Genomic DNA, 56,151 nt, shown 5'->3' with positions numbered 1-56,151 from the left:
AACACCGGCGGAACCGTGTACGGCCCGAGGTAGAGCTCCCATGCTGGCCAGATCCGCAGGATGCCGTCCGCCCAGATCAGGTACCAGTCGGGCTGCGAGGCCGCCGACACCTGGGAGGCGTTGTACGGGCCGATGTTCCAGACCGCGTTGATCTGGAAGACGCCGGCCAGGATCGCGCACACGCCGGTGACCAGCGCGAAGAACGCACCGCCCTTGAGGGCGAAGACCGGCATGATCCGGACGCCGACGACGTTGTTCTCCTTGCGCCGCACGCCGGGGAACTGGGTGTGCTTCTGGTACCAGACCAGCGCCAGGTGCACCGCGACGAGGCCGAGCATGACGCCCGGGATCACCAGCACGTGCAGCACGTACAACCGCGGGATGATCTCCGTGCCCGGGAACTCGCCACCGAACAGCGCCCAGTGGATCCAGGTGCCGAGCACCGGGATCGACAGCACGATGCCGGACAGGGTCGCCCGGATACCGGTGCCGGAGAGCAGGTCGTCCGGCAGCGAGTAGCCGAAGAAGCCCTCGAACATGCCCAGCATGAACAGCAGGGCACCGATGGTCCAGTTGCTCTCGCGCGGGCGGCGGAACGCACCGGTGAAGAACACCCGGAACATGTGCGCCGCCATCGCCGCGACGAACAGCAGCGCCGCCCAGTGGTGCAGCTGGCGGACGAACAGACCGCCGCGCACCTCGAACGAGATGTTCAGCGTCGTCTCCATCGCCCGCGACATCGGGACGCCCTGGAGGTTCTGGTAGACGCCGTTGTAGATGACCTCCTCCATGGAGGGGTCGAAGAACAACGTCAGGTAGACGCCCGTCACGATCAGGATGATGAACGTGTAGAGCGCGATCTCCCCGAGCAGGAACGACCAGTGCGTGGGGAAGACCTTGTTGAGCTGCCGCCGCATGCCCTTGGCCAGCTGGTACCGCGAGTCGAGCTCGTCGGCCGCCGTGGCCACCTTGCGGTACGCAGCGCTCTCCGACTTCGTCGGTCGAGTGATCGAACTCATGCGTTACGCTCCCAGTATGCCGGGCCGACCGGTTCGATGAAGTCGCCCTTGGCCACGAAATAGCCCTCTTCGTCCACCGCGATCGGCAGCTGGGGCAGTGCCCGGGTGGCCGGACCGAACACCGGTTTGGCGTAGGTGTTGACCACGTCGAACTGCGACTGGTGGCACGGGCAGAGCAGGCGCCCGGTCTGCTGCTCGAACAGCGAGGTCGGGCAGCCGACGTGGGTGCAGATCTTCGAGTAGGCGTAGAAGTCGCCGTAGTTGAAGTCTTCCTGCCCCTTGCGCTTGACCGGCTGGCTGCCGGGGCGAAGCCGGATCAGCATGACCGGCGCGTCGCCCTTCTTCATCGAGGCCTCGAGCTCGTGCTCGTCGTGCCGCATGGACTCACGGAACGGGAAGACCGTCTCGAAGCCACCCGCGTCGATGTCCTCCGGCCGCAGCAGGGAGATCTCGTGCGGGTTGCCGGTGTTGCGGCGCAGGTAGGTCTTCTCGCCGTTCTCCGACAGCCACTCGGTGTGCTGCAGCGACTCCGGGCCCTCGGTCGCCCACGGGTTGCGGACCAGGCCGCCGATGGCGAACACGCCCGCGCCGACCCCGAACGCACCGGCGCCGAAGCCCGCGGTGCGGCGAATCATCGACCGGCGGGAGATGCCGCTGCGGACGCCCGCATCGGCGAGCAGCGCGGCGGTGGTCTGCCGGTCGACCTCGTCGGAACCGTGACCGTCGTGCCGCTGCTGGACTGCGACCTCGTGCGGGATGAACTTCTTCTGGTACTGCACCACGCCGATGCCGACGGCCAGGATCGCCAGGCCGAAGAAGAAACCGATCAGCGGGTTGTACAGGGAGTAGATGAAGTGCGCGCGCTCGTCCGACGGCGGCTGGTAGCTCCACGGCCAGAACACGAAGACCGCGATGAACGCCAGCGCCGACAGGCCGGCGAGGGTGAACCAGGCGGCGACCGCCCGCTCCGCGCGGCGCTCCGCCCGGGTCCCCGGGACGGGGAAGTTGTCCCGGTACTCGACAAGTTCGACGTCGTCGAGCGCCAGGCCGAGCCGGACCTTCTCGTCGCGGCTCATCTCGGCCAGTTCGGCCTCTGTGTATTCGTTCTTCTGCTCACTCATGCCCTGGCTCCGATCCACAGGGTGAGGCCGATCAGCGCGCCGAGCCCGACCACCCAAGCGATGACGCCTTCCGGCCCGGGCCCGTAGCCGCCCAGGTCGTTACCACCCGGGTTGTTGTTGCCGTTGGTGACCGACTTGATGTAGCCGATGATGTCCTGCTTCTCCTCCGGCGTCAGCTGCCGGTCCGAGAACTTCGGCATGTTCTGCGGGCCGGTGAGCATCGCCTCGTAGATCTCCTGCTCGGTGGCGGGCTCCAGGTTCGGCGCGAATTTGCCGGAGGACATCGCGATGCCGCGACCGGTGAAGTTGTGGCAGGACGCGCAGTTGAGCCGGAAGAGCTCGCCGCCGCGCGCGGTGTTGCCGCCCTGCAGCGCCTCGCCGGTCTGCTTCGGCGACTCCGGCCCACCGCCGTAGGTCTGCACGTAGGCGGCCAGCGCGTCGATCTCTTCCGGGTTGAACTTCGGCGGCTTGCGCGTCGCCTGCGCTTCCTGGCGCACCATCGGCATCCGGCCGGTGGCGACCTGGAAGTGCACGGCGGCCTCGCCGACGCCGACCAGGCTCGGACCGCGGTCCTGGACGCCCTGGAGGTTCGAGCCGTGGCAGGAGATGCAGGCGTTGTTGTAGAGCTGCTCGCCCTGCCTCACCAAAGCCGGGTCCGCGGCGGCATGCGCGGTCTGCGGCTCGGGAGTCACGACGGTGTACAGCCCACCGGCACCCACCAGCGCGATGCCCAACGCCAGTACACCGGAGATCCGCCGCTTAAGCTTCGAGCCCGCGCGGTTCCGTTTCTTGTTGGTGGTCATGAGAGCGGCAACCCTTGCTGTCCGGTTCGGGGTGTTCGGTTTCGACCTCGTTCGAGAAGCCGATCACAGGGACCTTGCTTCATGGGCCAAGGACCCTGCTTCATCCATCAGGGGACGAGGTAGATCACGGCGAACAGCCCGATCCACACGATGTCCACGAAGTGCCAGTAGTAAGACACCACGATGGCCGCGATGGCCTGGGCCGGCGTGAACTTGCTGAGCTTCGTCCGGATGATCAGGAAGACGAAGGCGATCAACCCACCGATGACGTGCAGACCGTGGAAGCCGGTCGTCATGTAGAAGACCGTGCCGTAGGCCGAGGACGCGATCGTGGTCCCGTGCGCGACGAGCTGCGAGTACTCGTAGCCCTGCCCGAAGACGAAGATCGTGCCCATGATCAGGGTGATCACGTACCACCGGCGGAGGCCGAAGACGTCACCCCGCTCCGCCGCGAACACGCCCCACTGACAGGTGAACGAGGACGCCACCAGGATGATCGTGAACGGGAGGGCCAACGGGAGGTTCAGGTGAGTGGGCGGTGGGGGCCACGCGCCCTCGTTCTGCGCCTTCACCGTGAAGAACATGGCGAAGAGCCCAGCGAAGAACATCAGCTCGCTGGCCAACCAAACGATGGTGCCTACGCTGACCATGTTCGGCCGGTTCAGCGAATGCACGCGTTGACTGATTGAGGGCGCTGCCGTTGTCACGCGACGCATTATGTCTTGCACGTTTTCCCCTCGCGCCCTCGGGTCCGGCCGTCCGCCGGAGGGTGATCGGATTGCAACCCGGAGGTAACGCACCGTGAAAGGCATCCGCGCGAGCTGGTCGGCCTTCAGAGCAGGCCGCCGCGCCCGGAGCAGGCCCGTGATCAGCATCGACGACCCCGGCCTGGAGATCGTCGTGACCGCGTTCGACGAAACCGAGGCAGCCTCGGCCGCCCTCGCGCGGTCGGCGCGCTGGCACCCCGGACTACCTGCGGTGTTGCGCCACCACCTGGCCCTCCCGGATCACTCGATCGAGTCCGCACGGGCCCTGCTGGACGCCGACGGCTGGTCCGTTCGCCCTGGTGGGCGCGGTGAAGAGCACGCCGCGCCGGGCCTGACCGCGCTGATCGCGCTCCGTGTCCAGCAACTCGATGCGTTGCATTGCTCACAGGAGAGCTCCCGGATGGCCGGTCTCGCCCAGCGGCACGGCGGCGAATCCTTCGGCTGGGACGCGCTGCAACCCGCCGCGGACCGGCCGAGCTGATCGACTTCCGGTTGATCGATTTGCCCGGGCGGCTACTGTTCGCCCCGGTCGGGCCGATAGCATCCGACGGACCCATCCTGCGCCGACCAGCGAGGAGCTAGTGATGAGCACACCGACCACGAACGTTCTCGTGTTCAGCCATCGCCCCGAGGTCAGGGAGGCGATCATCACAGCGATCGGGCGCCGCCCGGCCCCGGATCTCGCGCGGCTGCACTACGTCGAGGCCGGCACCGTCGCGGACGTGCTCAGCGAGGTCGACGCGGGACGCGTGGACCTGGTGATCCTGGACGGCGAGGCGCAGCCGACCGGCGGCATGGGCGTGTCCCGGCAGCTGAAGAACGAGATCGAGCAGTGCCCGCCGGTGGTGGTCGCGGTCCGCCGCAAGGACGACCGGTGGCTGGCGACCTGGTCCCAGGCCGACGCGGTCCTGGTGCACCCGCTGGACCCGCTCGCCGCCGCGGAGACGGTCGCGGAGGTCCTGCGCTCGCAGGGCAAGCCGGTACCCGCCTGACCGCGCATTGCGGGATGATTTGCACAGCGGCGCGGCCACCCGGGCGGGAGGCATCGCCGCTGCGGGGCGCGCGGTCCCGGGCCGCCGCTCGCTGAAGACCCGCTCGCTGAAGACGGAGTGAAGAACGTGGGAACCAAGGCGGGAAACTGGGCGGGACTGCTGGGCAGCCTCGTCGCGGGTGAGGATCTCTCCGCGGAGGACACCGCCTGGGCGATGGACCTGATCATGTCCGGCGAGGCCAGCCCGGCGCGGATCGCGGCCTTCGTGGTCGCACTGCGCGCCAAGGGCGAGACGCCCGCCGAGGTCCGCGGCATGGCCGACGCCATGCTCGCGCACGCCCGGCCCCTGGAGATTACGCAGCGCGCGGTGGACATCGTCGGCACCGGCGGCGACCGCACCGGCAGCGTGAACATCTCCACGATGGCCGCGATCGTGCTCGCCGCCTCCGGCGTCACCGTGGTCAAGCACGGCAACCGGGCCGCCTCGTCGAAGTGCGGCACGGCGGACGTGCTGGAGGAGCTCGGCGTCGCCATCGACCTGGTGCCCGAGGGCGTGCGGCGCTGCATCGAAGAGGTCGGCATCGGCTTCTGCTTCGCGCCGGTGTTCCACCCGGCGTTCAAGTACGCGGGCGGGCCCCGCCGCGAGATCGGCATCCCGACGGCGTTCAACGTGCTCGGGCCGCTGACCAACCCTGCGCGGCCGGCGGCCGGCCTGATCGGCTGCGCCGACCCGCGGATGGCGCCGGTGGTGGCCGAGGTGTTCGCCGCCCGCGGCAATTCCGCGCTGGTGGTGCGCGGTGACGACGGCATGGACGAGATCACCACCACGGCCGCCAGCACGGTGTGGGCGGTGCACGACGGCACGGTCCGCGAGGACCGGCTCGACCCGCGGGACTTCGGCATCGCTCTCAGCCGCCCGGAGGACCTGAAGGGCGGCGACGCGGTGGTCAACGCGAAGGCGGTCCGCGACCTCCTGGCCGGCGCCAAGGGTCCGGTGCGGGACGCTGTGCTGCTCAACGCGGCCGGCGCGGCCGTGGCCTACGACGGGCCGGGAACGGACCTCAGCGGCCAGCTCAGCGCCGGTTTGGAGCGCGTCGCGAACGCGATCGACTCCGGTGCCGCCGCGGACCTCCTCGCCCGCTGGGCGGTCCGCTCCAGCGCTCTCCGCGCCCAGCTCGGCGCCTGAACCGCTCGTGAGTGCTGAAGCCGGTTGGAACCGGAGTCAGCACTCACGAGTCGTCTCGTCCGGTCGTGAGCGCTGAAGCCGGTTCTTACCGGAGCGAACGCTCACGAGGGGTCGATCACTGGTCTTCGAGGCCGATGGAGAACGCGGCCTCGGTGTCCTTCCGGGAGTAGGAGCGGAACGCGATGTGGGTGTCGGTGCCCAGGACGCCCTCGACCTTGTTGATCCGGCCCGGCACGATCTCGGCCAGGTCCTCGTGTCGGGACACCCGCAGCATCGCGATCAGGTCGACGTCGCCCGCGCAGGAGTAGACCTCGTCCACGCCGTCGAGGTCGGCGATCTCCTGGGCCGCCTCGGTCAGGCGGTCGGCGGCGGTCTGGATCAGCACGATCGCGGTGATCACGGCAAAAACCTCCTGCTGCGGGTTCGCGGCCTCGAAGGGCGCTGGAAATGATCCTAAACCGGCGCAGGCCCCCGGGTCCGGTGGACTCGGGGGCCTGCGATCGGTGCGGTCGTCAGTGGTCGCTCTGACCGGTGTGGTATTCGAACACCAGGCCCGCGACCATGATCAGCACGAAGCCGACGGCGATGACGATCATCCACACGTGGAAGAACGCCAGGGCGAGGCCGGCGAAGGCGGCGGAGGCCGCCAGGCCCACCGGCCAGTAGCTGCCCGGGCTGAAGAAGCCCAGCTCGCCGGCGCCGTCGCTGATCTCGGCGTCGGGGTTGTCCTCCGGCCGGTCCTCGATGCGGCGAGCCACGAACGAGAAGTAGCTGCCGATGATCAGGGACAGACCGCCGACCAGGATCAGCGCCACGGTGCCGACCGGCTCCTTGGCCCAGACCCCGTACACGATCGCGGACAGGAAGAAGAAGATGGTGATGTAGTTGAAGATCTTGGATTCGACCTTCATGGAGTCCTCGCTCTCACGCCGTACGCCCTGCCGAGGGCACTCCTACTTGGCCCCGACCTGACCGGACGGCACGCCGCCGGTGCGCTCGGTGTTGAACGGAACGCCGGTCACCGCGTGCGGGGTGCACAGCTCGCCGCAGTTCATGGAGCCGAGCGCCTCGGCGGCGGTGTACGGCTGGCCGGTCTGCGGGTTGACCTGCGTCCGCAGCTGCATGTACCGGTCGAACTTGTCCTGGGACAGCGCCCGCACCTCGAAGTTCATCATCGAGTGGTACGTGCCGCACAGCTCCGCGCACCGGCCGACGAAGGAACCTTCGCGGTTGATGGTGTTCTGGAAGATGTTGTCCTGGTTGTTCTTGTCCGGGTACGGGAAGGTGTCCCGCTTGAAGTGCCACTCCGGAACGAAGAACGAGTGGATCACGTCGGTCGCGGAGATGCTGTACTCGACCCGCTCGTCGACCGGGACGACCAGCAGCGGGATCTCGCTGCTGCTGCCGATGGTGCGCACCGGCTGCCCGTCCGGGGTCTTGTACTCCGGGTAGTTGAACTCCCAGTTCCACTGGAACGCGACCACGTTCACCCGCTGGTCCGGGTTGGCCGGCTTGGCCAGCACCGTGTTCTGGGTGACCGCCGTGAAGTAGAACAGCACGACGACCATCACGAACGGGATCGCCGTGTAGATCAGCTCGAGCGGCAGGTTGTACTGGAACTGCCGAGGGAGCTCCTCGTGGTTCTTCTTCTTGCGGTGGAAGGCGACTGTCCAGAAGATCAGCGCCCACACCATCACACCGACCGCGAGTGCCGCGATTACCGACCAAGTCCACAGGTTCCGCATCGCCTCGGCCTGCGGGGTGACACCCTCTGGCCAGCCGAACCGCAGGACCTCGTCGGTCGTGCAGCCCGTGGCCGCGACACCAACCAGGCCGATCAGACCAGCGACCTTGACCAGCCGTGGCACTCGGGTCCCCTCCTTCAGGCCCACTGCGCGACGCCTCCTCGTGCAAAGCTCTCCACTGCGGCCTGGTGATCCCGGCCTCGTCCTGAGACGACACCGGGGATCTGCCGCCGGAATCCTGCGCAGAGCCTAGCCCAGGTGTAGCCGCGATACTGCTCCGGGGGCGTAGATCGCCGCCAGGCGTCCGAGCGCGGCCTCCGCGGGCCCCCGCGCGTGCAGCGCGCGGCCGGACGGACGGCATACTGGGGCCAGCTGTGGGGGGCTGAAGACGACACCGCCGATTCGAAGAGGTGCACCAGACGCGTGTGCGGCCTGCTTGGACTCATTTGTCCCACCGAAGAGAACGCCGGCTTCGCCGTTAACGCGGTGGCCAATGCGCTGCCGTGTCAACGACACCGGGGCCCGGACGAAAGCGACACTTGGCACGGCGGTGAGGTGGTCTTCGGCTTCAACCGGCTGTCGATCATCGACCTGGAGCATTCGCACCAGCCGCTGACCTGGGGCCCGCCGGAGACCCCGCAGCGCTACACCATCAACTTCAACGGTGAGATCTACAACTACCTGGAGCTGCGCGCCGAGCTGATCGAGCGGTTCGGGGCCCGGTTCAGCACCGACGGCGACACCGAGGTGATCGTCGCCGCGTACCACTACCTCGGCACCTCGGTGGTCGGCCGGCTGCGCGGCATGTTCGCGTTCCTCATCTGGGACAACGAGCGCAAGGTGGTCTTCGGGGCGCGCGACCCGTTCGGCATCAAGCCGCTGTTCTACGCGGCCGGGCCGGGCGGCGTGGCGTTCGCCAGCGAGAAGAAGAGCCTGTTGAGCCTGGCCAGCACGCTCCGGATCGCCGAGGAGCTTGACCACAAGGCGCTGCAGCACTACATGGTGCTGCAGTACGTGCCGGAGCCGGAGACGCTGCACCGGCAGATCCGCCGCATCGAGTCGGGCACCTCGTTCACCGTGTCCCCGGGCGGGCAGCTGGTCACCGAGCGGTACTTCCAGCCGAACTTCCAGTCCCGGCCGGTCAACACCGACGCCGACGCGCGGCGCCTGCACGACGAGATCGTGAACGTGATGCGCGACTCCGTCGCCAAGCACATGCGCGCGGACGTCACCGTCGGCTCGTTCCTCTCCGGCGGCGTCGATTCCACGGCCATCGCGGCGCTGGCCAAGGAGCACAACCCGAACCTGATCACCTTCACCACCGGCTTCGAGCGGCAGGGCTACTCGGAGGTGGACGTGGCCGCCGAGTCGGCCGCGGCGATCGGCGTCAAGCACGTGGTCCGCACCGTCTCCGCCGAGGAGATGATGGAGACGCTGCCGCTGATCATCTGGTACCTCGACGACCCGGTGGCCGACCCGGCGCTGGTGCCGCTGTGGTTCATCGCCCGGGAGGCGCGCCAGCACGTCAAGGTGGTGCTCTCCGGCGAGGGCGCCGACGAGCTGTTCGGCGGCTACACGATCTACCGCGAGCCGCTGTCGCTGGCGCCGTTCGAGAAGGTGCCGGGCGCGCTGCGCAAGGCGATGGGCAAGGTCTCCACCGCCATCCCGGAGGGAGTGCGCGGCAAGGACCTGCTGCGTCGCGGCGCGCTGAGCCTGGAAGAGCGCTACTACGGCAACGCGCGCATCTTCCGCGACGACCAGCTCCGCAACGTGATGCGCAGCTTCGACCCGGGCGTGTCGCACAAGGACGTCACGGCCGGCCCGTACCGGCAGTCGGCGGGCTGGGACCCGGTGACGCGGATGCAGCACGTGGACCTGTTCACCTGGCTGCGCGGCGACATCCTGGTCAAGGCCGACAAAGTGACGATGGCCAACTCGCTGGAGCTGCGGGTGCCGTTCCTGGACCCGGAGGTGTTCCGGGTCGCCAGCACCATCCCGCTGGAGCAGAAGATCACCCGGGAGACCACGAAGTACGCGCTGCGCCAGGCGATGTACCAGGTGGTGCCCGCGCACGTGATCAACCGGCGCAAGCTCGGCTTCCCGGTGCCGATCAAGCACTGGCTGCGCGACGAGATGCACGACTGGGCGCGCAACATCATCCAGCAGTCGCAGACCGACCACCTGCTCGACCGCACGGCGGTGCTGCAGCTGCTGGAGGAGCACCGCTCCGGGGTGCTGGACCACAGCCGCCGCCTGTGGGCGCTGCTGGTGTTCATGCTCTGGCACGGGATCTTCATCGAGGGCCGCCTGTCCCCCGAGGTCCCGGAGCCCCACTACCCGGTCCGCCTCTGAACGATCGCGCGAAACGGCCCGCTCCTAACATGGAGCGGGCCGTTTTCAATTCAGAAACTGCGTTCTATCCCCACCTGGACTTGACCTCGGCCTCTCCGCTCGGTGCTCGAAGGGGCTGGCTTGATGTCCTCTCCCACCGGGGCGGAAGATTCCTGGTCCGCATGTGCAACCAGGGTGGTTCGCGGAACCGCCTCCCGACTCTCGCCGAGGACTTGGCCTTGGGGCCTGCCCGCGCTGTACACCGCCCATCCGGCGGCATCGTTCCCGGCTTGGCTGTCGACGGGAGCATGCGGATCATACTTCATCCGCTACCCACAGTGTTCAAAGGGACTACTGTACGAGTTCGTGCCCACCGAGCCGCCCCACTTGACGCAGGTCGTGCCCGCCTCCTGGCGGACCGGGCCCGCGTAGTACGTGAAGTTGCCGGAGTCGGTCACCCGGGTCTTCCCCTGCACCTCGAGGAACGCCGCCGTCGGCGAGGCGGTGCCGAGCGAGGTCGCCTTCAGCGTCACGACGCAGTTGTTCTTGTTCGAGGCGTTGTAGAGCAGGTAGACCGTGCCCGCGCCGGACAGGCCCGCCTCGTCGATCACGCTGTAGCCGGACCCGCACACCTCCGTCGGCGAGTGCGGGTTGCCGTTGCAGTTGTTCTTGCTGGTGAACGACGTGTGGCCGTAGTAGGGCACCGCGACGCCGTTGAGCGTCGCCTTGACCACGGCGCCGTTGAGCCGCTGTTCGTAGTGCAGGTGGGGGCCGGTGACGCCGCCGGTCGCGCCCGCCGTGCCGATCTTCGTGCCGAGGCTCACCTTCTGCCCCACCGACACGCTCTGGGTGGACAGGTGGGCGTAGCGGGTCCGCCAGCCGCTGCCGTGGTCGATCTCGATCCAGCGGCCGTAGCTGACGTTGCCCTCGTTCGCCACCCGGGTCACGGTGCCCGCCGCCGAGGCCAGCACCGGCATCCCGGTGATGCCGGACTTCTGGAAGTCCACCGAGTTCTGCGGGCTGTGACCGCTGAAGGTCGCGGCCGTGACGGTCTGCCCGCACTGGAATGGGACCTGGAAGTTCGGTGCGGCGGACGCGGGCGCCTGCCCGAACCCGACCACGCCGAGCGCGGCGAGCACCACCGCCGCCAGGCCCGTGCCTAATCGTCGAAACATGAACCACCTCCTGTACCAGGGGGATTCATGCGATCACGGCGGGTCGGGCAAGAACAGACCTGTTAGGAGGATTCGTGGTTAATCTTTCCCGTCGTCAGCCAGATCGCGGTGTCGGCGGGCAGCGTCCCGCTCCAGTCGGCCGCGCCGTCGCTGCGCAGCAGCAGGTCTCCCGGCAGGTCCAGCTCGACGGGCGAGGCACCGAAGTTCACCGCGCACGCGAAGTCCGGTCCCCGGCGGAAGATCAGCACGTCGTCCGGCGCGTCGAGCCACTGCAAGGTGCCGTCGCCGAGCGCCGGATTTCCGCGCCGCAGGGCCAAAGCGTCGCGGTAGGTCCGCAGCACCGAACCGTCGCGGGCGTCCTGCGCGGCCACAGTCGACTCCGCCCACTCCCCTGGCGCCGGGAGCCAGCCGTCCACTGAGCTGAAGCCGAACGGCGGCTGCTCGCCGGACCACGGGATCGGCACCCGGCAGCCGTCACGGCCCCGGTCGGTGCGGCCGGAGCGCTCCCAGATCGGGTCCTGCCGCACCTCGTCGGGCAGGTCCAGCACCTCGGACAGGCCGAGCTCCTCGCCCTGGTAGACGTACACCGAGCCGGGCAGGGCGAAGCTGAACAGGGCGGCGGCGCGGGCCCGCCGCGTCCCCGCCTCGCCATCGCCGTAACGGGTCACCGGTCGCGGCACGTCGTGGTTGCCGAGCACCCACGTCGTGGTGGCGCCGACCCGGGCGGTGGTGGCCAGCGATTCCTCGACCACGGTCCGGAAGCCGGCCGCCGACCACGGCGCTTCCAGCAGCGCGAAGTTGAACGCCTGGTGCAGTTCGTCGGGCCGGACGTAGCGCGCCAGCCGCTCGCTGGTCGACGCCCACGCCTCGGCCACCCCGATGCGCGCGCCCTCGTAGGAGTCGAACAGCTGCCGCCAGTCGCGGTAGATCTCGTGCACCTCGTCCTGGTCGAAGTATGGCAGTTCGCCGCGCCCCAGCAGGGAGATCTGCTTGTCCAGCCCGGCGTCCGGCAGGTCCGGGTGCTTGATCATGCCGTGCGCGACGTCGATCCGGAAGCCGTCGACGCCGCGGTCCAGCCAGAACGCCAGCACCTTCCGGAAGTCCGCGCGCACCTGCTGGTTGCGCCAGTTCAGGTCGGGCTGCTCCGGCGCGAACAGGTGCAGGTACCACTGGCCGTCGGCGAGCCTGGTCCACGCCGGACCGCCGAAGATGGATTCCCAGTCGTTGGGCGGGAGTTCGCCGTCCGCGCCCCGCCCGTCCCGGATGACGTAGCGGTCCCGGGCCGCGGCGCCGGGGGCGGCCGTCAGCGCCTCGGCGAACCACGCGTGCCGGTCGGAGGTGTGGTTGGGCACCACGTCGACCAGGACCCGCAGCCCGAGCGAATGCGCCTGCGCGAGCAGCTCGTCGAAGTCGGCCATCGTGCCGAACATCGGGTCCACGTCGCAGTAGTCGGCCACGTCGTAGCCGCCGTCCGCCATCGGGGACGGGTAGAACGGGGTCAGCCACACGGCATCGACGCCGAGCCGCACCAGGTGCGGTAACCGGTTGCGCACCCCGGCCAGGTCTCCGATGCCGTCGCCGTCGCTGTCGGCGAAGCTGCGCACGTAGACCTGGTAGACGACCGCGTCCCGCCACCAGTTCTGAGACATCCCTGCTCCCGTCCTTTGAAGTATGTGATCAATTTCCGTAGCGGTGCGGGTAGCGGAACCTCAGACGCCGCCTGGACTGTGGGAGCCCCGACTTACGTATGACCAATACGCGGCATCGGGGCTGTCCTCGCCAGACGACGTCTGAGAACCCGCGGCGGTGCAAGTTGCGAGCGTGGCGAAAGAAAAAGCGGCTGCGCCGCTTGCCTGACGACAACTTGCGGCCTTGGCGCTCGGCATCTTCGTTCCGCAGGCCATCTCAGATCCGCCGGGTGGATTCCCGGGCGATGAGGGTCGGGCGGAACATGCGGCTGAAGCCCGCCGAGCCGCGCCCCGGCTCGTCCGGGTCGAGCTGCCGCGCGAGCTCGTCGACCGCCGCGGCGGCCATGTCGTGGATGGGCTGCGCCAGCGTGGTGAGCGCGGGCTGGCAGTATGCGGCCAGCGGGATGTCGTCGAAGCCGACCACCGAGAGGTCCTCGGGAGTGCTCAGCCCGCGGCGCTTGGCTTCGCGCATCGCGCCGAGCGCCATGACGTCCGACGAGCAGAGCACCGCGGTCGGTCGCGGGCCGTCGAGCAGCCGGCCCATCGCCTCGGCGCCGCCCTCCGCGCCGAACGGCGCGTTCGCGACGAGCTCGGCGACCGGTTCGACGCCGGCTTCCTCCAGCGCTGCGGCCCAGCCGGCCCGCTTCAGCCGGGACGGGAGCGCGCGGGCCGGGCCGCTGACGAAGCCGATCCGCCGGTGGCCGAGTTCGAGCAGGTGCGTCGCGGCTGCGTAGCCCGCGAGGTGCTCGTCGACGGTGATGTCCGGGACGTCCAGGCTCGGCGCGCCGCCGTTGACGAACACCATCCGGACGCCTTCGGCGCCGAGCTCCTCGTAGTAGTTGCGGCTCTTGCGCTCGTCGTTGTCCGGGTTGGCGATCTCCGGCGACACGAAGATCATGCCCTCGACGCCCCGCGCCACCAGCATCCGGACGTACTCCCGCTCGGTCATCGCGGCGCGCGTGTTGCACAGCAGCGTCGCGTAACCGGCCAGCGCGGCACGGCTTTCCAGGGCTTCGGCGAAGGCCGGGAAGACCGGGTTGGACAGTTCCGGCACCAGCAGGCCGACGACGCCGGTGCGGCGCAGGGCGCCGACGCCGCGCGCGGTGTGCGGCATCTGGCTGAGCACTTCGAGCACGCGCTGGCGGGTCTCCTCCTTGATGCCGGCCTTGCGGTTGAGCACCCGGCTCACCGTGGACACGCTCACCCCTGCCGCCTGGGCGATATCGGCCAGACCCGCCACTGCTCCGCTCCTCCGCACCGGGACCGTTTGCCGCCACAATCCTGCACACAGCCGAAATATTTTGCAATCATCGCGCAACTCAGCTCGCCGCTCCGCCACCCATTTATACCTGAACACCTTGACTTGCATCACATTTCGGGTATGGAATTTAACGCCAGTCGTTCGCAAATTTTTGCAAACAGGAGGTCCGGACATGAGATCAAGGGCCACGGTCGCCGCCGCCCTGGGCCTGGTCGGCGCGCTCACCGCCGGCTGCGGGAGCGACGCCGGGAACGCCGGCGAGGTCGTCTTCTGGGACACCAGCGGATCCGCGGAAAGCCCGGTGTTCGGCGAGATCGCCGCCGAGTGCGGCCGCACCGGCGGCTACCAGGTGCGCGTCGAAGCGGTCGCCTTCGACCAGGCGCTGAACAACTACAAGACCGCGGCGCAGGGCGGGCAGGGACCCGACGTGCTGCGCGCCGACGTCGGCTGGGTCGCGCAGCTGGCGCAGGCCGGGCTGATCCAGGACCTCTCCGGCACCCCGCTGGCCGCCGACACCGGCGACTTCCTCGCCGCACCGCTGGAATCCACCAAGTTCCAGGGCAAGACCTACGGCGTCCCGCAGGTCACCGACGCGCTCGCGCTGTTCTACAACAAGAAGCAGCTCGCGGAGGCCGGCGTGACCCCGCCGAAGAGCTGGGACGAGCTGAAGGCCGTCGCGCCGAAGCTCGGCGGCGACCGAGCACTGTTCATCAACAACGACGAGTATTACGCGCTGCCGTTCATCTACACCTTCGGCGGCGACCTCGTGGACACCGAGGCGCGGCTGATCACGGTGAACGCGCCGGAAGCGGTGCGCGGCGTGCAGGTCGCCAAGGACCTCATCGACGCGAAGGCCGCCCGCACCGCGCTGGACCAGCCGAACTCCTACAGCAGCATGAAGGCGGCGTTCACCAGCGGCGAGGTCGCGATGGTCATCGACGGGCCGTGGGCGGTCTCGGAGTTCACCGAATCGGAGCCGTTCGCCGACCCGTCGAACCTCGGCATCGCCCCGGTTCCGGGCTCCGCGACGCCGTCGCCCGTGGGCGGGCACGACTACGTGATCCGGCAGGGCAGCGACGCCACCGAGGCATCGGTGAAGTTCGTCCAGTGCATGAGCAGCGCGGAGAACCAGGCGAAGGTCGCGGAGAAGCTCGGGCTGCTGCCGACCCGCAAGTCCGCCTACGACGTCCCCGCCGTGGCGCAGAACCCGGTGGTGTCCGCGTTCCGGCCGCTGGCGACCAACGCGCACTCCCGGCCGTGGATCCCGGAGAACAGCGAACTCCTCGAACCGCTGCAGACCTCGTACGCCGACATCCTGTCCGGGCGCAAGGACGTCCAGAAGGCCTTGGACGAAACGGCGCAGACCTACAAGACCTCGGTCCTGACCGACTACGCGCTGCGCTGAAACCCGGACCGTTCTTCGCGCTCCGCGGGCGTGCGGCCGGCGTCGCGTCGGGGGCGAGGACCGGAACCGAATCCACCAACAAAGTTCTGAGGCGGCTTCAATGCGGTTGCGGAATCTCCTGGCGCGGCACTGGTTCGTCTACGCGATGATCTCGCCCGTCGTCGCAGTGCTCGCGCTGCTCGTGGTGTTCCCCCTGCTGCAGGGGTTGTTCTTCTCGTTCACCGACATCAACGACACCAACATCGCCAACCCGGTGCTGGACCGCGAGGCGAGCTACGAGTTCGTCGGGCCGGCCAACTACCTGAACGTGCTCTCCGGCGATCCGGCGTACGGCTCGTTCTGGTCGACGCTGGTGCGCACGCTGATCTGGACCTCCGCGTGCGTGGCCTGCCACTACGGGATCGGGCTGGCGCTGGCGCTGCTGCTCAACCGGCGGATGCGGCTGCGCGGGCTGTACCGGGTGCTGCTGATCCTGCCGTGGGCCGTGCCGGTGTTCATCAGCGCGTTCGCCTGGCGGTACCTGTTCAACGCCGAGTACGGGCTGATCAACTGGGCGCTGGAGTCGGTGGGGCTGCCCGCGCAGGTGTGGCTCGGGCAGTCGGACCTGGCGCTGGTGTCGGTGATCGTCGTGAACGTGTGGCTGGGCGTGCCGTTCATGATGGTGGCGCTGCTGGGCGGCTTGCAGGCCATCCCGGCGGACCTGTACGAGGCCGCGGAGATGGACGGCGCGTCGCCGTGGCACCGGTTCATGCACGTGACGCTGCCGGGGCTGAGGCCGGTCTCCGGCGCGGTGGTGCTGCTCGGCGTGATCTGGACGTTCAACATGTTCCCGGTCATCTACCTGATCACCGGGAACAACCCGCACACCAGGATCCTGGTCAGCTACGCCTTCGAGCGGTTCTTCGCCGGCGCGACGCGGGATTACGCGATCGCCTCCACCTACGGAGTGCTGATCCTGTCGGTGCTGCTGGTGTTCGCGACGATCTACCGCCGCGCGATGACCCGGCGGGGAGAGGTGCTCTGAGATGACCATCGACGCAGCATCGCTGCAGGCGACGTCCGCGGCCGCCGAGCCGGGCCGGGCGCGCCGGAGGTCCACCGCGGCGAGCATCGGCCTGCACTCGGCCCTGATCGTCGCGTCGCTGATCGCGGTGTTCCCGGTGTTCTGGGTGGTCGTGGTCTCGTTCAAGCCGAACGCCAAGGCGATCGAAGCCACCCCGACGCTGTTCAACGAGTCCAGTTTGGACAACTACCGGGATGTGCTCGCCGGCGCCAAGGGCGCGTTCCTGAGCTGGTTCGGCAATTCGGTGCTCATCGCGGCGCTGACGACGGTGCTCGGGGTGCTGCTGGCGGCCACCACCGCCTACGCGGCGAGCCGGTTCCGCTTCCCGGGGCGGCGCTGGCTGCTGCTGTCGTTCCTGGTGGTGCAGATGTTCCCGTTCGCGGTGCTGATCGTGCCGCTGTACAACATCCTGCTGGGCCTGGGCCTGCAGGGCAGCGCGTTCGGGCTGGTGCTGGTGTACTGCAGCACCGCGATCCCGTTCTGCACCTACATGCTCAAGGGCTACTTCGACGGGATCCCCGGCGACATCGACGAAGCGGGCCGGGTGGACGGGCTGTCGCCGTTCGGCGTGTTCTGGCGGCTGGTGCTGCCGCTGGCCAAGCCCGGGCTGGCGGTGACGGCGTTCTACTCGTTCATCGTGGCCTGGAGCGAGGTGGCGTTCGCCTCGGCGTTCCTGTCGGCCGGCGACCGGTCGAAGACGCTGGCGGTGGGCCTGCAGGTGTTCGTGCAGCAGAACCGCGCCGAGTGGGGCCACCTCGCGGCCGCGTCGGTGCTGGTGGCGGTGCCCGCGGTGATCGTGTTCTACCTGGTCCAGCGCTTCCTCGTCAGCGGCCTCTCGGCGGGCAGCGTCAAGGGCTGAGCCACCCGGGCGGGGCGCGGGCTCCGGGTGACGGAGCGTGGCGCCGGGTGCGGAGCGTGATCGTTTGTCGGGCCTGCGGCCCGATGCGCACTAGGGTGGGTGCATGAACGCGTTCAGCCTCAGCGGCGCATCGATGATCCTGGACGGCGGCCTGGCCACCGAACTGGAAGCGCAGGGCCACGACCTGTCCGACGCGCTGTGGTCGGCACGCCTGCTGGCGGACGCGCCGGAGGAGATCGTCGCGGCGCACGCCGCGTTCTTCCGGGCGGGCGCGGAGATCGCGACGACGGCGAGCTACCAGGCGAGCTTCGAGGGCTTCGCCGAGCGCGGCATCGAACGCGCCGACGCGGCGAGGCTGATGCGGCGGAGCGTGGAGCTGGCCCGGCTGGCCGGCGACGTCGAGCCGGGCCGGCACCGCTGGGTGGCGGCGTCGATCGGCCCGTACGGCGCGATGCTCGCCGACGGCTCGGAATACCGGGGCCGCTACGGCCTCACGAAGCGCCGGCTGCAGGACTTCCACTGGCCGCGGCTGGAGGTGCTGGCGGAGGTCCGCCCCGACGTCTTCGCGCTGGAGACCGTCCCGGACGTGGACGAGGCGGAGGCGCTGGTGGACGCGATCGACGGCCTGGACGTCCCGGCCTGGCTGTCGTTCACCATCAGCGGCGACCGGACCCGAGCGGGCCAGCCGCTGGCGGAGGCGTTCGCCGTGGCGGCGGGCAGCGACGCGATCATCGCCGTCGGCGTCAACTGCTCGGCGCCGGACGACGTGCTGCCCGCGGTCGAGATCGCCCGGGCCGCAACGGAAAAGCCGATCGTCGTGTACCCCAACAGCGGCGAGGACTGGGATGCGCAGCGGCGCGCGTGGACGGGCCGCGCCCGGCTGTCGGCAGAGGAGGCCCGCGGCTGGCGCGCGGCGGGCGCCCAGGTGATCGGCGGCTGCTGCCGGGTGCGCCCGGAAGACATCGCGGCCGTGGCGGACGCGCTGGTTGATCCGGCCGACTGAGCCGGCGCTGGGCCGATCGCCACCTAGGACAAACATTTACCGGACAGTTCGACGGAAAGTTCTTTTCCGACATACCGGATCTGCGGTGCAATGCGTTATCCGTTCGTCGGCGAAAGGTAGGACGCGCATGCGCCGGATGACGAAGCTAGCGGGGGCGGCGGCCGGGGCCGCGCTGCTACTGCTGGGCGCCGCCCAGACGACCGCGACCAGCGAGCCCCTGGCGATCGCCGGGCAGACGATCTTCATGAAGGGCGAGGGCGGCTACAACTGCTTCCGGATCCCGGCTCTGGTGCGCACGCAGGACCGGAGCACGCTACTGGCGTTCGCGGAGGGCCGCCACAACAACTGCGACGACACCGGCGACATCGACGTGGTCCTCAAGCGCTCGACGGACGACGGGAAGACGTGGCGGCCGCTGGAGCTGATCACCGACGGCGCGGGCGACACCCGCGGCAACCCGGTGCCGATCGTGGACCGGGCCACCGGCCGGATCTCGTTGCTGACGACGCACAACCCGGGCCCGCAGTGCAACGGCAACGGCTGCACCCGGACGCCGTTCCTGCAGCACAGCACGAACCCGCAGGGTACACAGTGGACGAAGCCGGTGGCCCAGCCGCAGCTGACGAAGCCGGAGTGGAACACCTGGTACGCCACCGGTCCGGGCCACGGCCTGCAGATGACCCGGGGCGAGCACGTGAACCGGATGGTGGCGGGCATCAACTTCGAGGGCGAGGGCGGCGTGAAGGGCGCCGGCATCGTCTACAGCGACGACGGCGGGACGAACTGGCGGCTCGGCGCGCTGGACGACCGGACCGGCAAGGCCATCAAGCCGCAGGAGCTGAGCCTGCTGGAAACGGTCGACGCCGAGATCTACGCGGCGGCCCGCAACCAGGACAACTCCGGGACGACGATCGCCGAGGGCAACCGGGCACACGCGGTCAGCGCGGACGGCGGGGCGACGTTCCGCGCGCCGTTCGAGGTCGTGCCGCAGCTCAAGGGCCCGGTCGTGCAGGGCTCGGTGGTGCGCCTGCGCGCGACGACGGCGGGCGACCCGCACAACCTGATCCTGTTCTCCGGGCCGTACAACACGAATCCGGACATGGACCACCGCCGCCACACGATGCGCATCCGCACGTCGTCGGACGAGGGCGCCACCTGGCAGGAGGTGGGCACGGTCGTGGACGCGACCTGGTCGGCCTACTCGGACCTGATCAACCTGGGCGGCGGCTGGGCCGGCCTGCTCTACGAGGCGGGCTCGCCGAGCTCCGGCGACGCGAACCAGACGATCCGCTACGCGAGGTTCAGCGAGAACGACCTGGCGCGCTGAAAATCCGTTGGCACGGCGGATCTCGGCACGTCAAGCTGGTGAACGTCCGATGGACGCGGCGACACCGGAGATGCCGATGACGGAGCCGGAGTTCGATACCGAGGGCCTGTTCAACGACGACTACCTGTATTTCTACCGCGAGCTCACGGATGCCCGCAGTGAGGCGGAAGCCGCGCTGATCTGGGACCTGCTCGGGCTGGAGCCCGGCGTGGAACTGCTGGACCTGGCCTGCGGCCACGGTCGGCTGACCAACCGGCTGGCGGCCCGCGGCTGCCGGATGACGGGCCTGGACTACACGCAGCTGTTCCTGGACAAGGCCCGCGACGACGCCGAAGCCCAGGGCGTGCAGGCCGACTACGTCCGGGGCGACATGCGGAAGTTGCCGTGGGAGAACAGGTTCGACGTGGTGATCTGCTGGTTCACCTCGTTCGGCTACTTCTCCGACGACGACAACCGCCGGGTGCTGAGCGAGGCTCGCTCCGCGCTGCGGCCGGGCGGGAAGTTCGCCCTGGAGCTGAACAACATCACCAACCTGCTGCGCCGCTACCAGGACACTGTGGTCCGCCAGGTGGGCGAGGACATGACCGTCGATCAGCACCGCCTGGACCCGGTCAACTTCCGGTCGGGCGTGGAGCGCACGATCATCCGCGACGGCCGGACCCGCCGGATCCGGTACTCGGTGCGCTTCTTCACCGTCCCGGAGCTCCGGGAGTGGCTGCACCAGGCGGGTTTCCGGGATGTCGAGGTCTACGGCGACGACGGTGCCCCGCTGACCGCCGCCCACGACCGGATGATCATCACAGCCCGACGCCCACCCGAGTGACCGACGAAGGGCGCCTTCGAGCGGCTTGCCCGAAGGCGCCTTTCGGCCACGGTGGACAGATCGGTCACCAATGCCGCAGCACCGATCGCGCCGAACCGGAAAAGCCCTCTAACGAACATGGGACTGATTCGGACATGGCCGATCTCTGGGAAGATCAGCCGAGCTTCGCACCTGCGTGCAACGCGACACCGGAGTTGGCGGCGACGGTGGCGGTGAACTTGCCGTCCCCGCCGACCTCCACCGCATCGCCGGTGCACGACCCGCCGGAGAGCTCGCCGGTCATCACGTTGCAGTAGGTCCCCGCGGGCAACGACGTCTGGAAGGTCTGCGACAGCTCGCCGCCTTCCCGGTTGATCACGACGAACCCGGCGTCCCCGCGCCCGAACGCGATCTGCCCGTTGCCGTTGTCCCACCAGCCGGTGAGCTCCTCGCCCTGCACCGCGGCGTGGAACCCGGCCATCCCAGCGATGATGGCGCGCCGGTGCTCGCACACCCACGCCGAGCTGTCACAGCTCGCGGCCTCGGTCGTGCCGTCCGCGGCGGCGGGGGGACCGGCGTCGGGGTTGTCGAAGGCGAAGCTGGAGATCAGCTGCGGCGTCCCGTACGGGTAGGCCAGCTCGAACGCGACGGCCAGGTCGTAGGTGACGCCGTCCTTGTAGGTCAGCGTCGGCGAGCTGCGCTGCGTGTCGTGGTTGTCGATGAAGACCACTGCCTGCTCGCTCGGCAGCGGCATCTGGTCCGGCAGGTTCGCCAGCCCGGCCAGCGAACCGTTCTTGAACGCGTTGGCGACCGTGCCGTAGTAGGCGAATTCGGTGACGTCGCCGTTGCCGGCGTACTCCCCCGCCGTCGTCGTGCCGTCCGCGATCACCTCCTGGAAGACGTACGGCTTGGCGCCCGTCCCCGGCACGTTCTGCAGCGCCCCGAAGATCGCGCCGACGTCCTCCGGCGGCATGTGCTTGACGCCGTCCACCCGGAACCCGGAAACGCCCAGCCCCACCAGGTCGTTGAGGTAGGCGATCTCGGTGTTGCGCACGTATTCGGACTCGGTCGCGAGGTCGGCCAGCCCGACGAGCTCGCAGTTGCGCACCTCCCACTTGTCGTTGTAGTTGGCGATGTCCCGGCGGCAGCCGTGGAAGTCGGCGTCCGAGTAGACGCCCGGGTAGTCGTACTTCGAGTAGGACGAGCCGCCGCTGCCCGGCCCGCTGCCGGCCGATCCGGTGCCGCTCATGTGGTTGACCACGGCATCGGCGTAGATCTGCACGCCCGCGGCGTTGCAGGTCTGCACCATCGCGGCGAACTGCTCCCGGTTGCCGCGCCGGGACTGCAGCTGGTAGCTCACCGGCTGGTAGTCCTGGTACCAGGGGTGGCCCGCGTCGGCGAGCACGACGTGCTCCTGCGGCGGTGACACCTGCACCGCGCCGAATCCCTTGGGGCCCAGGAAACTCGTGCACTCCTGCGCGATGGAATCCCACGGCCACTGGAACATCTGGATGATCGGACCGCGCACCGGCGCGGCGGCGGGCTCCGCCGGCAGGCCCGCCGCGGCGGGCACCAGGGCCGTGCCGCCGAGCACCGCGACCAGCAGCAACAACGGCATTCGCATGACAACCTCCTCTGCGTCGAGTGGGTCGCCTACGATCACATTTTCTTGCAGATGTTAAGTCAATACACCATCTGCACCAGCACTCACCTGCTCAAACCCTTGCAAATTATTGCAATGGACCTCTACAGATCCAATGTGGACACACATCCCGGCCGATGCAACGCGAGGGAGCATCGTTTCCGCAGGTGATCGCCCGCGAGCGTTTTGGGGTGCTATGGCGACCCAACACGCTCACGGCCCCTGACCAGGCAGAACACCAACCAGCGACGAACCGGCAGCACCGGGTGACCGTCCGTGCACCGAGCGCAGCGCCGGTGCCCGGCCCGGCCGCGCACCGGGTGCGCGGCGGACAATGGCGGCATGCGCGAAGTGGAGATCCGGGACGACATGATCCGGCTCGGACAGCTGTTGAAGCTGGCGGGCCTCGTCGAGCACGGAGCGGAGGCGAAGGAGCTGCTGGAGGACGGCCAGGTCGAGGTCAACGGCGCGGTCGAGACCCGCCGCGGCAAGCAGCTGGTCGAGGGCGACGAGGTGGTCCTCGGCGGCGAGGTCGTCCGGGTCGTCACCCGCTGACGGCCGCCACCTCAGACGGAAAGGGCGCCTTCGCCGAGCAGTCGGCGAAGGCGCCCTTCGCTCATCAGGTCACAGCGCCTCGTGCACGATGCGGCCGCCGACGATGGTGCAGGCCACCCCGAGATCCGGCAGCTCGTCCGGGGCGCAGGTGAGCGGGTCACCGTCGAAGACGGCCAAGTCCGCCCGCATGCCCACCCGGACGCGCCCGGCCACGTCCTCCTCGCTGGCGCCGTAGGCCGCCTCGGCGGTGTACCCGGCGAGCACCTGCTGCGCGGAAAGCGCCTGGCCGGGCAGCACGGGCGCCCGGCCCGGCTCGGCGACCGGGCGGCGCAGCCGCGCACCCGCATGATCACCCGCGGGTCGAAGGCCGCGATGGGCCAGTCCGAGCCGAGCGCGACGTGGCCGCCAGCGGCGAGGATGTCGCGATACCGCCACGCCCGCCCGCAGCGCTCCGCGCCGATGCGCGTCAACCAGTTGTCCGTGTGGTCGGGCAGCGTCCAGTCCATGTGGGTCGGTTGCATGTGACCGCGCCGAAGTTCAGCGCGGTGCCCGGCCTGCCCAGCCGGATGTGCCCGATGCAGCCGGTCAGCCAGGCGTAGGACGGGCCGAGCAGCCGCCGGGTCCACTGGTAGGCGCCGCCGGAGATCGGGAATTCCGAGGAGAGCTCGGCGTAGAGCGCCAGCAGCAGGCACTGCCCGGCCAGGCAGACCGGCAGCGCCCACACCCAGCGGGGCCCGGCGATCGTCGCGCCCACCAGCACCACCGCGTAGAGCCCGACGACCGGGGAGATCGTCGCGAAGCCCATCATGACGTTGCCGAGGACGTCGAGACCGCGGCGGAGCTCGGGTTCGTAGCCGAGCTCGCGCAGCCGCGCCAATCGGCGTCGGCGTCCGGATCTTGCTGCGGTGTCGGGGAATTCATGCCTGCGCCCGGCGACGAGTACCCGGCCTTTCGTACCGCGGTCCGCGCCGTCGACGCGGCGCAGGTCGACCCGAAGCGTTCCGGGACGCCATCACGGCCTACCTCGCGGGCCTGCCCGATCCCGCGTGACCGGCGGTGCCGGCTGGGACGATGGCGGCATGAACGAGGAAGTCATCCCGATCCTCCGCGTCGCGGATGCCGCCGCCGCGGTCGCGTGGTACGAGCAGCTGGGTTTCGCCGCGCAGTGGGAACACCGCTCCGAACCCGGGCTGCCCGCCTTCGTCGAGGTGGCCCGCGGCACGTTGAGGCTGTTCCTGTCCGAGCACGAGGGCGACGCCCGCCCCGACACGCTGGTGTACCTCCGCGTCCGCGACCTGGACGCCATCGCGGACGCCTTCGGCGTCCAGATCGAGCACGCCGACTGGGGGCGCGAGATCGAACTGCGCGATCCCGACGGCAACCGGCTGCGGGTGGGCGCGCCGCCGGCATGAACCCGGACAGCAAGAAGGCCGGCGCCCGCGGGCACCGGCCTCATGCCAGATCGGCTTGCTCGATCAGTGGAACGAGTCACCGCAGGCGCACGACCCGCCGGCGTTCGGGTTGTCGATGGTGAAGCCCTGCTTCTCGATCGAGTCGACGAAGTCGATCACCGCGCCCTGCAGGTAGGGAGCGCTCATCCGGTCGACGACCACACCCAGGCCCTCGAAGTCGCGCCGGACGTCGCCGTCGAGGCTCCGCTCGTCGAAGAAGAGCTGGTAGCGCAGGCCCGCGCAACCGCCGGGCTGCACTGCGATGCGCAGGTGCATGTCGTCGCGGCCCTCCTGCTCCAGCAGGGCCTTGGCCTTGTGAGCAGCCGAGTCGGTCAACGTGACACCGTGGGCGGGCGCCTCGCTCTCGGTCGTGGTGTTCGGGGCGGTCATGGACTCTCCCTAGAGGTCTCGCTCATCCGATTCCGGCGTGAGGTGCAACCCCACCCGGGCTCGGGCTATTCCCACGGGCGCCGCCCGGGGGAGCTGTGTCTTGTCTCCTCCGCCCATGGTGGCACAGCCACCCGCCTAGCTGGTGTGATGTGACCACCCGATGTCTGTTCCGCCGCAGGTGTCCGGTCTGCTGCAGCCCCGGCAGTGGCGTCGAATACCCTGTTGGAGTGAGGTTCCTTCGCCGTAACAGCGCTGAGCAGACCGCCACCACCGAGTCCGACACCGAGACCGGCCCGGCTGCGGCGGAGCATGCCCCCAATCACACCCCCAAGAAGGGGAAGCCGACGCCGAAGCGCCGGGAAGCGGAAGGCAAGCGGCGCGGCCCGGTCCCGCCGCCACCGAAGACCCAGCGCGAGGCGGTCAAGCGGGCACGCGGCAACAAGGACGAGCGCCGCCAGGCGGCGAAGGAACGCCGCGAGCGGATGATGCAGGGCGACGACCGCTACCTGATGCCCCGCGACAAGGGCCCGGTGCGCGCGTACGTCCGCGACCTCGTCGACACCCGGCGGCACCTGATGGGCCTGTTCATGCCGCTGGTGCTGATCGTGTTCGCCACCACGCTGGCGCAGAACCTGGTGGTCCAGCAGTACGCGACGCTGTTCTGCATGGTGCTGCTGGTGATGATGGTCGTCGAGGGCACCCTGCTCGGCCGCTACGTGAACAAGCGGGTGCGCGCGAAGTTCCCGGACGCCAAGGACCGCCCGTTCTCCCTGGGCTGGTACGCCTTCACCCGGGCGATGCAGATCCGCAAGCTCCGGGTCCCCCGCCCCCGCTACACCCCCAAGGACATCGCCAAGGTCGCCTGATCCCGGCACATCCGCGGGCGTCGGGCCCGGCCGGGGGTGAATCGATCTTCCACGTCCGGTTCCGGGTAGCGTCGCGGCGACGTCGTAGGCACGGGGACCGGAGGTTTTCCTGGTGGGTGGGCGCACTCTGGTGCTCGGTGGGGCTCGGTCCGGCAAGTCCGCGCATGCCGAGGGATTGGTGCCGGCCGCTGAGCCCGTCACCTACGTCGCCACCGCGCGGCGGGATCCGGACGACCTCGAGTGGGCCGAGCGGATCGCCTCGCACGTCGCCCGCCGGCCCGACACCTGGCGGACCGTCGAGGCCGGGGACGCCGATGCACTGCTGCGGGTGCTGACCGGGGCATCCCCCGGAGCGACGGTGCTGGTCGATGACCTGGCCACCTGGCTGACCGGCGTGCTCGACGACGCCGGTGCGTGGGATCGGGATCCGGCCGCGCTCGACGTCGTGGCCGGGCACTGCGCCGCGCTCGACGACGCCGTCGCCCGGTGTTCCGCGCGGGTCGTGCTCGTTTCCGCCGAGGTCGGCCTCGGGGTCGTTCCCGCGACAAGGTCTGGAAGGCTGTTCCGGGACGAACTCGGCTCGCTCAACGCCCGGCTGGCCGAGATCTGCGACGAGGTCGTCCTGCTCGTCGCCGGGCTCCCGCTCCGGCTGCGCTGATTCAACGGAGGTTTTCGCTTGTCCACCGACGACCAGAACCAGTCCGGCCCGATCGGGTTCCCGGCGGTACCGGCGCCCGACGAGCAGGCCCGCCGGCAGGCTGTCGCCCGGCACGAGCAGCTGACCAAGCCCGCCGGCTCGCTGGGGCGGTTGGAGGAACTCGGCGTCTGGGTGGCGGCCCGGCAGGGCGCCTGCCCGCCGCGCCCGTTCGCCCGCCCCCGCGTGATCGTCTTCGCCGGGGACCACGGCATCGCGGCGCACGGCGTCTCGGCCTACCCCAGCGACGTGACCGGCCAGATGGTCGGCAACTTCCTCAGCGGCGGCGCGGCGGTAAACGCGCTGGCCGCCGGGGCCGGCGCGACGGTGCGCGTGGTGGACATGGCGGTCAACACCGACACACCTCCGGTGGTCAGCGCGCACAAGGTGCGGCGCGGGTCGGGCTCGATCGACCGGGAGGACGCCCTCACCGCCGCCGAGGTGGACGCGGCGATCAACGCCGGGCGCACCATCGCCGACGAGGAGATCGACTCCGGCGCCGACCTGCTCATCGCCGGGGACATGGGCATCGGCAACACCACCCCGGCCGCGGTGCTGATCTCCGCGCTCACCGGGACCGAGCCGGTGGCGGTCGTCGGCCGCGGCACCGGCATCGACGACAACGCCTGGATGCGCAAGACCGCCGCGATCCGAGACGCGCTGCGCCGCGCCAGGAAGGTTCTCCACGACCCGGTGGCGCTGCTGCGGACCTCCGGCGGCGCCGACATCGCCGCGCTGGCCGGATTCCTCGCGCAGGCGGCGGTGCGGCGCACGCCGGTGCTGCTGGACGGCGTCGTGGTGGGCGCTGCGGCGCTGGTCGCCGAGGAGCTCGCACCCGGCGCCCGGCAGTGGTGGCTCGCCGGGCACCGCTCCGCCGAACCGGGCGGGCCGCTGGTGCTCGACCACCTCGACCTCACCCCGATCCTCGACCTGCAGATGCGGCTCGGCGAAGGCTCCGGGGCGCTCACCGCGCTGCCGGTGGTCAACGCCGCGGTGCGGGTGCTGCGGGAAATGGCCACCTTCGCCGAGGCCGGCGTCGTCGGTCCGACCGAGGCCGAGGCCACCGGCCCGACGGCGTGACGGTGCTGGACGGACTGCGCCTGGCGGTGTCGTGGCTGAGCGTGCTGCCGGTGCCCGCGCAGCACGTCAACGACCGCACCTGCCGCCAGGCGATCTCCTTCGCTCCGCTCGTCGGCGCGCTGGTCGGCGCTTTCGGCGCCGCGGCGCTCTGGGCGCTGACCGCGCTCGGCGCTCCCCCGCTGCTGGCCGGGCTGCTCACCGTCGGCGTCCTGGTGCTGGTCACGCGGGGCATGCACGTCGACGGCCTGGCGGACACGGTGGACGGTCTCGGTTGCTACGGGCCGCCGGAGCGCGCGCTGACCGTGATGCGCGACGGCGGGGCCGGGCCGTTCGCGGTGGTCGCGCTGATCCTCGTGCTCGGCGTCCAGGCGGCCAGCCTCGCCGAGCTGGCGAATGCGCCGTTGACGCTCGTCCTGGCCTGCGCGGTCGGCCGCGCCGGATTCGTGCTGTGCTGCCGAGCCGGAATGCCTGCCGCGCGCCCGGAAGGCATGGGTGCGCTGGTGGCGGGCAGCCAGGCCCGCTGGCTCGTCGCCGCCTGGTGGCTCGCCCTGCTCGCGGTGGCCACCGTCGGCTTCGGCTGGCAAGTGGCCCTCGCCGTCGTCCTCGCCGCGGCCCTGCTGCTCGCCTTCACCTGGCACACCCGGCGCCGTTTCGGCGGAATCACCGGAGACGTCCTAGGCGCCGCCTCCGAACTCGCGACCACGGTCGTCCTCGCGACAACGGCGGTCCTCGCCACCGCGGCCATCGCCTGACCGCAATTTCCATTGAAATCGAAGATTCGATTCAATGGAAATTGCGGGCCTTCGGCGTGCCGGCCACCCGACACGCCGAAGGTTGTGGACAACTCCCGCAATTTCAATGGAAATTGCGGACCCTGGCCGTCAGCCGAGCTTGGTCATCCAGCCGTGGGTGTCGGCGACCGTGCCGTGCTGGATGCCGGTGAGGCGCTCGCGCAGCTTCATCGTCACCTCGCCCGGCTGGCCGTTCGCGACGGTGAACTCGCCGTCTCGGTGCTTGACGTGGCCGACCGGGGTGATCACCGCGGCGGTGCCGCAGGCGAAGACCTCGGTGAGCTCACCGGTCGCGGCCTTCTTCTCCCACTCCTCGACGGTGACCTTCCGCTCCTCCACCTGCATGCCGAGCTCCTTGCCCAGCTCCAGCAGCGACGAGCGGGTCACGCCGGGCAGCAGGCTGCCGCTGAGCGCCGGGGTCACCAGGCGGGCGTCCGAACCCGAACCGAACACGAAGAACAGGTTCATGCCGCCCATTTCCTCGACGACGTGCCGCTCGCACGCGTCGAGCCACACCACCTGGTCGCAGCCCTTCTCCACGGCCTCGGCCTGCGCGGCGAACGACGCCGCGTAGTTGCCCGCGAACTTCGCCGCACCGGTGCCGCCGGGGGCCGCGCGCACGTACTCGTGGCTCAACCACACGGTGACCGGCTTGATGCCGCCGGCGAAGTACGAGCCGGCCGGGGAAGCGATCACCGCGTAGAGGTAGGCGTTGGCCGGGTTGTTGACCCCGAGGCCGATCTCGGTGGAGATCATGAACGGCCGCAGGTAGAGCGAGCTCTCCTCGGCGCTCGGCACCCAGGCGCCGTCCACCGCGATCAGCTCGCGCAGCGACTCGACGAACAGCTCCTCGGGCAGCTGGGCCATCGCGATCCGCTGCGCCGAACGCTGGAACCGCCGCGCGTTCGCGTCGGGGCGGAACGCCGCGATCGAACCGTCGGGCTGGCGGTACGCCTTGAGCCCCTCGAAGATCGCCTGCGCGTAGTGCAGGACCGAGGTCGCCGGGTCGAGCTGCAGCGAGTGGTAGGGCTCCACGGCAGCGTCGTGCCAGCCGCGCTCCTCGGACCACTTGATGGTCACCATGTGGTCGGTGAAGTACCGTCCGAATCCCGGATTCGCCAATACTTCCGCGCGGCGCTCGTCGCTGGCCGGTTGCGGGTTGGGGGTCCGGGTGAACGACAGTGCTCCAGTCATGCGCGTACCGTATCGCGCGCCTCGGAGCAGTGGAAACCCGATCTCCGGAACTTGGTCGTCCAAATATCCGTCGTCCGCTTACTCAACGCTGAAGGAACGCCACAGTTCGTGACGCGAGGCGGTGGAGCCGGACCGGCCGACGCCTATGATGTGACCATGACGCACGCCCAGAACACCCCGGTCCCGGCGGGGCCCACGACGACGTCGCAAGACGCGCTGGCCGCCACCCTGGCGGCGCTGCTGCCGCTGGGCGGCGGCATGCTGGTGATGCTCGGCTACTCGTGGCTCGACATCTTCGGCTTGATCCTGGGCGTCGCCGGAGCGGCCGGCTGGGCCTTCTGGTGGCGCAACAAGCACAAGACGTTCTTCCCGAAGGACCTGCGCGGCGGCTCGGTCGGCGGGATCGGCGCCCTGGTCGCCGTCATCGGCATCCTGCTGTTCATCTCGCTCTGACACCGCGGGCCGGGTGCCTTCCGGGACGACCTGGAAGGCACCCGGCCCCGGTGCATCAGGCGATCAGCAGTCCCTCCGGGAGGGACGGAAGTGCCCACTTCGGATCGGGCGTGGCGTCGCAGTAGGTTCCGTCGAACGGGAACCGGCCCGCCTCCGCCAACGCGATCATGTGCTCACCTTCCGACCGCAGCCGGTCCAGGTGCTGCTCGTCGAACCGGCCGGCGGCCAGCGCGTCGGCCAACTCGTGTTCGTCCTTCCAGGACCAGCACCCGTCGGGGAACACCTCGACGTCGAGCACGCCGTCGACGCGCCGGACGCCGGTGGCGTCCCTGCCCAGCGGCACTTCGAGGTTGACGTACCAGTTGCGGAAGGTGCCGTCCGGCTCGAAGAACCACCAGACCGACGCCCAGCGGTGCTCGTACACCAGGCGCAGCGTCGAAGTGCCGCGCCAGGTCGACCTGGCCGGCACCCGCGGTCCGTTGAAGCGCTCGGCCAACGGCATCTGGCGCGGCGAGCGGCCGTCCGGGGAGGTGGTGACCCGGATCGGCGTCCCGTCCAGGACCCAGCAGAGCAGGTGGGCACCGTCGTCCTCGACCACCCGTGCCGGGTGGACGGTGCCGAGCGAACCGTCCAGCCGCCAGAAGTTGTAGTGGACTTCGTCGCCGGGCGCCCACTTGTGCGATTCGGTGGTGGATTTCAGGGGAATGTTGGCAACACTCGTCTTGAGCATGACCCGCCTCATCTCCAGCGACGGGACACACCTCCCGTCGCCAAAGGACCGATAACAACGACAACAAGCGTCGCAAGCATCGCAGAAATCGGCATGCTCATAGCCAGTACGACCGAGAGCCCCATCCCCAGGCACGCCCCGCGCATCGGCCAGGTCCCGCCGTCCGCCAGCAGCAGCCGGGCACCGGCGTTCGCGAAGGCGTAGTGCACGAGCAGGCAACAGGCCGCGAACGCCATCGCCGGAATGGGCTCTACCAGCAGCGCAACCGCCGCAGCGGCGACACCGGCGACCAAGTCCAGCACGTAAGGCGTTCCGGCGCTGCCGGTGCGTCCCAAGAGGCTCGGCAGGTCTCGGTCGTGCACGAGGGCCAGCGCCGTCCCGCGGAACGACTCCAGCGCGCCCAGCAGCACCGGCAGCAGCGCCACGGCCGCGCCGACGCCGACCAGCGGCGCGAGATCGGCGGCCGCGGCGGCGGTCAGCACCTCGCGGACCGGCATCGGCGACAACGCCAGCCGCGACCAGCCCAGCTGGTGGACCAGCGCAGCGGTCACCGCCGACAGCACCACGACGAGCGCGACCAGCGAGATCACGATGCCGCGCTTCATCGACGTCCAGGCGAACCGGTCCTGCTCGGCGGCGGGCGCGGTCAACCGCTCGAAGCCGAGGAACGCGAAGAACAGCACCGCGGCGGCGCCGGTGATGCCCACCGCGCTGTCGGACAGCGGGCGCCCGGCCGGGATCGGCGGCACGGGTTCGATCGCGAAGCAGGTGACAACCACGAGCCCGAGCACCGCGACGGTCAGCACGAGCCAGATCCAGGCGGCCGCGCCCCGGATCCGCAGCCCCGCCGTCGCCGAGAGCACGACCAGCAGCAGCGCCGCCGCGGCGACCTGCGGCGCGGCCGAGGGCAGGAAGAAGTCGCCCAGCACCCGCGCGATCGCAGCCATCCCGGCGACCTGCCCGGCCAGGTACGCGCTGGCCCCGACCCGCGACGGCACCACGCCCATCCGGGCCCGCACGCACACGTAAGCCGCGCCTGGCACGCGGTAGGCCTCGGACTGGTACGCGGTCGACGAGGCCGAGCACACCACGGCCGCCAGCGCGATCAGCAGCCCGAACGGCAGCCACGGCCCGGCCGCGGCGGCCGCGGGCGCCGGTGCCACGAACACCCCGGCGCCGAGCATCCCGCCGAGCGCGAGCGGGACCGCACCGGCACCGGATGCGAGCCGGCCGGCCGATTCAACCTGTTGGGCCACGGGACCACCCTTACAGACGAACACCGATGCATGCAGCCGCCTGTCGGCTGACGCGAGAGTGGTCACGACCGGGTGGCCGAGCGCACCGCAACGCCGACCGATGTCCTGGTCGGATTCCCGGTTGCCGAGCGTTCTAGAGTGCGAAGAGCTTTGCTGACACCGCAGCGTTGATGCGTTACCCGGAGGATGACCACGTGACGACCCCGAAACTCGCCCTCACCGACACGGCGGTGGCCAAGCTGACCGCGGACGCGCTCGTCGTCGGAACCGTCCAGGGCACCGACGGCCTGCGGCTCGCTCCCGGCACCGATCAGGTCGCCGCCGCGTACGACGGAGACCTGGCGAAGGTACTCGTCTCGCTGGGCGCGACCGGCAAGGCGGACGAGGTCGTCAAGCTGCCCGCGGGCGGCAAGCTGCGCGCCGGCATCCTGGTCGCGGTCGGGCTGGGCAAGCCCGCGGCCAACGGCGGGGTTTCCGGCGAGGCGGTGCGCCGGGCGTCCGGTGCCGCGGCCCGCGCGCTCGGCGGCGTCGAGCACGCCGCCACCACGCTGTCCGCTGTGGACCTCTCGGCCGCCGTGCAGGGCACGGTGATGGGCGCCTACGGCTACACCGCGTACAAGTCGCAGTCGGGCGACGCCCCGGTGTCCAAGGTGGACTTCCTGGTCGGCGACGCCAAGGCGGACGGGAACGCGCACGCGCTGAAGGGCGCCACCGCGATCGGCGAGGCCGTCAACACCGCCCGCGACTTCATCAACACCCCGCCCAACGACCTGTTCCCGACGTCCTTCGCCGAGCGCGCCGCCGAGCTGGGGCGCTCCGCCGGTCTCGAGGTCGAGGTGCTCGACGACAGCGCGCTGCGCAAGCAGGGCTTCGGCGGCATCCTCGGCGTCGGCGCGGGTTCCTCCCGCCCGCCGCGCCTGGTGCGGCTGCGGCACAAGGGCCCGAAGGCCGCCAAGAAGGTCGCGCTGATCGGCAAGGGCATCACCTTCGACACCGGCGGCATCTCGCTGAAGCCCGCCGCGAACATGGAGGAGATGACCTCGGACATGTCCGGGGCCGCCGCGGTGATCGCCACCATGCTGCTGGCCGCCCGGCTCAACTACCCGCTGGACATCACCGCGACCGTGCCGATGGCCGAGAACATGCCGTCGGGCACGGCGTACCGCCCGGGCGACGTGCTGACCATGTACGGCGGCAAGACCGTCGAGGTGCTCAACACCGACGCCGAGGGCCGGCTGATCCTGGTCGACGCCATCACGCGCGCCTGCGAGGACGAGCCGGACTACCTGATCGAGACGTCCACGCTGACCGGCGCGCAGGTGGTGGCGCTGGGCAAGCGCACGCCCGGCGTGATGGGCAGCGAGGACTTCCGGGACCGGGTGGCGCGGCTGTCGCAGGCCGTCGGCGAGGGCGGCTGGCCGATGCCGCTGCCGGAGGAGCTGCGCGGCGACCTGGACTCCAAGCTCGCCGACCTGGCGAACATCACCGGGCACCGCTGGGGCGGCATGCTCGCCGCGGGCATCTTCCTCGAGGAGTTCGTCGCCGACGGCGTGCAGTGGACGCACCTGGACATCGCGGGCCCGTCGTACAACACGAACGCGCCATGGGGCTACACGCCCAAGGGCGGCACGGGCGTCCCGGTCCGCACCATCGCGGCGGTCCTCGCCGACATCGCCGACCGGGGCTGACCGGAGCACGCGTCCCGACGGGGTCGTGGGTCCGCCGGACCCGCGGCCCCGCGCGGCGCGTAGTTCTACTCCGCCGAGGTGGCGTATTTGTGACGTGAAACTCAAAAGGATCACCACTGCCCCGCACCGCGGTGTCACGATGGGTCGATGACCGATACGAAACCGGCCGCGCCCAGCACGGCCCGGCACGGCTACCAGGTCGACGTGGTGTGGACCGGCAACACCGGGCAGGGCACCAGCTCCTACCGCAGCTACGAACGCACCCACGAGGTGCGCGCGGCCGGCAAGGACGCCATCGACGCATCCGCGGATCCGGTCTTCCTCGGCGACGCGGACCGGTACAACCCGGAAGAACTGCTGGTCGCATCGCTGTCGCAGTGCCACATGCTCTGGTTCCTGCACCTGGCTGCGGACTGCGGCGTGGTGGTCACCGGCTACCACGACCAGGCGCGCGGGATCCTCGCCGAGAACCCCGACGGCTCCGGCCAGTTCGAAGAGGTGCGGCTCGCGCCCCAGGTCACGGTGGCCGACCGGGCGAGCGTGGACGTGGCGGAAGCGTTGCACGAGCGCGCGCACGAGCTCTGCTACATCGCGAAGTCGGTGACCTTCCCGGTCAACTGCACCCCGACCACCCGAATCGCGAACTGACGATCGAAGCTGTTCCGGACTTGCCCTGCATCGCGGTGCAAGCTGCCGGGGTGGCTGAGCGGCTGCGCCGCTTCAAAGATCCGCCGTGAACTGCTCTAGCCGTCGGCGGCCTTGCGGTCGCGGTCGCGGAGGATGCGCTGGCGGGCCTGGTAGTCCCGCATCCGCTGCGGGTAGCCGACCTTGGCCACCTCGTAGAGCGGGATGCCGATCTTGCGGGTCAGCCGGTGCGCCGCCGCCGGGCCGTCCACCCGCCGCCGGGTCCACTCGCCGTCGTGCGCGATGAGCATCAGCGTCGTCTCGGTCACCGTCGTGCGCGGCTCCAGGTACCCCTCGACGCCGCGGCGCTGCGCCGCCCAGCCGATCAGGTGCTCGGTGTCCGCCGAGCTCGCGCCGCGCATCCTGCCGGAACGCCTCCCGCGGAACCGGTCGAACAGGCCCACCGGACTCGCCTCCCGTCGCTGGGGATGTGAAACAGCAGACGCTTCCGATGATGCCACCACCCACATGGGGCGTGTGTGAAAACCGTTCACTCCCGGTTGATCGGCGCCGACCTCGCGGTTGTGATCCGCGGCAGTGCAGCACAGATCACCCGGCCCACGTCGCGTACGCCCGTCGTGTGGTGACAAGATGGCTCTCAGGCGCCCGTGAACGTCCTGTTCCGGCGGCGCCGTCAGCTAGTCAACGATGCCTGTCGAGGAGTGCGAAGTGACCGACACGTCCGCCGATCTGGTCATTCTCGGCGGCGGTTCGGGCGGCTACGCCTGCGCCTTCCGCGCGGCCGAGCTAGGCCTGTCCGTCGTCCTTATCGAAAAGGACAAGCTCGGTGGGACGTGCCTGCACCGCGGCTGCATCCCGACCAAGGCACTGCTGCACGCCGCCGAGGTGGCCGACTCCGCCCGCGACGCCGACCAGTTCGGCGTCCGCGCCGCCCTCGAGGGCATCGACATCGACGGCGTCAACAAGTACAAGGACGGCGTCGTCGCCGGCTTGTACAAGGGCCTGCAGGGCCTGGCCAAGGCCCACAAGGTGACCCTGGTCGAGGGCGCCGGGACGCTGGTCGACGCCAAGACCGTCGAGGTCAACGGCACCCGGTACACCGGCAAGAACGTGGTCCTGGCCACCGGCTCCTACTCCAAGTCGCTGCCGGGCCTGGAACTGGGCGGCAGGGTCATCGCCAGCGAGCAGGCCCTGAATCTCGACTTCATCCCGGAGAAGGTCGTCGTGCTCGGCGGCGGCGTGATCGGCGTCGAGTTCGCCAGCGTGTGGCGCTCCTTCGGCGCCGACGTGACCATCGTCGAAGCCCTCCCGCACCTGGTGCCCAACGAGGACGAATTCGTCTCCAAGCGCCTGGAGCGTGCCTTCCGCAAGCGCGGCATCAAGTTCAAGACCGGCGTGAAGTTCACCGGCGCGACCCCGAGCGCCGCCGGCGTCTCGGTGAGCCTGGAGAACGGCGAGACCTACGACGCCGACCTGCTGCTGGTCGCGGTCGGCCGCGGCCCGAACACCGCCGGGCACGGCTTCGACGCCGCCGGCGTGCACATGGAGCGCGGCTTCGTCCGCACCGACGAGCGGCTGCGCACCAACCTGCCGGGCGTCTACGCCGTCGGCGACATCGTGCCCGGCCTGCAACTGGCGCACCGCGGTTTCCAGCAGGGAATCTTCATCGCCGAGGACATCGCGGGGCTCAACCCGCAGCCGATCGACGAGGCCGGCATCCCGCGGGTGACCTACTGCCACCCCGAGGTCGCCTCGGTTGGCCTGACGGAGGCCGCGGCGAAGGAGCAGTACGGCTCGGTCGAGACGTTCACCTACGACCTGGCCGGCAACGGCAAGAGCCAGATCCTCAAGACCCAGGGCGCGGTCAAGCTGGTCCGCGCCACGGACGGCCCGGTGGTCGGCCTGCACCTGGTCGGCGACCGCGTCGGTGAGCTCATCGGCGAGGCGCAGCTGATCTACAACTGGGAAGCACTGCCGGAGGACGTCGCTCCCCTGGTGCACGCCCACCCCACCCAGACCGAAGCCCTGGGCGAGGCGCACCTCGCCCTGGCCGGCAAGCCGCTGCACGTGCACGGCTGACGTCGGCTCCGCAGTCAGCCAGCACCCCGCCACACCACGAGGAGTCAGCAACAGATGGCCTTCTCCGTTCAGATGCCGGCACTCGGCGAGAGCGTCACCGAGGGAACGATCACCCGGTGGCTCAAGCAGGAGGGCGAGACCGTCGAGGTCGACGAGCCGCTCCTGGAAGTCTCCACCGACAAGGTCGACACCGAGATCCCGTCGCCCGCCGCCGGCGTGCTCCAGCGCATCGTCGCCCAGGAAGACGACACCGTCGAGATCGGCGCCGAGCTCGCCGTGATCGCCGACAGCGGCGAAGCAGCGGCGCCCGCTCCGGCCGCTCCGGCCGAGCCCGCAGCCCCGGCGGAGCCCGCAGCCCCGGCACCCGCCGCGGAGCAGCCCGCCCCGCCGCAGCCGGAGGCCCCGGCTCCCGCTGCCGCCCCGGCTCCGGCCGGTGGCGCGACGGGCACGGACGTCAACATGCCGGCGCTCGGCGAGAGCGTCACCGAAGGCACCGTGACCCGGTGGCTCAAGCAGGTCGGCGACACCGTCGAGGTCGACGAGCCGCTCCTGGAAGTCTCCACCGACAAGGTCGACACCGAAATCCCGTCGCCGGTGGCCGGCACGCTGCTGGAGATCGCCGCCGATGAAGACGACACCGTCGAGGTCGGCGCCAAGCTCGCCGTGATCGGCGCCGCCGGCGCGGCTCCGGCCCCGGCTGCACCGCCCGCGCCGCCGGCCCCGGCTGCTGCCGCTCCGCCGGCGCCCCCGGCTCCCGCTCCGGCCGCGCCGCCCGCGCCGCCGGCCCCGGCCGCTCCGGCCGAGCCGGCGTCGGCCGCCGGTGCGCCGTACGTGACGCCGCTGGTCCGGAAGCTGGCCAACGAGCACGGCATCGACCTGTCCGCGATCAAGGGCAGCGGTGTCGGCGGCCGGATCCGCAAGCAGGACGTGCAGGCCGCGATCGACGCCAAGCAGGCCCCGGCGCCCACCGCCGCGGCCGCCCCCGCCGCCGCTGCACCGGCCGCTCCGGCCCCGGTCGCGGAGCCGTCGGCGGAGGCCAAGGCGCTGCGCGGCACGACGCAGAAGATGTCCCGCCTGCGCCAGCTGCTGGCCCGCCGGATGGTCGAGTCGCTGCAGACCGCGGCGCAGCTGACCACGGTGATCGAGGTCGACGTGACCCGCATCGCCCGGCTGCGGGAGCGCGCCAAGGCGAACTTCGAGGCCGCCGAGGGCGTCAAGCTGTCGTTCCTGCCGTTCTTCGCCAAGGCCGCGGCCGAGGCGCTGAAGCTGCACCCGAAGCTGAACGCCTCGATCGACGACGAGAACAAGCAGGTCACCTACCACGGTGCCGAGCACCTGTCGATCGCGGTGGACACCGAGCGCGGCCTGGTCTCGCCGGTGATCCACGACGCCGGGGACCTCAACCTCGGTGGGCTGGCCCGCAAGATCGCCGACCTGGCGGCGCGGACCCGGAACAACAAGATCAAGCCGGACGAGCTCTCCGGCGGCACCTTCACCATCACCAACACCGGTAGCCGCGGCGCGTTGTTCGACACGCCGATCCTGAACCCGCCGCAGGTGGGCATGCTCGGCACCGGCGCGGTGGTGAAGCGCCCGGTGGTGGTCGCCGACGAGAACGGTGGCGACACCATCGCGATCCGCTCGATGGTCTTCCTGGCGATGACCTACGACCACCGGCTGGTCGACGGCGCGGACGCCGCCCGCTTCCTCGCCACGCTCAAGCAGCGTCTGGAAGAAGGTGCCTTCGAAGCCGACCTCGGCCTCTGAAAGCTGTTTTGAAGGCGGTTTGCTCAGCGGTGCGGGTAGCGGCCCCCCTGCGGGAATCACGGTCGCCTTCTCGCTGTGGGATCCCCGACATCATGAATGCCAATCCGGCCATAGCGACAAGGGCCGCTCACCTCCTTGGTGGGCGGCCCTTTCGCTTCGATCCCGGCGGAATCGCTCGCACCGCGCCCGCTGGTGCGGGACGATTCCTGGCATGCGCGTGGTTGTCGCCGGTTCGTCCGGGTTGATCGGCACGTCCCTGGTAGCCGCGTTGCGGCAGGCCGGGCACGAGGTGGTCCGGCTGGTTCGTCGGCTCCCGGCCGCTCCCGACGAGCGGGGCTGGGATCCGGAGGGCGGCCAGCTCGACGCGGACGCACTGGAGGGCGCCGACGCGGTGGTGAACCTCTGCGGCGCGGGCATCGGCGAAAGGCGCTGGAGCCCGGAGCGCAAACGGCAGCTGGTGCACAGCCGGGTGCGGCCGACCGAGGTGCTCGCCGAGGCCGTCGCCGAGCGGGGCGTGCCGGTGCTGGCGAACGGGTCCGCAGTCGGGTTCTACGGCGACAGCGGTTCGAAGCCGGTGACCGAGGCGTCCGAGCCGGGCTCCGACTTCCTCGCCCGCCTGTGCCAGCGCTGGGAGGCGGCGACCAAGCCGGCCGCGGACGCCGGCGTGCGGGTGGTGCGGCTGCGCTCCGGCCTGGTGCTCGCCCCTTCCGGCGGGCTGCTCGGCCAGCTCCGGCCGCTGTTCTCGATGCTGCTCGGCGGCCGCCTCGGCGACGGCACCCAGTACATGTCGTGGATCTCGCTGGACGACGAGGTCGGCGCCATCCGGTTCGTGCTGGAGCGGCCCGAGGTTTCCGGCCCGGTCAACCTCACCGGGCCGGCGCCGGTCACCAACGCGGAGTTCACCCGCGCGCTGGGCGAGGCGCTGGGCCGGCCGGCGCCGTGGATCGTGCCGGGCTTCGCGCTCCGGATCGCCCTCGGCGAGCTCGCCGACCAGGCGCTGACCGGGCAACGCGCGTTGCCGACGGTGCTGGAGTCGGAGGGTTTCGCGTTCCAGCACCCGTCGATCGGGGCGGCGCTGGCGGCGGCCGTCTCGTCATGAGCCTTCGGGCGTCGCCGCTGGACCCGGGGCGTAGCCTGGCCGCGTGAGTCGTGCCAACACTTCGTGCCGCGCATCCGCCGATCCGATGGCCGTGCGCAACCTGGGAACCATCGATTACCTCTCCGCCTGGGACCTGCAGCGCGAGCTGGTCAACGGCCGCGCCGAGGGGCTGAACCCGGACACCCTGCTGCTGCTGGAGCACCCGTCGGTCTACACCGCGGGCAAGCGCACCTCGCCGGAGGACCGCCCGACGGACGGGACGCCGGTCATCGACGTCGACCGCGGCGGCAAGATCACCTGGCACGGCCCGGGGCAGATCGTCGGCTACCCGATCGTGCAGCTGGCGGACCCGATCGACGTGGTCGACTACGTCCGCCGCCTGGAGCAGGCGCTGATCTGGGTGTGCGACCAGTTCGGGCTGGCGGCGGGCCGGGTCGAGGGCCGCAGCGGTGTCTGGTTCCCGGCCGACGACGGCCGCCAAGAGCGCAAGATCGCGGCGATCGGCATCCGGGTGCAGCGCGGCATCACGATGCACGGGCTGGAGCTGAACTGCAACGCCGACCTGACCAGCTTCGACCGGATCGTGCCGTGCGGCATCGCCGACGCGGGCACCACCTCGCTGAGCGCGGAGCTCGGCCGGACGGTCGAGGTGGCCGAGGCGATGCCGCTGGTCGAGAAGGGCGTGCGGGACGCGCTGGACGGCACGCTGCCGGTCAGCGAGCGCAACATTCCGCGCGAGCAGCCGGCCGCGGCCGGGGTGACGCTCTCGCTGGACCCGAGCCTGCGCTGATCGGGGTCGGCCGACGAACCGACATCCACTCCTCTAGTATTCCGTAATTACGGACTATTAGAGGAGTGGATGTCATGCCGCTGTCCCGCCGCCGCCTGCTCGCCGCCACCGGGGCCGCCGTGCCGCTGCTGCTGGTCGCACCCTCGGCAGTCGCGCAACCGGCCGCCCCGCCCGACCTGGCGACCCCCGAGGGCTGGCTGACCTGGATCAGCGCGAACCGCGACGGGCTCGGCCTCGTGGTCGACGACGGGCGCGGCAACCGGCTGCTGCACCGCGCGGACGCCGCGCAGCCGCTCGCCTCGGCCGTCAAGGTCGTGCACCTGGCCGCCTACTCCGCCGCCGTCGCCGAGGGCAGGCTGGACCCGGAGGAGCAGATCCGCCTCGGCGACTGGGAACGCTTCTACGTGCCGACCGACGGCAACGCGCACGCGACCACGCTCAAGTACCTCGGCATCCCCACCGATCCGACCGGCCTGTACGCGGCGGACCCCGATCACCGGGTCACGCTCGACGACATGGCCTCGGCCATGATCATGTTCAGCGACAGCGCGGTCCCCGACTTCCTGCGCAACCGGCTCGGCGACGCCGCGCTGCGCAAGGCCGCGGCGGCCGGCGGCTGGGCGCGGCCGGACATCCGGTCCATGTGCGCGGAGTACCTGTTCCTGCTGCCCGAGTTCGCGCCACCGGCGCAGCTGCCCACCCCGGCCCGGCGAATCTTCGGCTACGCCCTGGAACAGCGCTACAGCAACGACGCCGACCTGCGCAAGCGCGTGCTGGACCGGCTGATGGGCAACGGCCTGCCGCCGTACGAGCAGCAGCTCAGGTGGGGCTCGAAGACGATGTCGTCGACCGCGACCCAGCTGGCCTCGCTGCACCGCGCCATCGCCACCGGCGGCGTCCCGGCCGAGGCCGCCCGCACCCACCTGGAACGCCCGCTCAGCGGCCACCTGCCGCCGGGCGTGCTCGGGATCGGCATGAAGGGCGGCAGCCTGCCCGGAGTCCTGACCTGCGGGATGTCGGTGCGCCGGCAGGACGGCACCGTCGCGTGGGGCGCCCTGCTCGCGCACGGCGACATCGCGCTGGAACAAGTCGGCACCGGCGATCCGGGCCTGCCGCTGCTGCTCGCGATGCAGCAGCCGGAGTGGCGGAACCGGCTTGCACGGGCGCTGGCCGGCTGAGGCAAGCTCGTCCGGTGACATCGGAGGACTTGCACCAGCGGATCGCAGCGCTGGAAGAGCGCGTCGCCGCCCTCGAAGGAACGCGACGGGCCGACGAGGTCGAGCCCAGCGGCGGCGTCGTGCAGTACCAGGGCAGCCTGGCCGAACCGGTCGAGCTGGAGTGGCGAATCCACGTCGACCCGGCCTGGGTGCTCGGCATGGACGACGGCCCGCGCACGGACGTGCTGGCCGCGCTCGGCCACCCGGCGCGGGCCGCGATCGTGCGCCTGCTGGCCCAGCAGGGCGCCCAGCCCGCCGCCGCCCTGCAGGAAGCGGCGGGCCTGGGCTCCACCGGGCAGCTCTACCACCACCTGAAGAGCCTGACCGCGTGCGGCCTCGTGGAGCAGGACAAACGCGGCACCTACCGGCTGCGCGCCCAGGCGACGATCCCGGCCCTGATCCTGCTCACCGCGGCCTCCGACATCGCGGGCCAACTCGCAACGCGCTGAGATCGTCCAGCGCGAAACGCCGCCCGCTGGGCGACTCGTCACGAAGCCCTGCTCGGCTATCCCCTGCCCACCCCGGACTATCTCGACAAGCTCGTCGAGCACACGCTTCGCATCCTCGCGCCGGCCTCCGCGACGACGTCATCTCGTGCTCGACGCGATCTCGCCGAGGCGCCTGACCAGCCCGAGTAGGCCCCCGACCGAGCGAGGAAAGAGACCGCACGGGGGCGCCTCTGCCGCGTCCCGCGCCGGGGAGGCGCGGGACACCACCGAAGGCGTCCCGCGCCAGGAGGTCAGAGCCGGGTGGCGACCTCGGCGGCGACCACGTCGAGGTGGTCCAAGTCGGCGAGGTCGAGGACCTGGAGGTAGAGGCGGGTGATGCCGGTGCGCTCCCGCCAGGTCCCGATCTTGTCGACGACCTCGTCGGGCGTCCCGGCCAGGCCGTTGAGGCGCAGCTCCTCGGCCTCCCGGCCGATGGCGTCGGCCCGGCGCGAGACCTCCGCTTCGTTCTTGCCGACGCACAGCACCAGCGCCGCGGACCGCACGATTTCCTCCTGCGGCCTGCCGATCGCGGCGCACGCCGCCGCCACCCGCTCGAACTGCTCCGCCGCTGCGTCCAGGCCGACGAACGGCAGGTTGAACTCGTCGGCGAACCGCGCGGCCAGCTCCGGCGTCCGCTTCTTGCCCTGCCCGCCGATCAGCAGCGGCGGCCGCGGCTGCTGCACCGGCTTGGGCAGCCCCGGCGACTCCTCGATCCGGTAGTACCGGCCGTCGTAGTTGAAGTGCTCGCCTGCCGGGGTGCCCCACAGCCCGGTGATGATCTCCAGCTGCTCGGCGTAGCGATCGAACCGCTCCTTCAGCGGCGGGAACGGGATGCCGTAGGCGGTGTGCTCCTCCTCGTACCAGCCGGTGCCGAGGCCGAACTCGATGCGCCCGCCGGACATCTGGTCGACCTGCGCGACCGAGATCGCCAACGGCCCGGGCAGCCGGAAGGTGCCGGCCGTCATCAGCGTGCCGAGCCGCACCCGGCTGGTCTCGCGGGCCAGCCCGGCCAGGGTCACCCAGGCATCGGTCGGGCCGGGCTCGCCGGACACCGCCCCCATCTTCAGGTAGTGGTCGGAGCGGAAGAACGCGTCGTAGCCGGTGGCTTCCGCGTGCTTGGCCACGCGCAGCAAGTCGTCGTAGGTCGCGCCCTGCTGGGGCTCGGTGAAGATCCGCAACTTGAAGTGTTCGCTCACGGTTCCCGAGGCTAGTAGCGGGGTTCTGCGCGCGCCGACCGCCGCCCGATCACGTGTTCCGCAGCCCGTCGAGGACCCGCTCGACGCACTCGCCGATGTCGGCGCGGGCCTGCTTGGGCGACTTCGACCCGGCGATCGCGGTGGCGCCCGCCGACAGCGAGCCGAACACCACGCGGGCCAGGGCCTCGACCGGCAGCGGGGCGATCTCCCCCGACTCGACCAGCGTCCCGACCACGCCCCGGACGACGCCGAAGGTGTAGGCCTCCTCCGCCGCCCGCCACCGCTCCCAGCCCATCACCGCGGGCCCGTCCTGCACGACGATGCGCTGGTAGGACGGCTCCAGGCAGACCTCCAGGAAGGCCCGCAGCCCAGACCGGGTGGCCTCCCAGGGACTGCCGGTGGAGATGACCTCGGCGAGGCGGGCCACCACGCTCGTCTCCACCGCGTCGAAGGCCGCCTCGAACAGCGCCTGCTTCCCGCCGAAGTGGTGGTAGAGCGCGCCCTTGGTGACCCGGGCTCGTTTGGCGATCTCGTCCAGCGAGGTACCCGCGTAGCCGTGCTCGGTGAACAGCTCGACGGCGGAGTCCACCAGGGCCTGCCTGGTGCTCTCCGAGTACTCCACGCGTCGTGGTCGAGCTGTCGCCATGCTCACAACCCTATGACATACCGGCGGTACGGCCTCGTGGTACCGTCGGTACACCAACATACTCTCGGTATGCCGCACACCTGGGGTATCACCCCGGGCCCGATCCCGGAGAGCGAAGATGAGTTGGAACGACTTCCGCCGGCGGCAACAGGCGATCCAGACGGTGCTCGACGACGCGAGCCGAAACCCGTCCGAGGCCCTCACCCAAGTGCCCGCGCCCTTCCTCGACGCCACCGATGCGCTGCGCGCCCTGCAGTACAAGTGGACCCAGCAGCTGACCGGCCGCATCGGCGTCGCGCTCGCCGAAACCGATGACGCCCCGCACGCCGACCGGGTCCAGGCCGTCACCGCCGCGTGGCGGCGCACCGCGGAGGCCAACCCGGTGCTCCGCGACCTCCTGGACCGGCACGAATCGGATCCGGTGCTGCGCGGCGACATGGCCCGCGAGCACCGACTGCTCGCCATCGCCGCCGGGCTCGCCGAGCACACCGAACCGGCCGATGACGTGGCCCGCGTCGGCCGCGCGTTCCTGCAGCTGGTGCGCATCACCCCGGAGCCGTCCCCGCAGTGCATCGGCGGCCGGCTCCGGAAGCTGATCCCCAGCTTCTGACCGCCTGGGGCGAACGCTCCGCCTGATCACGAGGCAGCGCTGTGGAGGCGGTGCGGCGGGGATGCAGTAGCCGGGTGCGAGGCGCCGTTTTCGCGCGAAACCGTCGCCCCGCAGGCGTGGCGAACGCCGTTTTCGCGCGAAAACGGCGCGCAGCCCACGTTCCCGGACAGCCTCCACGGCCACCGAAGCAGGCTCCCCAGCGATCAGGCGCGGTGCTGCATCCACTGGCGGGTCTCCGCATCCGCCGGAGCCTGCACCAACAGCAGCGCAGAACCGTCCGGCTGCAGCAGCGAGCACTCGAAGCGCAGCCTCCGGCCGTCGACCGCCACCGTGACGGGCCAACCGCCGAACTCCCGGACCGCCCGGCAACTCCACCAGTGCGCGAGGTCCGGGCGCAGCTCCTGCAACCGGTCCACGACGTCGTCGCCCGGGAACCGGTCGGCGCGCGCCCGGAACCGGAGGAAAAGCTCGTAGAGGAACCGCTCCTCCGGCACCAGCAGGTCCTGCAGCCGCTTGCTCCCGGCGAAGGCCAGCAGCAGGTTCGGGCGGCCGGACAGCTCCGGTTCCGGCCACACCGCCGCGTACGCATCGTTGCCCGCCAGGACGTCGAACCGGTGGTTCAGCACGAGCGCCGGCGTCAGCGGCCAGCTGTCCAGCATCGGCCGCAGCCGCTCGACAACCCCGCCATCGTCGGCGTCGTCGGACACGAAACCGCCCAGCGCCAACAGGTGCCGCCGCTCGTCGCGCCCCATCCGCAGGGTGCCGGCGAGGGCCTGCAGCACCTCGCGCGAAGTCCGCACCCTCCCCTGCTCCAGCCACGTGTACCAGGCCAGGCCGACCCCGGAGGCCGCCGCGACCTCCTCGCGACGCAGCCCCGGCGTCCGCCGCCGACCGGTCGCGGGGAGCCCGAAATCGGCCGGATCGAGCCGCTCCCGGCTCGCGCGCAGGAACGCGCCGAGCTCCCGGCGCCGGGGGTCCGCTGCGGTGCTCACGTCGCCAGCCTATGACCTGCGATCACCGCATGAACCGGCTCCTGGATGAGATCCCGGCAGCCGGACAGGCTGGGGCGCGTCCACCTGGAACCGAAAGGAACAGCCCGTGCCCCAACAACTTTGGCGCCGCGACCCCGACTCCTCGAACCTGCCGGCGCCCCGGACGTTCGTGCGGGTGTTCGTCGCCGCGGAACAGCTCGAACCGACCACGGCCTGGTACGAGCGGCTGCTCGGCGTCGAACGCGACATGGTCATGCCGTACCCGGAGGAGGACCTCGCGCTCACCGCGGTCGGCGGCTTCCTGATCATCGCGGGCACCGACGAGTCGCTGGCCCCCTTCCGCCGGACCGTCGGCACCCTGCTGGTCCCCGACATCGGTCCGTACGAGGAGCGGTTCCAGGAAGACGGACTCGAATTCGTCCAGCAGCGGTTCCGCGCCCCGGTCGGCGAGGGCTTCACGGTCCGCCACCCGGACGGCACGGTGATCGAGTACGTCCACCACCGGCCCGCCGCCCACGAGCTCAGCTGACCGGCTGCGGCACCCGTCGCACCAGGCTGGGCAGCGGCAACCGGACCGCGTGCCCGGCGGTCAGCGCCCGCCGGGCACGCACCGACGCGATCATGCCCCGCACCTGGGCCTGCGGCTCGACCGAGCCCTGCCGCACGAGCTCCACCGGCCACGGCAGCACGTGGCAGAGCTTGAGCAGGAACACCACCGGCAGCACCGCGATCTCCGCGAGCAGCTCCAGCGTCGCGCCGGTGAACAGCACCGCGAACCAGAGCACGAACGGGATGGCGATGATCGCCGAGACCGGGTCGTCGCCGAGACCGCTGGGCAGGCTGTCCATCGCGTCCTCGAACGACAACCTGCGGCGCCACAGGAACCAGCGGCGACGCCCGTAGGGGCTGAGCTGGTGGGAAACCAGCCGCCACCGCCGCGCGCTGATCTCCACCGGCTGGAGCTCGGCCTGCTCGGCCGCCAGCAGGGCACGCGCGTCGTCCAACCCCGGATTGGTGCCCAGATGCTCGCGCAGGGCCCGGCGCAGCCGGCGAGCCGCGGCCAGGCTGCCCACCCGGATCACGCCCGCGCGGCAACCCCGGCTGCTGACCTCCAGCCGCCATCCCGTCCCGGCGGCCCGCACGATCAGCGCGAACGGCAGCAGTACCAGGACGAGCAGCAGTTCCAGCCAGCAGCCCAGCAGCACGGGCACGAGCAACAGCAGCCAGGCCAGCCGGAGCGCCACCGAGATCGGTCCTTCGCTCAGCCGCGGCCAGCGATCCCCGGCGAGGTGCAGCCGCACGACGCGGGACCACGGCGCCCATCTGAGGCGAACTGCCCAAGAGGTTGTCGACACGACTGTGCAGTATGACGCGCGAGATCACGCGAACCCGTAGCGCCTGGTAGTGACCCCTCCCACCTTCTCGAACCGGTTGTCTCAGGGGCGTAGCCTGTCGTCGTGACTGTCGCGCCGGAGGGCCGGAAGCTGCTGCGGCTGGAAGCCCGCAACAGCCAGACGCCTATCGAGAAGAAGCCGTCGTGGATCAAGACCCGCGCACGGATGGGCCCCGAGTACCAGGAGCTGAAGGGCCTCGTCCGCCGCGAGGGCCTGCACACCGTCTGCGAGGAAGCGGGGTGCCCCAACATCTTCGAGTGTTGGGAGGACCGCGAGGCGACGTTCCTCATCGGCGGGGACCAGTGCACCCGCCGATGCGACTTCTGCCAGATCGACACCGGTAAGCCGGCCGAGCTGGACGTCGAGGAGCCGCGCCGGGTGGCGGAGTCGGTGCAGGCGATGGGCCTGCGCTACTCGACGGTCACCGGTGTCGCCCGCGACGACCTGCCCGACGGCGGTGCCTGGCTGTACGCCGAGACGGTCCGGCAGATCCACGCGATGAACCCGGGCACCGGCGTCGAGCTGCTGATCCCGGACTTCAACGCCGACCCGGACCAGCTGGCCGAGGTGTTCGGTTCCCGCCCGGAGGTGCTCGCGCACAACCTGGAGACGGTGCCGAGCGTGTTCCGGCGGATCCGGCCGGGCTTCCGCTACGAGCGGTCGCTGAAGGTGATCACCATGGCCCGCGACGCCGGCCTGGTGACCAAGTCGAACCTGATCCTCGGCATGGGCGAGACGCCCGACGAGGTGCGCCCGGCGCTGCAGGACCTGCACGACGCGGGTTGCGACATCATCACCATCACCCAGTACCTGCGCCCCAGTCCGCGGCACCACCCGGTGGACCGCTGGGTCAAGCCGGAGGAGTTCGTCGAGCACACCAAGGCCGCCGAGGAGATCGGCTTCCCCGGCGTCATGGCGGGCCCGCTGGTGCGGTCCAGCTACCGCGCCGGCCGCCTGTACGCCAAGGCCACGGTGCACCGCGGCATGCCGCTGCCGGAGAACCTGTCCCACCTGGCCAAGGCCGGCACCGCGGCCCAGGAGGCCACCAGCCTCCTCAACCGCTGACGCTTTCCGCGTGAAGGGCACCGCCGGGCGGCCACGCCGCTCCGCGGTGCCCTTCACCGTTCACCCGACCGTGTTTCCGGGTCGGAGTTCACGGGTCGGTCACGCATCTCGGACCGCACCTGCACCCGGCGCGGACCGGGCCGTATCCTGAAAACCATGGCCAAGCAGGACAAGGCCGCCAAGAAAGCGGCGGCCAAAGCAAGGCGCCAGGCAACACGGGGCCGGATCAAGCAGATCTTCGAGGCGTTCAAGATGCAACGCCGGGAGGACAAGCTCCTCCTCCCGCTGATGCTCGGGGCGTTCCTCGGCGTGACCGCCGTGGTGTTCCTGCTGGGCATGATCTGGAGCCTGCACTGGGTGTTCCTCCCGGTCGGCCTGGCCTTCGGGCTGCTGGCCGCGGTGATCATCTTCGGTCGGCGCGTGCAGTCGACCGTCTACCGCAAGGCGGACGGCCAGCCCGGCGCCGCCGGATGGGCCCTGGACAACCTGCGCGGCCGCTGGGTGCTGACCCAGGCCGTGTCGGGCACCGCCCAGCTCGACGCCGTGCACCGGCTCATCGGCCGCCCGGGGATCGTGCTGGTCGGCGAGGGCTCGCCGCACCGGGTCAAGTCGCTGATGTCGCAGGAGAAGAAGCGGATCTCCCGGCTCGTCGGCGAAACCCCGATCTACGAGATCACCGTCGGCCACGAGAAGGACCAGGTGCCGCTGAGCAAGCTGCAGCAGCGCATCATGAAGCTGCCGCGCAACATCGGCCCGGCCCAGATCGACGCGATCGAGAACCGGCTGGCGGCGCTCGCCAACCGGGGCAACTCGCTGCCCAAGGGCCCCATGCCACAGGGCGCCAAGATGCGGAACGTGTCGCGCGCCGTTCGCCGCGCGAAGTAAGAAGCAACGAGGACGAAGAAGCGGGCCCGGGTCGAAGAACCCGGGCCCGCTTCTTCGCATCGCGATCTTTCAGCGGCGGAGGACGATGGTGCCGGTGAGCCGGTCGTGCCAGGAGCGGCCGTCGAAGTTCCACACGACGGCCGGGACGATCAGCGCCGTCAGGACGCAGCGCACCGCGGCCCGCCACGGCCCCACCATGACCGCGCCGTCGACCCGCGCGACCCAGATCCGCATCGCCGCCATGCCCGGCGTGGCGGCGAAGAAGGTCACCGGAACCACGGTGATGACCACCCAGGCCACCAGGCTCCAGTTCTGGGGGTAGTCCGGCGCGGTGAACAACGCGGCGACCAGCGCGGCCAGCACGATGTCGATGAGGAACGCCGCCATCCGCCGACCCACCGGCGCCGCCGCGCCGGGACCGCTCTCGGGCAGCCCCAGCTGCTGGCCCCGCCACTCGGGCCGGGTCTCGTTCGCCTGCTCGCGCGCCTGTTTGAATGCGCTCTTCGGGCCGTCCAGCCACGATCCGACTTTTCGCACGTCACCCAGGGTACGTGCCGCCCGCGCTGGCGCTGTCGGAGCATCACGTACGGCCACTGCGCGCAACCCCTACCACCCGAACAGGCGGCAGTTAACGCCCGCGAAACATTCGGGTGACGACGGGGCAACACCCCTGACATAACGTTGGCTTCGAGCCGGCGGCGGAACCCCATGGCATGGCGGTCGGTGAGCTGTACGAGTGCGGTTAGGAGCCACCGAGGTTGTTCAAGAATCCTGACGAGGTCCTGCGCTTCATCGCCGATGAGGACGTGAAGTTCGTCGATGTCCGGTTCTGCGACCTGCCGGGCGTGATGCAGCACTTCACGGTGCCCGCGACCGCGTTCGACCAGGACGCTTTCACCGAGGGGCTGGCCTTCGACGGCTCGTCGGTGCGCGGCTTCCAGTCGATCCACGAGTCCGACATGCTGCTGCTGCCGGACCCGTACACCGCTCGCATCGACCCGTTCCGCGCCGAGAAGACGCTGATCCTCAACTTCTTCGTGCACGACCCGTTCACGCTGGAGCCCTACAGCCGCGACCCGCGCAACATCGCGCGCAAGGCGGAGCAGTACCTGAACGAGTCCGGCATCGCCGACACCGCGTTCTTCGGCGCCGAGGCCGAGTTCTACATCTTCGACTCGGTCAAGTTCGGTGAGGCCGCCAACAAGACCTTCGCCGAGGTCGACTCGGTCGAGGGCTGGTGGAACACCGGCCGCGACGAGGAAGGCGGCAACCGGGGCTACAAGACCCGGATGAAGGGCGGCTACTTCCCGGTCTCCCCGTACGACCACTTCGCGGACCTGCGCGACCAGATGGTCAAGCAGCTGATCGGCTCGGGCTTCACCATCGAGCGGGCGCACCACGAGGTCGGCACCGGCGGCCAGGCCGAGATCAACTACAAGTTCAACACGCTGCTGCACGCGGCGGACGACTTGCAGCTGTTCAAGTACGTCATCAAGAACACCGCCTGGCAGCACGGCAAGACCGTGACGTTCATGCCCAAGCCGCTGTTCGGTGACAACGGTTCCGGCATGCACAGCCACATGTCGCTGTGGAAGGACGGCAGCCCGCTGTTCTACGACGAGTCCGGTTACGCCGGCCTGTCGGACATGGCGCGCCACTACATCGGCGGCATCCTGCACCACGCGCCGAGCCTGCTGGCCTTCACCAACCCGACGGTGAACTCCTACCACCGCCTGGTGCCGGGCTACGAGGCCCCGGTGAACCTGGTGTACTCGCAGCGCAACCGCTCCGCCTGCATGCGGATCCCGATCACCGGTGCGAACCCGAAGGCCAAGCGCGTCGAGTTCCGCTGCCCGGACCCGTCCGGCAACCCGTACCTGGCGTTCGCCGCGATGATGATGGCCGGTCTGGACGGCATCAAGAACAAGATCGAGCCGGCCGAGCCGATCGACAAGGACCTCTACGAGCTGCCGCCGGAAGAGGCCAAGAACGTGCCGACCGTGCCGGACAGCCTGTCGAAGGTCATCGACAACCTGGAAGCCGACCACGACTTCCTGCTCGAGGGTGGCGTGTTCACCCCCGACCTGATCGAGACCTGGATCAGCCTGAAGCGGGAGGACGAGATCGACCCGATCCGCCTCCGCCCGCACCCGCACGAGTTCTCGCTGTACTTCGACGTGTGATCGGCTGAGCGTTGCGCGAGCGGGGTGGGGACTTCGGTCCCCACCCCGCTTTCGCATTGCCGATCAGATGCCCTGCCACGGCGTCAACGGGGCACCGACCGTGCCGGGCTTGAACCGCAGCAGCGCACCGGCGCAGGGATCGGCGAGCAGCCCGGGCTCGTCGTAGCCGAAGCACGCCGACGTCACGTACATCTCCTCCAGCCGCGACCCGCCGAAGGCCAGGCTGGTGATCCGCCGGGTCGGCGCCCACAGCACGGTTTCGAGGTCCCCGCTCGGGGCGTACCGGTGGATCCGCCCGGTCCAGTGCATCGCGACCCACACGCAGCCCTCGGCGTCCACCGCGACGCCCTCCGGGCTGCCCTCCGACTCCGCGCACGCCACCCACTGCCGGCCGGAAAGCGCCCGGGCCCGCTCCACGTCGTAGTCGTAGACCCAGATGGCGCGCGTGTCGACCACGTACATCCGCGTGCCGTCCGGGCTCCAGGCCAGCCCACCAGCGCCGGTCACCCCCTCGACCAGCAGCCGCGCGCGGTCGCCGTCGAGGACGAACAGCGCGCTCGCGCGGACGTCGCGGGCGTGCGTCAGCGTGCCTGCCACGAACCGCCCCGCCGGATCGCACGCTCCGACGCTCATCCTGTCGCCGTTGCGCACCTGCACGACCGGCTCCAGCGCGGCGCGGCCCAGGTACACCCGCGCGAAACCGTTCCCCGCCGCGGCGATCAACTGCCCGTGCCGGGTCGCACCCAGCGCGGTCACCGCGCCCGGCAGCACCCGCACCTCGTCGACACCGGAATCCCGGTGATAGGTGTGCAATTCGCGGCGCATCAGGTCCACCCAATACACGCAATTGAGCGCCGGCATCCACAGCGGGCTCGTCCCGCACAGCGCCTGCCGGTCGACGAGCAGCTCGAAGTCCTCGGACATCGACCTCTCCCATCCCGAAACACGCCCGCACTCGATCGCCGAGGCTACTGGTGAATTCGGCAATTCGGGACCGCCGACCGGGGTTTCCCGAAAATGGTCCAATGGGGACGCCGGAGCCGCGATGCACCATCCGGCCTATTCGACTACCGCAATTGCGCGCGGTGGAACAATTTCACCGGGTGCCTGCCCGAATGGTCCACGTTGCACGATCGCCGGTCAAAGCCCCGAAATGTCCCGGACGAAACAAACCCGGTCGTGCCCCCGGCCGTCGTAGTCGCGGTGCACGGGCACCCCGTCGGCCTCGGCGTCGCCTGGGACGAGCTCGAATCCCATGCTCTGGTGGAACGCGATCGACCCGGAGTTGGCCGGGGACGTGATGCAGTGGACGCGGCGGCGCCCGGCACGAGAAGCGGCATCGAAGAAATCGGCGTATAGCGCGCGAGCGAGCCCGCTTCGGCGCAGCGCCGGGTCGACGCCGACGAAGTGGATGTAGGCGTCCTCGGCGCGGTCGGCGGACAGGAATCCGATCAGGAAACCGGTCATTCGGCCATCCCGCTCGGCCACGAAGCTGGTGCGGGAGAAATGCTGCAGGAACAATCGCGGCACCAGCAGCGACAATTCGCGAGCGGCGGCGGGGCTGCGGGAATCCGTCCACCACGACTCGATCGCCGTCACGATCCGCTGGTGGTCGTGCTCTTCCGCCTGGCGAAGCAGATCAGTCATGCTCGCCACCCTAGGCGTTGCGATCAGGAACCGTAGAAGACTCGTTCGACGACGGCGCGGGCATGCCGCGTGACCCGGAGGTAATCGTCGACGACCTCACCGGTGTCCACTCCAGCCGGATAGCCCAACGCGGCGGCGACCGCGCTCAGCTCCCAGGTGTGCTTGGGAAGCTGGTCGTCGGGCTTGCCGCGCACCAGCATCACGGCGTTGCGCACGCGCATCGCCAACGTCCACGCCTCGATGAGCTCGTCGGCATCACCGGTCTCCATGACGCCGACGGCTGCCGCGGCGCGCAGCCCCGTCACGGTCGAAGTGGTTCGAAGCTCGGGGAACGCGTGCGCGTGCTGCAGCTGCAGCAGCTGCAGCGTCCACTCCACGTCGGCCAGGCCGCCGCGCCCGAGCTTGGTGTGCGTGGCCGGGTCGGCGCCTCGCGGCAGCCGCTCGGAATCCACCCGCGCCTTGATGCGCCGGATCTCCCGGACCTTGCCTTCGTCCAGCCCGCCCTCCGGATACCGGACCGGGTCGATCGCGTGGCAGAACCGCTCGCCCAGGTCTCGATCGCCGGCGACGGCGCGCGCCCGGAGCAGGGCCTGCGCCTCCCATGCCTCGCCCCAACGCCGGTAGTACGTCAGGTAGGAATCCAGGGTCCGGACCAGCGCCCCCTGCCGTCCCTCCGGCCGCAGGTCGATGTCGACCTCCAGCGGCGGGTCCTGGCTCGGCGCGCCGAGCAGCCGCCGGACCTGCTCCACGACGGAAGTGGCGAACCGGACGGCCGAGCGCTCATCGGCCTCGCCGACGGGCTCGCACACGAACATCACGTCGGCATCGGAGCCGTAACCCAGCTCGTTGCCGCCCAGGCGCCCCATCCCGATGACGGCGATCCGCGCCGGGATCTCGCCATCCGACCGGCTGGCCACGTCCCGCACGGCGACATCCAACGCGGATTCGAGCACGGCGACCCAGATGTTCGACAGGGCCCCGAACACCGTCGTCGGCTCCATGAGGCCGAGCAGGTCGCCGCACGCGATGCGCAGCAGCTCGTGCCGCCGCAACGAACGAGCCGCGGACACCGCCCGCTGCGGCTCCGAGTACCGCGCCACCGCGCTGCGCAGCGAAACCGCTGCCTCCATCGGATCTCGTTCGGCGAGAGCCGAAGTGTCCGAGAGCAGCCGCAGCACCTCCGGTGCCCGCACCAGCAGTTCCGGCACCAGCTTCGAGGTGCCGAGCAGCTGGGCCAACCGCTCGGCGACCACGCCCTCGTCGCGCAGCAGCCGCAGGTACCAAGGGGTTTCGGCCAGCGCCTCGGAAACCTTGCGGTAGGCCAGCAGACCGCCGTCGGGATCCGGCGTGTTCGCCAGCAGATCCAGCAGCATCGGCAGCAGGGTGCCCTGGATGCTGGCCCGCCGCGACATCCCGGACGTCAACGCCCCGATGTGCCGCAACGCGCCTTCCGGCGAGGTGTAGCCGAGTGCGGCCAGCCGCTCGACGGCCGCCGAGGTGGTCAACCGCAGCGCCGCGGTGGGCACCTTCGCGACCGCCTCCAGCAGCGGACGGTAGAAGAGCTTCTCGTGCAGTCGGCGAACCCTGTTGCCGTGCCGGCGGAACTCGCCCACCAGGGCCTGAGCCGCGGTGTTCCGGCCGCTGGAGCGCAAACCGACCGCGCGGGCCAGCACCGTCAGCGCATCGGCGTCGTCGAACGGCGGGAAGAGGTGGGTGCGCCGCAATTGCCGCAGCTGCAACCGGTGTTCCACGGTGCGCAAGAACCGGTAGGAGTCCACGAGGTCGGCCGCGTCCGCGCGGGCCACGTAGCCGCCGTCGCCCAGCGCCAGCAAAGCGTCCAATGTGGATTTCGAGCGGAGCGAGCCGTCGCTGCGGCCGTGCACCATCTGCAGCAGCTGCACCGCGAACTCCACGTCCCGCAGGCCGCCGCGGCCGAGCTTCAGCTCACGCTCCACCAACTCCGAGGGGACGTGCTCCTCGACCCGCCGCCGCATGGACCGCACGTCCACGACGAATCCCTCGCGCTCCGCGGCGGTCCACACCAACGGCTGCACGGCCTCCAGGTAGCGGTCACCGAGCTCTTCGTCGCCCGCCACCGGCCGCGCCTTCAACAACGCCTGGAACTCCCAGGTGCGAGCCCACCTGCGGTAGTAGCTGAGGTGCCCGTCGAGCGTCCGCACCAGCGCGCCTGCCTTGCCCTCCGGCCGCAACGCGGCATCGACCTCGAAGAAGGCCGGGCCTGCCACGCGCATCATGAGGCTGGCCAACCGGGTCGCAGCCGGGATCTCCGATTCGCTGTGCGCGACGAACACGACGTCGACGTCGCTGACGTAGTTCAGCTCCCGGCCGCCGCACTTGCCCATTGCGATCACCGCGAGCCGAGGCACCTCGTCCACGCCGGACCGCTGCAGTTCGGCGACGGCGACCGACAGGGCCGCACGAAGCGCAGCCACCGCGACGTCGGAGAGGTTCGCCGCGACGCTCTCGTACGGCAACGTGGGCAGCGAAGGCTCCGCGACGCTAGCCATGTCATTGCCGGCGACGTCCAGCAGCAAGCCGCGATAGGTACTCCGCAAAGCACTGACCGCCTCCGGACCGTGCAACTTCGCAACCGGGCCGCCCCCTGTTCCCGGTACCCCGTCTCCGTCCGCCCCCACTGACGCCAGCAGCACCGCGGTGCGTTCCTGGAGGGTGCTCGGCTGAACGGTGTCGGAGCGCAAACGGTGCCAGTCACCGGGATTCGCCACGAGATGATCGGCGAACGCCGTGGAATCGCCGAGCACACCGAACAAACGCCCGCGCAGCCCGATGTCGCCCCCGAGCGACCGCGACAACTCCACCCAGCCCGAGCCGACGGCTTCCCGAATCCGGTCGAGCGACAGCAGCGCCAGATCCGGGTCCGGCGTCCGGGACAACGCGGCGACGATCGGCTCGGATTCCCCCGGGCCCGTGTCCGACCACCAGCCGACTCGCCTCAACTGGTCCCCGGCCCGCGACGCGTCGCTGAATCCGTAACGCGCGGTGGACGGCACCGAACCCGATCGGGACGAGTTGCTGTTCGCCATGTTCGAACCGTAGTCCGCATTGAATCCCGTTGGAGACCCCACCTGACGACAATCACGCCAACGGCAGGAACCTGCTGGTGGTCCGCTCCTCCGGCGGCGTGGCGACCAGCCGGACGAAGCGCTCGGCGACCGGCTGCCAGGTTTCGGCGAGGTCGGCGTGGAACTCCCGCAAATGCTCGACCTCCAGCTGCCCCGGCCGCACCGTCTCCGCGACCTCGGGCGACAGCCTGGCCCACTCCAACACGATGTCCGGGGTCGTCTCGATGTGGAACTGCAACCCGTAAGCGCAGTCCCCGACCCGGAACGCTTGGTTGTCGCACTTCGGAGAAGAAGCGAGCAGTTGCGCCGACGGCGGCAGGGAAGAGATCTCGTCGGTGTGGAACTGCAGCACATCAGGGGTCAACGGAACCGGGCCGAGCAGCGGATCCTCCGCCGCGGCATCCCGCTTCGCCACCAGCAAGGTCCCGGCCTCCGGCCCCTTGCGAGCTGGACGCACCTGGCCGCCGGTAGCGACGGCGAGCAGCTGAGCACCGAGGCATACCGCCAACACCGGCACCCGCTCACCAACGGCCTTGCTCAGCAGCGCGCGAAGTCCGGCCAGCCAAGGATGTTCCGCATCGTCGTACACGCCCATCTCTCCGCCGAGCACGACCACGCCCTGATGATCGTCGAAGCCGGCCGGGAGCTCCTGCTCCGCCGGAAGCACGACGTCGAGTTCCGCGCCGGCGGCGAGCAGCCACTCACCGAGCTCGCCCGGCGGATCCAACTTCGACGGTTGGACAACGAGAATCCGCACACCACCCATGCCCGTGAGCGTACGTGTCGACAACACAGCCGCCTACGGCCTTTCGGGCTCGGTTCGCACTTCACCACAAATGGAGAAAGGGTCCCTTCTCTTCCGTTCTACCGGAAGAGAAGGGACCCTTCTCAAAAAATGTGTCGGCGGTGTCTTACTCTCCCACACCCTATCGAGTGCAGTACCATCAGCGCTGGGGAGCTTAGCTACCGGGTTCGGAATGGGACCGGGCGGACCCTCCCCGCCATCGC

57 protein-coding genes and 1 rRNA gene (1 of these 58 only partly in view) are annotated in these 56,151 nt (G+C 70.3%); 30 read left to right on the top strand and 28 right to left on the bottom strand.

Features of this window, described 5'->3' with window-relative positions; genetic code table 11:
- From qcrB to ctaE, 4 genes are all read right to left on the bottom strand, one after another.
- Nucleotides 1-1,019, bottom strand: the 5' portion of a protein-coding gene (gene qcrB / locus E1288_RS07870) for a cytochrome bc1 complex cytochrome b subunit (protein ID WP_132482771.1). 634 nt of this gene lie to the left of the window's left edge; 1,019 of the gene's 1,653 nt are visible here — the first part of the coding sequence; its start codon is at nt 1,017-1,019; its stop codon lies beyond the left edge, outside the window.
- Nucleotides 1,016-2,140: a cytochrome bc1 complex Rieske iron-sulfur subunit gene (gene qcrA / locus E1288_RS07865; RefSeq protein ID WP_132482768.1), complete on the bottom strand. Its 1,125-nt coding sequence runs from the start codon at nt 2,138-2,140 to the stop codon at nt 1,016-1,018. The genes qcrB and qcrA overlap by 4 nt, the downstream gene beginning before the upstream one ends.
- A complete protein-coding gene (qcrC, locus tag E1288_RS07860) occupies nt 2,137-2,943 on the bottom strand; it encodes a cytochrome bc1 complex diheme cytochrome c subunit (RefSeq protein WP_093265191.1) in 807 nt (268 codons plus the stop codon). The genes qcrA and qcrC overlap by 4 nt, the downstream gene beginning before the upstream one ends.
- Before the next feature lie 107 nt (nt 2,944-3,050).
- Nucleotides 3,051-3,659, bottom strand: a complete 609-nt coding sequence (gene ctaE / locus E1288_RS07855) for an aa3-type cytochrome oxidase subunit III (protein WP_132482766.1) — start codon at nt 3,657-3,659, stop codon at nt 3,051-3,053.
- 148 nt (nt 3,660-3,807) lie between these two features.
- Between ctaE and E1288_RS07850 the strand changes: the two genes are divergently transcribed.
- The 3 genes from E1288_RS07850 to trpD all read left to right on the top strand — a co-directional run bounded on the left by E1288_RS07850 (nt 3,808) and on the right by trpD (nt 5,887).
- Entirely contained in the window at nt 3,808-4,191 is a 384-nt protein-coding gene (locus E1288_RS07850; RefSeq protein ID WP_132482763.1) for a hypothetical protein, read from the top strand.
- Between the two features lie 103 nt (nt 4,192-4,294).
- Entirely contained in the window at nt 4,295-4,702 is a 408-nt protein-coding gene (locus E1288_RS07845; RefSeq protein WP_132482761.1) for a response regulator, read from the top strand.
- Nucleotides 4,703-4,828: 126 nt separating this feature from the next.
- Complete coding sequence (gene trpD / locus E1288_RS07840) at nt 4,829-5,887, top strand: anthranilate phosphoribosyltransferase (protein WP_132482759.1); 1,059 nt, start codon at nt 4,829-4,831, stop codon at nt 5,885-5,887.
- A gap of 115 nt (nt 5,888-6,002) precedes the next feature.
- Here trpD and E1288_RS07835 read toward each other — a convergent pair whose 3' ends face one another.
- The 3 genes from E1288_RS07835 to ctaC all read right to left on the bottom strand — a co-directional run bounded on the left by E1288_RS07835 (nt 6,003) and on the right by ctaC (nt 7,779).
- Nucleotides 6,003-6,287 carry an Lrp/AsnC family transcriptional regulator gene (locus E1288_RS07835; protein ID WP_132482756.1) on the bottom strand — a complete coding sequence of 95 codons (285 nt, stop codon included), beginning with the start codon at nt 6,285-6,287 and terminating at the stop codon, nt 6,003-6,005.
- A gap of 112 nt (nt 6,288-6,399) precedes the next feature.
- Entirely contained in the window at nt 6,400-6,798 is a 399-nt protein-coding gene (locus tag E1288_RS07830) for a cytochrome c oxidase subunit 4 (protein WP_132482754.1), read from the bottom strand.
- Nucleotides 6,799-6,840: 42 nt separating this feature from the next.
- Entirely contained in the window at nt 6,841-7,779 is a 939-nt protein-coding gene (gene ctaC, locus E1288_RS07825; RefSeq protein ID WP_132482752.1) for an aa3-type cytochrome oxidase subunit II, read from the bottom strand.
- A gap of 276 nt (nt 7,780-8,055) precedes the next feature.
- Here ctaC and asnB point away from each other — a divergent pair, with 276 nt between their 5' ends.
- Entirely contained in the window at nt 8,056-9,984 is a 1,929-nt protein-coding gene (gene asnB / locus E1288_RS07820; protein ID WP_132482749.1) for an asparagine synthase (glutamine-hydrolyzing), read from the top strand.
- A gap of 308 nt (nt 9,985-10,292) precedes the next feature.
- Here the strand turns inward: asnB and E1288_RS07815 are convergent, their stop codons facing one another.
- The 3 genes from E1288_RS07815 to E1288_RS07805 form a co-directional block, all read right to left on the bottom strand.
- Complete coding sequence (locus E1288_RS07815; protein WP_132482746.1) at nt 10,293-11,138, bottom strand: M23 family metallopeptidase; 846 nt, start codon at nt 11,136-11,138, stop codon at nt 10,293-10,295.
- 62 nt (nt 11,139-11,200) lie between these two features.
- A complete protein-coding gene (locus E1288_RS07810; RefSeq protein WP_132482743.1) occupies nt 11,201-12,787 on the bottom strand; it encodes a glycoside hydrolase family 13 protein in 1,587 nt (528 codons plus the stop codon).
- Between the two features lie 256 nt (nt 12,788-13,043).
- The gene (locus tag E1288_RS07805; RefSeq protein ID WP_132482741.1) at nt 13,044-14,066 is read right to left on the bottom strand and encodes a LacI family DNA-binding transcriptional regulator; all 1,023 of its coding nucleotides are present in this window, start codon (nt 14,064-14,066) and stop codon (nt 13,044-13,046) included.
- Between the two features lie 193 nt (nt 14,067-14,259).
- Between E1288_RS07805 and E1288_RS07800 the strand changes: the two genes are divergently transcribed.
- The 6 genes from E1288_RS07800 to E1288_RS07775 all read left to right on the top strand — a co-directional run bounded on the left by E1288_RS07800 (nt 14,260) and on the right by E1288_RS07775 (nt 20,567).
- Nucleotides 14,260-15,492 (top strand): extracellular solute-binding protein, encoded by a 1,233-nt coding sequence (locus E1288_RS07800; RefSeq protein WP_132482739.1) that lies wholly within the window; start codon nt 14,260-14,262, stop codon nt 15,490-15,492.
- 100 nt (nt 15,493-15,592) lie between these two features.
- Complete coding sequence (locus E1288_RS07795; protein ID WP_132482737.1) at nt 15,593-16,516, top strand: carbohydrate ABC transporter permease; 924 nt, start codon at nt 15,593-15,595, stop codon at nt 16,514-16,516.
- A 1-nt stretch (nt 16,517) separates the two neighbouring features.
- Complete coding sequence (locus tag E1288_RS07790; RefSeq protein WP_132482735.1) at nt 16,518-17,414, top strand: sugar ABC transporter permease; 897 nt, start codon at nt 16,518-16,520, stop codon at nt 17,412-17,414.
- 103 nt (nt 17,415-17,517) lie between these two features.
- Nucleotides 17,518-18,417, top strand: a complete 900-nt coding sequence (gene mmuM / locus E1288_RS07785) for a homocysteine S-methyltransferase (protein ID WP_207954240.1) — start codon at nt 17,518-17,520, stop codon at nt 18,415-18,417.
- A gap of 136 nt (nt 18,418-18,553) precedes the next feature.
- Complete coding sequence (locus E1288_RS07780) at nt 18,554-19,744, top strand: sialidase family protein (RefSeq protein WP_235883411.1); 1,191 nt, start codon at nt 18,554-18,556, stop codon at nt 19,742-19,744.
- A 49-nt stretch (nt 19,745-19,793) separates the two neighbouring features.
- Entirely contained in the window at nt 19,794-20,567 is a 774-nt protein-coding gene (locus tag E1288_RS07775) for a class I SAM-dependent methyltransferase (RefSeq protein WP_235883410.1), read from the top strand.
- 154 nt (nt 20,568-20,721) lie between these two features.
- Here the strand turns inward: E1288_RS07775 and E1288_RS07770 are convergent, their stop codons facing one another.
- On the bottom strand, nt 20,722-22,170 hold the full coding sequence (locus E1288_RS07770; RefSeq protein ID WP_132482731.1) for an alpha-amylase: 1,449 nt from the start codon (nt 22,168-22,170) through the stop codon (nt 20,722-20,724).
- 360 nt (nt 22,171-22,530) lie between these two features.
- Between E1288_RS07770 and E1288_RS07765 the strand changes: the two genes are divergently transcribed.
- A complete protein-coding gene (locus tag E1288_RS07765) occupies nt 22,531-22,743 on the top strand; it encodes an RNA-binding S4 domain-containing protein (RefSeq protein WP_132482729.1) in 213 nt (70 codons plus the stop codon).
- 69 nt (nt 22,744-22,812) lie between these two features.
- Here E1288_RS07765 and E1288_RS07760 read toward each other — a convergent pair whose 3' ends face one another.
- Entirely contained in the window at nt 22,813-23,178 is a 366-nt protein-coding gene (locus tag E1288_RS07760; RefSeq protein ID WP_235883409.1) for an amidohydrolase family protein, read from the bottom strand.
- Nucleotides 23,179-23,209: 31 nt separating this feature from the next.
- Complete coding sequence (locus E1288_RS07755; RefSeq protein WP_235883408.1) at nt 23,210-23,620, bottom strand: amino acid permease; 411 nt, start codon at nt 23,618-23,620, stop codon at nt 23,210-23,212.
- A 202-nt stretch (nt 23,621-23,822) separates the two neighbouring features.
- Here E1288_RS07755 and E1288_RS07750 point away from each other — a divergent pair, with 202 nt between their 5' ends.
- A complete protein-coding gene (locus tag E1288_RS07750) occupies nt 23,823-24,155 on the top strand; it encodes a glyoxalase superfamily protein (RefSeq protein WP_132482727.1) in 333 nt (110 codons plus the stop codon).
- Between the two features lie 63 nt (nt 24,156-24,218).
- Here the strand turns inward: E1288_RS07750 and E1288_RS07745 are convergent, their stop codons facing one another.
- A complete protein-coding gene (locus E1288_RS07745; protein ID WP_093277650.1) occupies nt 24,219-24,584 on the bottom strand; it encodes a HesB/IscA family protein in 366 nt (121 codons plus the stop codon).
- A gap of 227 nt (nt 24,585-24,811) precedes the next feature.
- Here E1288_RS07745 and E1288_RS07740 point away from each other — a divergent pair, with 227 nt between their 5' ends.
- The 4 genes from E1288_RS07740 to cobS all read left to right on the top strand — a co-directional run bounded on the left by E1288_RS07740 (nt 24,812) and on the right by cobS (nt 27,976).
- Nucleotides 24,812-25,450 (top strand): DUF3043 domain-containing protein, encoded by a 639-nt coding sequence (locus E1288_RS07740; RefSeq protein ID WP_132482725.1) that lies wholly within the window; start codon nt 24,812-24,814, stop codon nt 25,448-25,450.
- Nucleotides 25,451-25,562: 112 nt separating this feature from the next.
- Nucleotides 25,563-26,108: a bifunctional adenosylcobinamide kinase/adenosylcobinamide-phosphate guanylyltransferase gene (cobU, locus tag E1288_RS07735; RefSeq protein WP_132482723.1), complete on the top strand. Its 546-nt coding sequence runs from the start codon at nt 25,563-25,565 to the stop codon at nt 26,106-26,108.
- A gap of 18 nt (nt 26,109-26,126) precedes the next feature.
- The gene (gene cobT / locus E1288_RS07730; protein WP_132482721.1) at nt 26,127-27,224 is read left to right on the top strand and encodes a nicotinate-nucleotide--dimethylbenzimidazole phosphoribosyltransferase; all 1,098 of its coding nucleotides are present in this window, start codon (nt 26,127-26,129) and stop codon (nt 27,222-27,224) included.
- Entirely contained in the window at nt 27,221-27,976 is a 756-nt protein-coding gene (cobS, locus tag E1288_RS07725; protein ID WP_207954239.1) for an adenosylcobinamide-GDP ribazoletransferase, read from the top strand. The genes cobT and cobS overlap by 4 nt, the downstream gene beginning before the upstream one ends.
- A gap of 129 nt (nt 27,977-28,105) precedes the next feature.
- On the opposite strand, the gene E1288_RS07720 is transcribed toward cobS, so the two are convergent.
- Nucleotides 28,106-29,209, bottom strand: coding sequence for a branched-chain amino acid aminotransferase (locus tag E1288_RS07720; RefSeq protein ID WP_132482719.1), 1,104 nt, complete (start codon nt 29,207-29,209; stop codon nt 28,106-28,108).
- Between the two features lie 156 nt (nt 29,210-29,365).
- Between E1288_RS07720 and E1288_RS07715 the strand changes: the two genes are divergently transcribed.
- A complete protein-coding gene (locus E1288_RS07715) occupies nt 29,366-29,662 on the top strand; it encodes a hypothetical protein (RefSeq protein WP_132482717.1) in 297 nt (98 codons plus the stop codon).
- Nucleotides 29,663-29,717: 55 nt separating this feature from the next.
- On the opposite strand, the gene E1288_RS07710 is transcribed toward E1288_RS07715, so the two are convergent.
- Together E1288_RS07710 and E1288_RS07705 are read right to left on the bottom strand one after the other, a co-directional pair.
- Nucleotides 29,718-30,392 (bottom strand): DUF402 domain-containing protein, encoded by a 675-nt coding sequence (locus tag E1288_RS07710; protein ID WP_132482715.1) that lies wholly within the window; start codon nt 30,390-30,392, stop codon nt 29,718-29,720.
- Nucleotides 30,393-30,400: 8 nt separating this feature from the next.
- Nucleotides 30,401-31,648, bottom strand: a complete 1,248-nt coding sequence (locus E1288_RS07705) for an APC family permease (RefSeq protein WP_132482713.1) — start codon at nt 31,646-31,648, stop codon at nt 30,401-30,403.
- A 194-nt stretch (nt 31,649-31,842) separates the two neighbouring features.
- Here E1288_RS07705 and E1288_RS07700 point away from each other — a divergent pair, with 194 nt between their 5' ends.
- A complete protein-coding gene (locus E1288_RS07700) occupies nt 31,843-33,336 on the top strand; it encodes a leucyl aminopeptidase (protein WP_132482711.1) in 1,494 nt (497 codons plus the stop codon).
- Between the two features lie 147 nt (nt 33,337-33,483).
- Complete coding sequence (locus E1288_RS07695) at nt 33,484-33,984, top strand: OsmC family protein (RefSeq protein ID WP_093277666.1); 501 nt, start codon at nt 33,484-33,486, stop codon at nt 33,982-33,984.
- 95 nt (nt 33,985-34,079) lie between these two features.
- Here E1288_RS07695 and E1288_RS07690 read toward each other — a convergent pair whose 3' ends face one another.
- Entirely contained in the window at nt 34,080-34,424 is a 345-nt protein-coding gene (locus tag E1288_RS07690) for an oxidoreductase (RefSeq protein ID WP_132482709.1), read from the bottom strand.
- A 265-nt stretch (nt 34,425-34,689) separates the two neighbouring features.
- Here E1288_RS07690 and lpdA point away from each other — a divergent pair, with 265 nt between their 5' ends.
- The 6 genes from lpdA to E1288_RS07660 all read left to right on the top strand — a co-directional run bounded on the left by lpdA (nt 34,690) and on the right by E1288_RS07660 (nt 41,382).
- Nucleotides 34,690-36,060 carry a dihydrolipoyl dehydrogenase gene (lpdA, locus tag E1288_RS07685; RefSeq protein ID WP_132482707.1) on the top strand — a complete coding sequence of 457 codons (1,371 nt, stop codon included), beginning with the start codon at nt 34,690-34,692 and terminating at the stop codon, nt 36,058-36,060.
- 54 nt (nt 36,061-36,114) lie between these two features.
- Complete coding sequence (gene sucB, locus E1288_RS07680) at nt 36,115-37,827, top strand: 2-oxoglutarate dehydrogenase, E2 component, dihydrolipoamide succinyltransferase (RefSeq protein WP_132482705.1); 1,713 nt, start codon at nt 36,115-36,117, stop codon at nt 37,825-37,827.
- Between the two features lie 211 nt (nt 37,828-38,038).
- Complete coding sequence (locus tag E1288_RS07675) at nt 38,039-38,926, top strand: TIGR01777 family oxidoreductase (RefSeq protein ID WP_207954238.1); 888 nt, start codon at nt 38,039-38,041, stop codon at nt 38,924-38,926.
- Nucleotides 38,927-38,969: 43 nt separating this feature from the next.
- Nucleotides 38,970-39,716 carry a lipoyl(octanoyl) transferase LipB gene (gene lipB / locus E1288_RS07670; protein WP_132482703.1) on the top strand — a complete coding sequence of 249 codons (747 nt, stop codon included), beginning with the start codon at nt 38,970-38,972 and terminating at the stop codon, nt 39,714-39,716.
- Between the two features lie 74 nt (nt 39,717-39,790).
- Nucleotides 39,791-40,894, top strand: coding sequence for a serine hydrolase (locus E1288_RS07665; RefSeq protein WP_132482701.1), 1,104 nt, complete (start codon nt 39,791-39,793; stop codon nt 40,892-40,894).
- A 14-nt stretch (nt 40,895-40,908) separates the two neighbouring features.
- Nucleotides 40,909-41,382 carry an ArsR/SmtB family transcription factor gene (locus E1288_RS07660; RefSeq protein ID WP_132482699.1) on the top strand — a complete coding sequence of 158 codons (474 nt, stop codon included), beginning with the start codon at nt 40,909-40,911 and terminating at the stop codon, nt 41,380-41,382.
- 290 nt (nt 41,383-41,672) lie between these two features.
- On the opposite strand, the gene E1288_RS07655 is transcribed toward E1288_RS07660, so the two are convergent.
- Nucleotides 41,673-42,617, bottom strand: a complete 945-nt coding sequence (locus tag E1288_RS07655) for an LLM class F420-dependent oxidoreductase (protein ID WP_132482697.1) — start codon at nt 42,615-42,617, stop codon at nt 41,673-41,675.
- A 49-nt stretch (nt 42,618-42,666) separates the two neighbouring features.
- Nucleotides 42,667-43,263, bottom strand: coding sequence for a TetR/AcrR family transcriptional regulator (locus E1288_RS07650; protein WP_132482695.1), 597 nt, complete (start codon nt 43,261-43,263; stop codon nt 42,667-42,669).
- Nucleotides 43,264-43,381: 118 nt separating this feature from the next.
- Here E1288_RS07650 and E1288_RS07645 point away from each other — a divergent pair, with 118 nt between their 5' ends.
- Entirely contained in the window at nt 43,382-43,873 is a 492-nt protein-coding gene (locus E1288_RS07645) for a hypothetical protein (protein WP_132482693.1), read from the top strand.
- A 203-nt stretch (nt 43,874-44,076) separates the two neighbouring features.
- On the opposite strand, the gene E1288_RS07640 is transcribed toward E1288_RS07645, so the two are convergent.
- Nucleotides 44,077-44,865 (bottom strand): helix-turn-helix transcriptional regulator, encoded by a 789-nt coding sequence (locus E1288_RS07640; RefSeq protein WP_132482691.1) that lies wholly within the window; start codon nt 44,863-44,865, stop codon nt 44,077-44,079.
- Nucleotides 44,866-44,971: 106 nt separating this feature from the next.
- Between E1288_RS07640 and E1288_RS07635 the strand changes: the two genes are divergently transcribed.
- Complete coding sequence (locus tag E1288_RS07635) at nt 44,972-45,394, top strand: VOC family protein (protein ID WP_132482689.1); 423 nt, start codon at nt 44,972-44,974, stop codon at nt 45,392-45,394.
- Here E1288_RS07635 and E1288_RS07630 read toward each other — a convergent pair.
- Nucleotides 45,387-46,220, bottom strand: coding sequence for a hypothetical protein (locus tag E1288_RS07630; RefSeq protein WP_132482687.1), 834 nt, complete (start codon nt 46,218-46,220; stop codon nt 45,387-45,389). The two genes, E1288_RS07635 and E1288_RS07630, sit on opposite strands and share 8 nt — an antisense overlap.
- A gap of 102 nt (nt 46,221-46,322) precedes the next feature.
- On the opposite strand from E1288_RS07630, the gene lipA reads away from it, so the two are divergent.
- Complete coding sequence (gene lipA / locus E1288_RS07625; protein ID WP_132482685.1) at nt 46,323-47,324, top strand: lipoyl synthase; 1,002 nt, start codon at nt 46,323-46,325, stop codon at nt 47,322-47,324.
- Nucleotides 47,325-47,480: 156 nt separating this feature from the next.
- Nucleotides 47,481-48,209, top strand: a complete 729-nt coding sequence (locus E1288_RS07620) for a DUF4191 domain-containing protein (protein WP_132482683.1) — start codon at nt 47,481-47,483, stop codon at nt 48,207-48,209.
- Nucleotides 48,210-48,278: 69 nt separating this feature from the next.
- Here E1288_RS07620 and E1288_RS07615 read toward each other — a convergent pair whose 3' ends face one another.
- A complete protein-coding gene (locus E1288_RS07615; protein WP_132482681.1) occupies nt 48,279-48,746 on the bottom strand; it encodes an RDD family protein in 468 nt (155 codons plus the stop codon).
- Between the two features lie 221 nt (nt 48,747-48,967).
- On the opposite strand from E1288_RS07615, the gene glnA reads away from it, so the two are divergent.
- Nucleotides 48,968-50,392 carry a type I glutamate--ammonia ligase gene (gene glnA / locus E1288_RS07610; protein WP_132482679.1) on the top strand — a complete coding sequence of 475 codons (1,425 nt, stop codon included), beginning with the start codon at nt 48,968-48,970 and terminating at the stop codon, nt 50,390-50,392.
- 63 nt (nt 50,393-50,455) lie between these two features.
- On the opposite strand, the gene E1288_RS07605 is transcribed toward glnA, so the two are convergent.
- From E1288_RS07605 to rrf, 5 genes are all read right to left on the bottom strand, one after another.
- Entirely contained in the window at nt 50,456-51,316 is an 861-nt protein-coding gene (locus E1288_RS07605) for an SMP-30/gluconolactonase/LRE family protein (protein ID WP_132482677.1), read from the bottom strand.
- A 216-nt stretch (nt 51,317-51,532) separates the two neighbouring features.
- Nucleotides 51,533-52,039 carry a GNAT family N-acetyltransferase gene (locus tag E1288_RS07600; RefSeq protein ID WP_132482675.1) on the bottom strand — a complete coding sequence of 169 codons (507 nt, stop codon included), beginning with the start codon at nt 52,037-52,039 and terminating at the stop codon, nt 51,533-51,535.
- Nucleotides 52,040-52,062: 23 nt separating this feature from the next.
- Nucleotides 52,063-55,104: a bifunctional [glutamine synthetase] adenylyltransferase/[glutamine synthetase]-adenylyl-L-tyrosine phosphorylase gene (locus E1288_RS07595; protein WP_132482673.1), complete on the bottom strand. Its 3,042-nt coding sequence runs from the start codon at nt 55,102-55,104 to the stop codon at nt 52,063-52,065.
- A gap of 52 nt (nt 55,105-55,156) precedes the next feature.
- Complete coding sequence (locus E1288_RS07590) at nt 55,157-55,909, bottom strand: type 1 glutamine amidotransferase (RefSeq protein WP_132482671.1); 753 nt, start codon at nt 55,907-55,909, stop codon at nt 55,157-55,159.
- Nucleotides 55,910-56,041: 132 nt separating this feature from the next.
- Nucleotides 56,042-56,151: ribosomal RNA gene (gene rrf / locus E1288_RS07585) — 5S ribosomal RNA — on the bottom strand; the annotation flags it as partial.

The organism is Saccharopolyspora elongata (assembly GCF_004348985.1).
In the GTDB taxonomy this organism is placed as follows: domain Bacteria; phylum Actinomycetota; class Actinomycetes; order Mycobacteriales; family Pseudonocardiaceae; genus Saccharopolyspora; species Saccharopolyspora elongata.
This window is presented reverse-complemented; position numbering and strand designations above follow the sequence as displayed.

Excerpts from the sequence above, each read along its gene's own strand:
- E1288_RS07715 (WP_132482717.1), top strand. The coding sequence starts at position 29,366 with ATGACGCACGCCCAGAACACCCCGGTCCCGGCGGGGCCCACGACGACG.
- E1288_RS07770 (WP_132482731.1), bottom strand. The coding sequence starts at position 22,170 with ATGCGAATGCCGTTGTTGCTGCTGGTCGCGGTGCTCGGCGGCACGGCC.
- E1288_RS07795 (WP_132482737.1), top strand. The coding sequence starts at position 15,593 with ATGCGGTTGCGGAATCTCCTGGCGCGGCACTGGTTCGTCTACGCGATG.
- ctaE (WP_132482766.1), bottom strand. The coding sequence starts at position 3,659 with ATGCGTCGCGTGACAACGGCAGCGCCCTCAATCAGTCAACGCGTGCAT.
- E1288_RS07605 (WP_132482677.1), bottom strand. The coding sequence starts at position 51,316 with ATGTCCGAGGACTTCGAGCTGCTCGTCGACCGGCAGGCGCTGTGCGGG.
- E1288_RS07845 (WP_132482761.1), top strand. The coding sequence starts at position 4,295 with ATGAGCACACCGACCACGAACGTTCTCGTGTTCAGCCATCGCCCCGAG.
- E1288_RS07800 (WP_132482739.1), top strand. The coding sequence starts at position 14,260 with ATGAGATCAAGGGCCACGGTCGCCGCCGCCCTGGGCCTGGTCGGCGCG.
- E1288_RS07780 (WP_235883411.1), top strand. The coding sequence starts at position 18,554 with ATGACGAAGCTAGCGGGGGCGGCGGCCGGGGCCGCGCTGCTACTGCTG.
- E1288_RS07645 (WP_132482693.1), top strand. The coding sequence starts at position 43,382 with ATGAGTTGGAACGACTTCCGCCGGCGGCAACAGGCGATCCAGACGGTG.
- mmuM (WP_207954240.1), top strand. The coding sequence starts at position 17,518 with ATGAACGCGTTCAGCCTCAGCGGCGCATCGATGATCCTGGACGGCGGC.
- E1288_RS07600 (WP_132482675.1), bottom strand. The coding sequence starts at position 52,039 with ATGACTGATCTGCTTCGCCAGGCGGAAGAGCACGACCACCAGCGGATC.
- E1288_RS07695 (WP_093277666.1), top strand. The coding sequence starts at position 33,484 with ATGACCGATACGAAACCGGCCGCGCCCAGCACGGCCCGGCACGGCTAC.
- qcrA (WP_132482768.1), bottom strand. The coding sequence starts at position 2,140 with ATGAGTGAGCAGAAGAACGAATACACAGAGGCCGAACTGGCCGAGATG.
- E1288_RS07810 (WP_132482743.1), bottom strand. The coding sequence starts at position 12,787 with ATGTCTCAGAACTGGTGGCGGGACGCGGTCGTCTACCAGGTCTACGTG.
- E1288_RS07815 (WP_132482746.1), bottom strand. The coding sequence starts at position 11,138 with ATGTTTCGACGATTAGGCACGGGCCTGGCGGCGGTGGTGCTCGCCGCG.
- E1288_RS07675 (WP_207954238.1), top strand. The coding sequence starts at position 38,039 with ATGCGCGTGGTTGTCGCCGGTTCGTCCGGGTTGATCGGCACGTCCCTG.
- E1288_RS07720 (WP_132482719.1), bottom strand. The coding sequence starts at position 29,209 with ATGACTGGAGCACTGTCGTTCACCCGGACCCCCAACCCGCAACCGGCC.
- qcrC (WP_093265191.1), bottom strand. The coding sequence starts at position 2,943 with ATGACCACCAACAAGAAACGGAACCGCGCGGGCTCGAAGCTTAAGCGG.
- E1288_RS07750 (WP_132482727.1), top strand. The coding sequence starts at position 23,823 with ATGAACGAGGAAGTCATCCCGATCCTCCGCGTCGCGGATGCCGCCGCC.
- E1288_RS07830 (WP_132482754.1), bottom strand. The coding sequence starts at position 6,798 with ATGAAGGTCGAATCCAAGATCTTCAACTACATCACCATCTTCTTCTTC.
- E1288_RS07765 (WP_132482729.1), top strand. The coding sequence starts at position 22,531 with ATGCGCGAAGTGGAGATCCGGGACGACATGATCCGGCTCGGACAGCTG.
- E1288_RS07590 (WP_132482671.1), bottom strand. The coding sequence starts at position 55,909 with ATGGGTGGTGTGCGGATTCTCGTTGTCCAACCGTCGAAGTTGGATCCG.
- E1288_RS07595 (WP_132482673.1), bottom strand. The coding sequence starts at position 55,104 with ATGGCGAACAGCAACTCGTCCCGATCGGGTTCGGTGCCGTCCACCGCG.
- E1288_RS07710 (WP_132482715.1), bottom strand. The coding sequence starts at position 30,392 with ATGCTCAAGACGAGTGTTGCCAACATTCCCCTGAAATCCACCACCGAA.
- E1288_RS07650 (WP_132482695.1), bottom strand. The coding sequence starts at position 43,263 with ATGGCGACAGCTCGACCACGACGCGTGGAGTACTCGGAGAGCACCAGG.
- E1288_RS07775 (WP_235883410.1), top strand. The coding sequence starts at position 19,794 with ATGGACGCGGCGACACCGGAGATGCCGATGACGGAGCCGGAGTTCGAT.
- E1288_RS07620 (WP_132482683.1), top strand. The coding sequence starts at position 47,481 with ATGGCCAAGCAGGACAAGGCCGCCAAGAAAGCGGCGGCCAAAGCAAGG.
- sucB (WP_132482705.1), top strand. The coding sequence starts at position 36,115 with ATGGCCTTCTCCGTTCAGATGCCGGCACTCGGCGAGAGCGTCACCGAG.
- E1288_RS07665 (WP_132482701.1), top strand. The coding sequence starts at position 39,791 with ATGCCGCTGTCCCGCCGCCGCCTGCTCGCCGCCACCGGGGCCGCCGTG.
- E1288_RS07745 (WP_093277650.1), bottom strand. The coding sequence starts at position 24,584 with ATGACCGCCCCGAACACCACGACCGAGAGCGAGGCGCCCGCCCACGGT.
- E1288_RS07790 (WP_132482735.1), top strand. The coding sequence starts at position 16,518 with ATGACCATCGACGCAGCATCGCTGCAGGCGACGTCCGCGGCCGCCGAG.